Source organism: Rhizobium sp. TH2 (genome assembly GCF_024707525.1).
GTDB lineage: Bacteria > Pseudomonadota > Alphaproteobacteria > Rhizobiales > Rhizobiaceae > Rhizobium_E.
In genome coordinates this window covers 1,750,098-1,807,303 of sequence record NZ_CP062231.1, presented here as the reverse complement: position 1 = coordinate 1,807,303, position 57,206 = coordinate 1,750,098, and the positions used below count along the sequence as shown (strand labels likewise).

General features: G+C 60.5%; 51 protein-coding genes (1 of these 51 only partly in view). 24 read left to right on the top strand and 27 right to left on the bottom strand.

The features are described 5' to 3' along the window. Window positions 1–514, top strand: partial view of a hypothetical protein gene (locus IHQ71_RS09080; RefSeq protein WP_258161648.1) — the end only. Its footprint begins 677 nt before the window's first position; only the last 514 of its 1,191 coding nucleotides appear in the window; its start codon lies beyond the left edge, outside the window; its stop codon occupies window positions 512–514. A gap of 116 nt (window positions 515–630) precedes the next feature. Here the strand turns inward: IHQ71_RS09080 and creD are convergent, their stop codons facing one another. The 3 genes from creD to IHQ71_RS09065 all read right to left on the bottom strand — a co-directional run bounded on the left by creD (window position 631) and on the right by IHQ71_RS09065 (window position 2,729). Continuing rightward, window positions 631–2,079 (bottom strand): cell envelope integrity protein CreD, encoded by a 1,449-nt coding sequence (creD, locus tag IHQ71_RS09075; RefSeq protein WP_258161647.1) that lies wholly within the window; start codon window positions 2,077–2,079, stop codon window positions 631–633. Between the two features lie 174 nt (window positions 2,080–2,253). Beyond that, window positions 2,254–2,400 carry a hypothetical protein gene (locus tag IHQ71_RS09070; RefSeq protein WP_258161646.1) on the bottom strand — a complete coding sequence of 49 codons (147 nt, stop codon included), beginning with the start codon at window positions 2,398–2,400 and terminating at the stop codon, window positions 2,254–2,256. Next, window positions 2,397–2,729, bottom strand: coding sequence for a helix-turn-helix transcriptional regulator (locus IHQ71_RS09065; RefSeq protein ID WP_258161645.1), 333 nt, complete (start codon window positions 2,727–2,729; stop codon window positions 2,397–2,399). The genes IHQ71_RS09070 and IHQ71_RS09065 overlap by 4 nt, the downstream gene beginning before the upstream one ends. A gap of 50 nt (window positions 2,730–2,779) precedes the next feature. Here IHQ71_RS09065 and IHQ71_RS09060 point away from each other — a divergent pair, with 50 nt between their 5' ends. From IHQ71_RS09060 to IHQ71_RS09050, 3 genes are read left to right on the top strand one after another with little or no spacing between them, the layout of a single operon-like run. Further along, window positions 2,780–3,268, top strand: coding sequence for an SRPBCC domain-containing protein (locus IHQ71_RS09060; RefSeq protein WP_258161644.1), 489 nt, complete (start codon window positions 2,780–2,782; stop codon window positions 3,266–3,268). A 10-nt stretch (window positions 3,269–3,278) separates the two neighbouring features. Next, a complete protein-coding gene (locus tag IHQ71_RS09055) occupies window positions 3,279–3,755 on the top strand; it encodes an SRPBCC family protein (RefSeq protein ID WP_258161643.1) in 477 nt (158 codons plus the stop codon). 9 nt (window positions 3,756–3,764) lie between these two features. Beyond that, complete coding sequence (locus IHQ71_RS09050) at window positions 3,765–4,127, top strand: hypothetical protein (RefSeq protein WP_258161642.1); 363 nt, start codon at window positions 3,765–3,767, stop codon at window positions 4,125–4,127. Between the two features lie 39 nt (window positions 4,128–4,166). Here IHQ71_RS09050 and IHQ71_RS09045 read toward each other — a convergent pair whose 3' ends face one another. Together IHQ71_RS09045 and aspS are read right to left on the bottom strand one after the other, a co-directional pair. After that, window positions 4,167–6,254: a calcium-binding protein gene (locus tag IHQ71_RS09045; RefSeq protein WP_258161641.1), complete on the bottom strand. Its 2,088-nt coding sequence runs from the start codon at window positions 6,252–6,254 to the stop codon at window positions 4,167–4,169. A 241-nt stretch (window positions 6,255–6,495) separates the two neighbouring features. Beyond that, window positions 6,496–8,304 (bottom strand): aspartate--tRNA ligase, encoded by a 1,809-nt coding sequence (gene aspS / locus IHQ71_RS09040; protein ID WP_258161640.1) that lies wholly within the window; start codon window positions 8,302–8,304, stop codon window positions 6,496–6,498. A gap of 155 nt (window positions 8,305–8,459) precedes the next feature. Between aspS and IHQ71_RS09035 the strand changes: the two genes are divergently transcribed. The 4 genes from IHQ71_RS09035 to rnd all read left to right on the top strand — a co-directional run bounded on the left by IHQ71_RS09035 (window position 8,460) and on the right by rnd (window position 15,506). Next, entirely contained in the window at window positions 8,460–9,176 is a 717-nt protein-coding gene (locus IHQ71_RS09035) for a hypothetical protein (protein WP_258161639.1), read from the top strand. 267 nt (window positions 9,177–9,443) lie between these two features. After that, complete coding sequence (locus IHQ71_RS09030) at window positions 9,444–12,929, top strand: putative Ig domain-containing protein (RefSeq protein ID WP_258161638.1); 3,486 nt, start codon at window positions 9,444–9,446, stop codon at window positions 12,927–12,929. Window positions 12,930–13,117: 188 nt separating this feature from the next. Then, on the top strand, window positions 13,118–14,257 hold the full coding sequence (locus IHQ71_RS09025) for an MFS transporter (RefSeq protein WP_258161637.1): 1,140 nt from the start codon (window positions 13,118–13,120) through the stop codon (window positions 14,255–14,257). An 82-nt stretch (window positions 14,258–14,339) separates the two neighbouring features. Then, entirely contained in the window at window positions 14,340–15,506 is a 1,167-nt protein-coding gene (gene rnd / locus IHQ71_RS09020) for a ribonuclease D (protein ID WP_374989971.1), read from the top strand. A 66-nt stretch (window positions 15,507–15,572) separates the two neighbouring features. Here rnd and IHQ71_RS09015 read toward each other — a convergent pair whose 3' ends face one another. The 12 genes from IHQ71_RS09015 to IHQ71_RS08960 form a co-directional block, all read right to left on the bottom strand. Next, window positions 15,573–16,364, bottom strand: coding sequence for a calcium-binding protein (locus IHQ71_RS09015; protein WP_258161635.1), 792 nt, complete (start codon window positions 16,362–16,364; stop codon window positions 15,573–15,575). A 270-nt stretch (window positions 16,365–16,634) separates the two neighbouring features. Further along, complete coding sequence (locus tag IHQ71_RS09010; RefSeq protein ID WP_258161633.1) at window positions 16,635–17,387, bottom strand: hypothetical protein; 753 nt, start codon at window positions 17,385–17,387, stop codon at window positions 16,635–16,637. A gap of 150 nt (window positions 17,388–17,537) precedes the next feature. Next, window positions 17,538–19,064: an exopolyphosphatase gene (ppx, locus tag IHQ71_RS09005; protein ID WP_258161631.1), complete on the bottom strand. Its 1,527-nt coding sequence runs from the start codon at window positions 19,062–19,064 to the stop codon at window positions 17,538–17,540. 24 nt (window positions 19,065–19,088) lie between these two features. After that, window positions 19,089–21,269, bottom strand: a complete 2,181-nt coding sequence (locus IHQ71_RS09000; protein ID WP_258162786.1) for an RNA degradosome polyphosphate kinase — start codon at window positions 21,267–21,269, stop codon at window positions 19,089–19,091. Between the two features lie 108 nt (window positions 21,270–21,377). Continuing rightward, window positions 21,378–22,073 (bottom strand): DnaA regulatory inactivator HdaA, encoded by a 696-nt coding sequence (gene hdaA / locus IHQ71_RS08995; RefSeq protein WP_258161630.1) that lies wholly within the window; start codon window positions 22,071–22,073, stop codon window positions 21,378–21,380. A gap of 13 nt (window positions 22,074–22,086) precedes the next feature. Then, window positions 22,087–23,235, bottom strand: a complete 1,149-nt coding sequence (locus tag IHQ71_RS08990) for an AI-2E family transporter (RefSeq protein ID WP_258161628.1) — start codon at window positions 23,233–23,235, stop codon at window positions 22,087–22,089. Window positions 23,236–23,339: 104 nt separating this feature from the next. After that, a complete protein-coding gene (locus tag IHQ71_RS08985) occupies window positions 23,340–24,269 on the bottom strand; it encodes an omptin family outer membrane protease (RefSeq protein ID WP_258161627.1) in 930 nt (309 codons plus the stop codon). Window positions 24,270–24,323: 54 nt separating this feature from the next. Then, window positions 24,324–25,151, bottom strand: coding sequence for a hypothetical protein (locus IHQ71_RS08980; protein WP_258161626.1), 828 nt, complete (start codon window positions 25,149–25,151; stop codon window positions 24,324–24,326). 271 nt (window positions 25,152–25,422) lie between these two features. Next, on the bottom strand, window positions 25,423–26,043 hold the full coding sequence (purN, locus tag IHQ71_RS08975) for a phosphoribosylglycinamide formyltransferase (RefSeq protein ID WP_258161624.1): 621 nt from the start codon (window positions 26,041–26,043) through the stop codon (window positions 25,423–25,425). Then, window positions 26,040–27,113, bottom strand: coding sequence for a phosphoribosylformylglycinamidine cyclo-ligase (gene purM, locus IHQ71_RS08970; RefSeq protein ID WP_258161623.1), 1,074 nt, complete (start codon window positions 27,111–27,113; stop codon window positions 26,040–26,042). The genes purN and purM overlap by 4 nt, the downstream gene beginning before the upstream one ends. 834 nt (window positions 27,114–27,947) lie before the next feature. Further along, on the bottom strand, window positions 27,948–28,346 hold the full coding sequence (locus IHQ71_RS08965; protein WP_258161621.1) for a response regulator: 399 nt from the start codon (window positions 28,344–28,346) through the stop codon (window positions 27,948–27,950). Window positions 28,347–28,419: 73 nt separating this feature from the next. Continuing rightward, window positions 28,420–29,472, bottom strand: a complete 1,053-nt coding sequence (locus IHQ71_RS08960) for a sensor histidine kinase (protein ID WP_258161620.1) — start codon at window positions 29,470–29,472, stop codon at window positions 28,420–28,422. A gap of 448 nt (window positions 29,473–29,920) precedes the next feature. On the opposite strand from IHQ71_RS08960, the gene IHQ71_RS08955 reads away from it, so the two are divergent. The 3 genes from IHQ71_RS08955 to IHQ71_RS08945 all read left to right on the top strand — a co-directional run bounded on the left by IHQ71_RS08955 (window position 29,921) and on the right by IHQ71_RS08945 (window position 31,182). Beyond that, window positions 29,921–30,130 (top strand): cold-shock protein, encoded by a 210-nt coding sequence (locus IHQ71_RS08955; RefSeq protein ID WP_258161618.1) that lies wholly within the window; start codon window positions 29,921–29,923, stop codon window positions 30,128–30,130. Window positions 30,131–30,264: 134 nt separating this feature from the next. After that, window positions 30,265–30,552: a hypothetical protein gene (locus IHQ71_RS08950; RefSeq protein ID WP_258162785.1), complete on the top strand. Its 288-nt coding sequence runs from the start codon at window positions 30,265–30,267 to the stop codon at window positions 30,550–30,552. Between the two features lie 240 nt (window positions 30,553–30,792). Further along, window positions 30,793–31,182, top strand: a complete 390-nt coding sequence (locus IHQ71_RS08945; protein ID WP_374989970.1) for a YchJ family protein — start codon at window positions 30,793–30,795, stop codon at window positions 31,180–31,182. Between the two features lie 70 nt (window positions 31,183–31,252). Here IHQ71_RS08945 and IHQ71_RS08940 read toward each other — a convergent pair whose 3' ends face one another. Both IHQ71_RS08940 and IHQ71_RS08935 read right to left on the bottom strand, forming a co-directional pair. Then, window positions 31,253–31,840, bottom strand: a complete 588-nt coding sequence (locus tag IHQ71_RS08940; protein WP_258161615.1) for an NUDIX domain-containing protein — start codon at window positions 31,838–31,840, stop codon at window positions 31,253–31,255. Window positions 31,841–31,848: 8 nt separating this feature from the next. Further along, entirely contained in the window at window positions 31,849–33,963 is a 2,115-nt protein-coding gene (locus tag IHQ71_RS08935; RefSeq protein WP_258161614.1) for a molybdopterin oxidoreductase family protein, read from the bottom strand. An 84-nt stretch (window positions 33,964–34,047) separates the two neighbouring features. On the opposite strand from IHQ71_RS08935, the gene IHQ71_RS08930 reads away from it, so the two are divergent. From IHQ71_RS08930 to IHQ71_RS08920, 3 genes are all read left to right on the top strand, one after another. Continuing rightward, window positions 34,048–34,893: a 23S rRNA (adenine(2030)-N(6))-methyltransferase RlmJ gene (locus IHQ71_RS08930; RefSeq protein ID WP_258161612.1), complete on the top strand. Its 846-nt coding sequence runs from the start codon at window positions 34,048–34,050 to the stop codon at window positions 34,891–34,893. 122 nt (window positions 34,894–35,015) lie between these two features. Then, complete coding sequence (locus IHQ71_RS08925) at window positions 35,016–35,657, top strand: DUF1326 domain-containing protein (RefSeq protein WP_258161611.1); 642 nt, start codon at window positions 35,016–35,018, stop codon at window positions 35,655–35,657. 9 nt (window positions 35,658–35,666) lie between these two features. Further along, window positions 35,667–36,482 carry a DUF2182 domain-containing protein gene (locus IHQ71_RS08920; RefSeq protein WP_258161610.1) on the top strand — a complete coding sequence of 272 codons (816 nt, stop codon included), beginning with the start codon at window positions 35,667–35,669 and terminating at the stop codon, window positions 36,480–36,482. Window positions 36,483–36,590: 108 nt separating this feature from the next. On the opposite strand, the gene IHQ71_RS08915 is transcribed toward IHQ71_RS08920, so the two are convergent. Both IHQ71_RS08915 and IHQ71_RS08910 read right to left on the bottom strand, forming a co-directional pair. Next, on the bottom strand, window positions 36,591–37,904 hold the full coding sequence (locus tag IHQ71_RS08915; RefSeq protein WP_258161609.1) for a TadE/TadG family type IV pilus assembly protein: 1,314 nt from the start codon (window positions 37,902–37,904) through the stop codon (window positions 36,591–36,593). A gap of 157 nt (window positions 37,905–38,061) precedes the next feature. Beyond that, window positions 38,062–38,868, bottom strand: coding sequence for a phosphodiesterase (locus IHQ71_RS08910; RefSeq protein ID WP_258161607.1), 807 nt, complete (start codon window positions 38,866–38,868; stop codon window positions 38,062–38,064). A 130-nt stretch (window positions 38,869–38,998) separates the two neighbouring features. Between IHQ71_RS08910 and IHQ71_RS08905 the strand changes: the two genes are divergently transcribed. Genes IHQ71_RS08905 through IHQ71_RS08895 form a run of 3 tightly spaced genes read left to right on the top strand, consistent with a single transcriptional unit; the run spans window position 38,999 to window position 40,709 of the window. Then, the gene (locus IHQ71_RS08905) at window positions 38,999–39,463 is read left to right on the top strand and encodes a hypothetical protein (RefSeq protein ID WP_258161606.1); all 465 of its coding nucleotides are present in this window, start codon (window positions 38,999–39,001) and stop codon (window positions 39,461–39,463) included. Then, the gene (locus IHQ71_RS08900) at window positions 39,460–40,098 is read left to right on the top strand and encodes a ribonuclease (protein ID WP_258161605.1); all 639 of its coding nucleotides are present in this window, start codon (window positions 39,460–39,462) and stop codon (window positions 40,096–40,098) included. Before IHQ71_RS08905 ends, IHQ71_RS08900 begins: the two co-directional genes overlap by 4 nt. A gap of 8 nt (window positions 40,099–40,106) precedes the next feature. Then, on the top strand, window positions 40,107–40,709 hold the full coding sequence (locus IHQ71_RS08895) for a glutathione S-transferase (protein ID WP_258161604.1): 603 nt from the start codon (window positions 40,107–40,109) through the stop codon (window positions 40,707–40,709). Window positions 40,710–40,778: 69 nt separating this feature from the next. Here the strand turns inward: IHQ71_RS08895 and IHQ71_RS08890 are convergent, their stop codons facing one another. Then, window positions 40,779–41,417 (bottom strand): outer membrane protein, encoded by a 639-nt coding sequence (locus IHQ71_RS08890; RefSeq protein WP_258161602.1) that lies wholly within the window; start codon window positions 41,415–41,417, stop codon window positions 40,779–40,781. Window positions 41,418–41,780: 363 nt separating this feature from the next. Here IHQ71_RS08890 and IHQ71_RS08885 point away from each other — a divergent pair, with 363 nt between their 5' ends. Next, window positions 41,781–42,548 carry an SDR family oxidoreductase gene (locus IHQ71_RS08885; RefSeq protein ID WP_258161601.1) on the top strand — a complete coding sequence of 256 codons (768 nt, stop codon included), beginning with the start codon at window positions 41,781–41,783 and terminating at the stop codon, window positions 42,546–42,548. Beyond that, a complete protein-coding gene (gene uvrC / locus IHQ71_RS08880; protein ID WP_258161600.1) occupies window positions 42,545–44,596 on the top strand; it encodes an excinuclease ABC subunit UvrC in 2,052 nt (683 codons plus the stop codon). Before IHQ71_RS08885 ends, uvrC begins: the two co-directional genes overlap by 4 nt. Window positions 44,597–45,243: 647 nt before the next feature. Here the strand turns inward: uvrC and IHQ71_RS08875 are convergent. Together IHQ71_RS08875 and IHQ71_RS08870 are read right to left on the bottom strand one after the other, a co-directional pair. Then, complete coding sequence (locus IHQ71_RS08875) at window positions 45,244–46,614, bottom strand: PleD family two-component system response regulator (protein ID WP_258161599.1); 1,371 nt, start codon at window positions 46,612–46,614, stop codon at window positions 45,244–45,246. 23 nt (window positions 46,615–46,637) lie between these two features. After that, window positions 46,638–47,009, bottom strand: coding sequence for a response regulator (locus IHQ71_RS08870; RefSeq protein ID WP_258161598.1), 372 nt, complete (start codon window positions 47,007–47,009; stop codon window positions 46,638–46,640). 120 nt (window positions 47,010–47,129) lie between these two features. Here IHQ71_RS08870 and IHQ71_RS08865 point away from each other — a divergent pair, with 120 nt between their 5' ends. From IHQ71_RS08865 to IHQ71_RS08850, 4 genes are all read left to right on the top strand, one after another. Continuing rightward, on the top strand, window positions 47,130–47,441 hold the full coding sequence (locus IHQ71_RS08865) for a DUF3572 domain-containing protein (RefSeq protein WP_258161596.1): 312 nt from the start codon (window positions 47,130–47,132) through the stop codon (window positions 47,439–47,441). Further along, window positions 47,432–48,088: a hypothetical protein gene (locus tag IHQ71_RS08860; RefSeq protein ID WP_258161595.1), complete on the top strand. Its 657-nt coding sequence runs from the start codon at window positions 47,432–47,434 to the stop codon at window positions 48,086–48,088. Before IHQ71_RS08865 ends, IHQ71_RS08860 begins: the two co-directional genes overlap by 10 nt. A gap of 658 nt (window positions 48,089–48,746) precedes the next feature. Beyond that, entirely contained in the window at window positions 48,747–50,039 is a 1,293-nt protein-coding gene (locus tag IHQ71_RS08855; protein ID WP_258161594.1) for a DNA polymerase IV, read from the top strand. Window positions 50,040–50,231: 192 nt separating this feature from the next. After that, window positions 50,232–51,479, top strand: a complete 1,248-nt coding sequence (locus IHQ71_RS08850) for a L,D-transpeptidase family protein (RefSeq protein ID WP_258161592.1) — start codon at window positions 50,232–50,234, stop codon at window positions 51,477–51,479. A gap of 89 nt (window positions 51,480–51,568) precedes the next feature. Here the strand turns inward: IHQ71_RS08850 and IHQ71_RS08845 are convergent, their stop codons facing one another. Then, window positions 51,569–52,042: a DUF1772 domain-containing protein gene (locus IHQ71_RS08845; RefSeq protein ID WP_258161591.1), complete on the bottom strand. Its 474-nt coding sequence runs from the start codon at window positions 52,040–52,042 to the stop codon at window positions 51,569–51,571. Then, window positions 52,035–52,883, bottom strand: a complete 849-nt coding sequence (locus IHQ71_RS08840; RefSeq protein ID WP_258161590.1) for an NAD(P)H-binding protein — start codon at window positions 52,881–52,883, stop codon at window positions 52,035–52,037. Before IHQ71_RS08840 ends, IHQ71_RS08845 begins: the two co-directional genes overlap by 8 nt. 73 nt (window positions 52,884–52,956) lie before the next feature. On the opposite strand from IHQ71_RS08840, the gene IHQ71_RS08835 reads away from it, so the two are divergent. Continuing rightward, entirely contained in the window at window positions 52,957–53,631 is a 675-nt protein-coding gene (locus IHQ71_RS08835; protein WP_258161589.1) for a TetR/AcrR family transcriptional regulator, read from the top strand. Here the strand turns inward: IHQ71_RS08835 and dnaE are convergent. Next, the gene (gene dnaE, locus IHQ71_RS08830; RefSeq protein WP_258161588.1) at window positions 53,628–57,113 is read right to left on the bottom strand and encodes a DNA polymerase III subunit alpha; all 3,486 of its coding nucleotides are present in this window, start codon (window positions 57,111–57,113) and stop codon (window positions 53,628–53,630) included. The genes IHQ71_RS08835 and dnaE overlap by 4 nt on opposite strands. Between the last annotated feature and the right edge of the window lie 93 nt (window positions 57,114–57,206).

The following is a 57,206-nucleotide window of genomic DNA, read 5'->3' as shown; positions in this document are numbered from 1 at the left end:
GAGCGAATATGCCTTCGACTTCGACAATGTCGGCCGCCTCGACATCAATTTCTCGATGTCGGGCTACACGCTCGATTTCATCAAGGCGATGCAGGATGCGGTCAAGGCTTCCGAGACCAATCCTGACAAGGCCGCCGGCCAGCAGGCGCTCGGCATGGCCATGATGGGCCTGATGCAGCAGTTGATCTACAACGGCGCCTCGGTCCGCTTCGACGACGCCGGCATCACGGCCAAGGCACTCGAATTCGCCGGCAAGCAGCAGGGCGTGGACGGCAAGCAGATGGCGCAGTCGCTCAAGGGCATGCTGCCGATGATGCTCGGCATGATGAACATGCCCGACCTGCAGAAGCAGATCGAAGCTGCCGCAGGTGCCTATCTCGACGATCCGAAGAGCCTGACCGTCTCGGCCAACCCGGCCCAGCCGCTCGCAGCCCCGCAGATCATGGGTGCCGCCATGGGCGATCCGGCCAACCTGGTCAAGACGCTTAATGTTCAGGTGACTGCGAACGATTGATCGGCGGTTCGTAACAAACATCGCAAAATGGAACCCGGAAGGCCAAGCCTTCCGGGTTTTTTGTGCTGTCAGGGTCTCCAGCGATCCGGGCGGCTCGCACCGCCCGGACCCAATCGTCATTTCGCCTCGCGGCTGCCCGACCAGTCGATGTTGCGGGTGAAATACATCGTCGCCGCGATCGTCACGAAGGAGATCAGGGCACCGGCGAGGAGTGCATATTCGTCCTCCCTGAGGATCAGGTACATCACCGCATAGGACAGGCCGAGCACGACCGCGAGCGACACCCCGCTCCGTCGGCTGCCCGTGACGGTGCCGACATAGGAGGCGATGAGCAGCATCGTGGCGGTGGCGGCGATGCCGTAGGCGATGATGAAGCCGAGATGCTCGGAGAGTGCCAGCAGCATTATGTAGAAGATGATCAGCGCCAGGCCGGTCAGCACATATTGCACCCAATGCACCATCCTGCCGCCCTTCAACTCGATGATGAAGACGGCGAAGAACATCAGCGAGATGAAGCCGACCGAGTATTTCAGCGTCCGCGATACGATCTGGTAGAACTTCACCGGCTCGACGAGATTGACCGACATCAGGTTGCCGCCGAGCGGCAGCACGTTGGATGCGATCACCTTGTCGACGCCGCGCGCGAGATAGGGGATGGTCCAGGCCGCCTCGAAGCCCTGCTTGGTGATCGTCTTCGTCTCCGGCAGGAACAGGCCCTCGAAGCCGGGATCCGGCCAGTTGGCTGATGCCGTGAACATGGTGGTCTGGCCCGCCGGCGCGAGCGAGAATTTCGCCGAGCCGTTGAGCGACAGGTCCATCTCGAAGGTGAAGCCCTTCTCGATTATTGCACGATCGATTGGCCGGTTGATGCCGGTATCGCTCTGCGCATAGGCCTGGGTGGAGTCATACTCGGAATAGCCGCTCTTCAATCCCTTTATGCTCTTCATCCCGGGCTGGAATGGCAGTGCCGCGCCGCCATCGATCTTGATATCCGCGTTGGAACGGATGCCCGATATGTCGGCGATGTTCATGACGAGGAAGGCGCGGTCGAGATCTGGTACGCCCTCGACCTGCGCCAGGCTTTGCCGCAGGTCGGTGCCGAACCGGCCGCTGAACTTCATCTTGGCGTTATAGACCGGCAGCGAATAGATCGAGAGTTTTCGCGCTTCGGTGTCAAGCTTGGTATTGACCTTCATCTCCTCGGGCATCAGCAGCGCCCATTCCGTCACCCGCATCGTGGTGATGGTGCCGTTGTTGTTCTGGCTGCGGTTCACACTCATGGGCACGGCGAGATAGGGTCCGTTGACGATCTGGGGACCGCCCCACCCCGCCGAGATGCGAGCGGAAACTTCGTTGGCGCGCTCGGCCCGTTCCTCGACCAGTGCCCAGACGAGCAGTGTCGGAATGAGCAGAAGAACGGTCAGCACGCCGATGATGATGAATTTCACGCCCGGCGAGCGCATGAGGGTGGAAAAGCCGCCTGCCCGCGAGGGCTCGGCAAACGTTTCGGCCGAAGGCGGCAACACGCCAGCCTGCCGATCGATCTCATTGTCTTGATCTGTCATCGTATTCCCCTGTGGTGTCAGCTGATCAACTCAGCCGGGAAGATGCTGCGAGGGGATTACGGCCGCATCACTGCGGAAATTCGCCGGGATGCAGGCGATATTCCGGCATTTCGAGGGAATCGGTCCATTATGGCTAGAAGATCAGAAAGTGGCTCGCATCAAGTTCTTCCAGCGTCACGCGCCTTCGACATCCTGTGGGACCACGCCGTCCGCGCGCTGCAGGTCTGTCGCAAGCTCGCCGGCACCAATCCCGTCGCGGCTCGACGCCCTGATCCGCAAGACGATCTGGCCCACCACCGAAACGCAAACTCGACGCCTCACACGGCCTGCCCCTCCATCCCCGCCTGCATCGCCGTCAGCACGCTCATCGCGTGCCCCGCATACTGGCTGATCCAGCGGTCGTGGATCTCCTGGATCGGCATCGCATTGAGGTGGTTCCAGCGCTCCCTGCCCTCGCGCGTTACCAGCACCAGGCCCGCCCCCTCCAGCACTTTCAGATGCAGCATGACCGTGCAGCGATCCATATCCGGGAACGCGACACACAGCGCCCCGGTCGTCTGCGGTGCATCCCGCATCGCATCGAGCATCCGTCGGCGCGTGCCGTTGGCCAGCGCTTTAAAAATCTCATCGTCTTTGGAATCAATTGACATGTTATGTTTTTATAACATATCCTGAGGCCAGTCAAACGATGGAGGACAGCATGACGCTGGAATTTCGTGTGAACGGCCGCATCGGCAAACCTGTGGCGGAAGTCTTCGACGCCGTCGTTAACCCCACCAAGCTCTCGGGCTATTTCACCACGATCGGCGGCGCCAGCGCGCCGCTCGTCGCCGGCACCACCGTGACCTGGTTCGGCATGGCGCCCGTCATCGTCGATGAGGTCGAGGAGAACCGGAGAATCGTCTTCCGCTGGGATGCGATGGTCGACGAGGGCGAGGACGCCTACAAGACCAAGGTCGAGATGCGCTTCAAGCAGCTCGACGACGGCGGCACCATGGTCACCATCGCCGAAACCGGTTGGCGCGAGAATGCGCGCGGCCAGAAATCGTCCTACATGAATTGCGAGGGCTGGTCGCAGATGCTGGCCTGCATGAAGGCCTATGTCGAATACGGCATCAACCTTCGTGATGGCTATTATCCCTCCGAGATGAAGGGCGTCGTCGCATCAGAGCAGAATATCGAGATGTAAGGAGGCTCCCATGACCGAACTCATTGCCCGAAGCGAACTTCTCATCCGCCGTGCGGTTCCCGAAGTCTTCGAGGCCTTCGCCGACCCTACGATCACCACCCGCTTCTGGTTCAGCCATGGTTCGGCGCGCCTGGTTGCAGGTGCCGAGCTCGACTGGACGTGGGAAATGTACGGCTTCACGACGCATGTCCGGGTGCTCGCAATCGAACCCCACAGTCTTATCCGCATCCTGTGGGATACGGAAAACAATCCCACAGAGGTCGAATGGCGTTTTCGCGAATACCGCTCAGGCCAGACCTGGATCGAAGTCGAAAACAGCGGCTTCAAAGGTGACGATGACGCCAGGCTACAGGCAGTACTCGACTCCACCGAAGGTTTCGCACTGGTCCTGGCCGGCGCGAAAATCTGGCTCGAACACGGTATCGAGCCGAACTTCGTACTCGACCGCCATGCCGATAAACGGGTCGATGGCTGGAAAGACAGATAGGAGAGAGCCATGAAATCAGAGATCGAGGGCGGTATCAACATCGCCATGAAAGTGCCGTCGCACCAATACGAAGCTGTTGTCAGCTTCTACCGCGATGTGGTGAAGCTGCCCACCTTCGATGCCAAGGCCCCAGCCATCGGCTTCGTGCTCGGCCCCAACCGTCTGTGGATTGACGAGGCGCCGAACTATACGCAGGCCGAGATCTGGCTCGAACTCTTTACGAATGACCACAAGGCTGCGCTGACCCATCTCGAAGCGGGCGGCGCTATCCGCTGCGACCAGATCGAGGATCTCGGCGAAGGCTTTCGCGGCGGCTGGATCATGAACCCCGCCAATGTCGTGCACATGGTGCGTACGCCGGATGCGTGGTGAGGCACAAGGGAAATCCCCGCGGGCGCCGGCTTCCGGATGTCAGAACAGGAAATCGCCCGCGTCGAGGTCCTTGATCCTGACGCCCTCCAGCGTAATCATATCACCCTGGGTGCCATTGATGACCACGTTCGTGCTCTGCTGCCTCATGTGACTGGCCTTGAGATCGGCAAAATCGATGATGGCAGCGAGGCCGGAAAGATCGATCACGTCATGATCGCCGCCCTTGGCATTGAAATCCTTGATCCTGTCGGCATCGTCATCGGTGTTGAAGACGAATGTGTCGATACCGGCTCCGCCAAACAGCGTATCCTTGCCCTTGCCGCCGGCGAGTATATCGTCGCCCTCCAGTGCCTTGAGAACATTCTTTCCCGCATTGCCCGTGAGACTGTTGGCCGTGGCGTTGCCGGTCGCCTTGATGTTCATCAGCCCGGTCAATGTCAGGTTCTCGATATCGGCCAACAAGAGCAGGCTGAATCCGACCGATGCACGCACTTCGTCGGTTCCTTGCGCCGCCAGTTCCTGAATCTGATCGCTGATGGATTCGACCACGTAAATATCGTTGCCGTCGCCGCCGATCAGCGTGTCGGCGCCGCCGCCGCCGGTAAGCGTGTCGGCGCCGTCGCCGCCCTCGAGTGTGTTGTCGCCGGAATTGCCGGTGAGGACATTGCCGAGCGCATTGCCGGTGGCATTGATATCGCCTGAACCGGTCAATGTCAGGTGCTCGATGCCGAACATGCCAGCGAGACTGAAACTGATCGATGACAGCACGGTATCGGTTCCCTGCACCGCCATTTCCTGTATCTGGTCGCCGGTGGAATCGACCACATAGATGTCATCGCCGAAGCCGCCGATCAAAATGTCGTCGCCGGCCTTGCCGTCCAGCGTGTCATTGCCGCCAAAGCCCATCAACGTTTCGTCCCAGTTGGTGCCGGCAAGGAGGTCTGCCAGTGCTCCGCCTCGGACATCGGCAGCGAAATGCCGCTGGTAGATGCCATCAGCATGGCCATCCTCGCCAAAGGACGTCCATGTCACCAACCAGCCGCCATCGGCCAGCGCCGTCACCGAGGGACTGCCCTGATCGCTCGTGGTATAGGTATTGACCCGCGTTTCCGTGCCGGATGCCACACCTTCGGCATCGTAGCGTTGCTGATAGATGCCAGTACCACTGCCATCCTGGCCATCGGACTTCCATGTCACCAGCCAGCCGCCATCGGCCAGCGTCGTCACCGAGGGAGTGGACTGATTGCCCGTGGTATAGCTATTGACGAGCGTTTCCGTGCCGGATGCCACACCACCAGCATCGTAGCGCTGCTGGTGGATGCCATACTCATCGCCATCCGGTCCGCAGGACTGCCATGTCACCAGCCAGCCGCCATCGGCCAGCACCGTCACCGAGGAAAAGGCCTGAGCGAGCGTGGTGTAGCTATTGACCTGCGTTTCCGTGCCGGATGCCGAGCCATCGGCATCATAGCGCTGCTGGTAGACGCCACTTTCCCCGCCATCCTGGCCATAAGACCACCATGTCACGACCCAGCCGCCATCGGCCAGCGCCGTCACCGAGGGAGTGGACTGATCGCTCGTAGTATAGCTATTGACCAGCGTTTCCGTGCCGGATGCCACACCACCAGCATCGTAGCGCTGCTGGTAGATGCTATAGGCACCGCCCTCCTGGCCATTGGACTGCCATGTCACCAGCCAGCCGCCATCGGCCAGCGCCGTCACAAAGGATTCGGATTGCATACCCGTGGTATAGCTGTTGACCCTCGTTTCCGTGCCGGATGCCACGCCTTCGGCATCGTAGCGCTGCTGGTAGATGCCAGCACCACTGCCATCCTGGCCTTGGGACGACCAAGTCACCAACCAGCCGCCATCAGCCAGCGCCGTCACCGAGGAAAAGGCCTGATTGCTCGTAGTATAGCTATTGACCAGCGTTTCCGTGCCGGACGTCACCCCATCGGCATCGTAGCGCCGCTGGTAGATGCCATAGAAATCGCCATCCTGGCCGAAGGACGTCCATGTCACCAGCCAGCCGCCATCGGCCAGCGCCGTCGCCGAGGAATTTTGCTGAGTGCTGGTTGTGTAGCTGTTGACCCGGTTTTCGTCGCTGGCTGTTGCCTGTGAGGACATCAATATCTCCCATTATAGATGGATCAAAGAATTGAACGGCCGACGGTAGTCGCCCCTGAAAAGGCATTAAGAATTGATTAAGCACGATTACTCGACCAATGCAACCATAGCGGTTACCGGCGGGATGCGAGATCGCCTGTTTTCTTGAATGATGCTTACGGCGAGTACCGGTGCTGCCGGAAACACAAAATCCCGGAAGTTCATACCTTCCGGGATTTCATTTTGCGCTCAAGCTATCAGCTTAGTCCTTCTTCACCGGTGGGATGACCCGAAGCGACAGCTCCATGAGCTGTTTTGGCATGGCCGGGGCCGGTGCGTTCATCAAGAGGTCCTGCGCCTGCTGGTTCATCGGGAACAGCGTGATCTCGCGCAGGTTCTTGGCGCCGACCAGCAGCATCACGACGCGGTCGATGCCGAAGGCGCAGCCGCCATGCGGAGGGGCGCCGTACTGGAAGGCGCGGTACATGCCGCCGAAACGTTCTTCCACGTCGGTCTGGCTGAGACCCACCAGCTCGAATGCCTTGACCATCAGTTCCGGCGACTGGTTGCGGATCGAGCCCGAGGCGATTTCGAAGCCGTTGCAGACCGCGTCGTACTGATAGGCCTTGATGGTAAGCGGATCCTGGCTCATCAGCGCATCCAGCCCACCCTGCGGCATCGAGAACGGGTTGTGGGCAAAGTCGACCTTCTTGTCCTCGTCATTGTATTCGAAGAATGGGAAATCGACGATCCAGCACAGCTCGAACCGGTCGCGATCGACGAGGTTCAGTTCCTCGCCGGCCTTGGTGCGCGCCTCGCCTGCAAACTTGTAGAATTTAGAGGGTTCGCCGGCCACGAAGAAGCAGGCGTCGCCCACGTCGAGACCGAGCTGGGTTCGGATGGCTTCGGTGCGCTCTTCGCCGATGTTCTTGGCGAGTGGCCCGGAACCGGCCGTCGTGCCGTCCTCTTCCTTGCGCCAGAAGATATAGCCGAGGCCCGGCTGGCCGGTCGATTGCGCCCAGGCATTCATGCGGTCGCAGAAGGCGCGCGAACCACCCGTTTTGGCCGGGATTGCCCAGACCTCGACCTTCGGGTTCTTCTCGATCATGCCGGCGAACACCTTGAAACCCGAACCGGCGAAATGCTCGGTGACGCTCTGCATCTCGATCGGGTTGCGGAGATCAGGCTTGTCGGAACCGTATTTGCGGATCGCGACATCGTAAGGAATGCGCGGCCAGTCCTTGGTCACCGGCTTGCCGTCGGCGAATTTCTCGAACACTTCGGTCATCACGGGACCCATCGTGTCCCACACGTCTTCCTGCGTCACGAAGCTCATTTCGACGTCGAGCTGGTAGAATTCGCCCGGCAGGCGGTCGGCGCGCGGGTCTTCGTCGCGGAAGCAGGGCGCGATCTGGAAATAGCGGTCGAAGCCGGCCACCATCAGAAGCTGCTTGTACTGCTGCGGCGCCTGCGGCAGCGCGAAGAACGTGCCGGGATGGATGCGCGACGGCACCAGGAAGTCGCGCGCGCCTTCTGGCGACGACGCGGTCAGGATCGGCGTCGAATATTCGCCGAAGCCGATATCGGTCATCCGGTTGCGCATGTCGGAGATGATCTGGCTGCGCTTGACGATGTTCTTGTGCAGCGTCTCGCGACGGAGATCGAGGAAGCGGTATTTCAGGCGGATGTCCTCGGGATAATCGGGCTCGCCGAACACCGGCAAGGGCAGCTCCTTGGCGGCGGAGAGCACTTCGATCTCCTGTGCGTAGAGTTCGATCTCGCCGGTCGCCATCTGCTTGTTGACGGTCTCCTCGGAGCGAGCCTTGACCAGGCCGTCGATACGGATCACCCATTCGCCGCGCACGGTCTCGGCCGCCTTGAAGGCAGGCGAATCCGGATCGACGACGATCTGGGTCATGCCGTAATGGTCGCGCAGGTCGATGAACAGCAGGCCGCCGTGGTCGCGCACGCGATGCACCCAGCCGGAAATACGCACGGTCTGGCCGACGTCGGATTTGCGGAGTGCCGCGCATGTATGGCTGCGGTAGCGGTGAAACTGTTGGTCCTGCATGTCGAATATCCTGCCGGGAATCCCGGGAAATGGGTCGTTAAAATTCGGCGGGACAAGCGCATGATGTGCCCGATTTGTCAAGGCGGGAGGGCGCGACAAGCCCAGCGCAACCCTCATCGTGTCTTGTCCGGCCAAGGCATCATGAGGATTCCACAATGGCTACGATCGTCTACGGCAAGAGACTGCCCGATTTCGACAACTTCTCCCAGTTCGACGGCAAGACGCTCGTTATCTCGAAACTCATCGACGACACATTCACCCTGAAGGACAAGGACGGCACGTCCATGGTCTTCGAAGGCGAGAACTTCGAAAAGACCCAGAACGTCATCACCGATGGCACGATAGAGAGCGCCGAGTTCTTCAACAACAAGGGCCAGCGGATTTACACATTCGACAATCTGGAGGTTGATTCCGCCGACATCTTCAAGGCATTCAGCCTGAAAAGCGACCCCTTTCGCATCCTGCATGGGCTGATGGACGGCGACGACATGGTCAGCGGTTCGGCGAAGAAGGACAGCATGTGGGGCTTTGCCGGTGACGACACGCTCAACGGCAAGGGCGGCGACGACTGGTTCTACGGCCATCGCGGCAATGACACGCTGACCGGCGGCGCCGGCGCCGATCACTTCGCCTTTCTGACCGGTTATGACAGCGACACCGTCACCGATTTCGACCTGACCGGCAAGGACCACGACTTCATCTATATGGACTATTACCTCTACGACGACATCGTCTTCACCCAGGTCGTCACGGAAGACGGAGTAAACCTCATCCTCGAACTGCCGACCGGCGACACGCTGACGTTTGAATTTGACAACGAGACGCAGGCCGCCCAGATCGAGGGCAAGGACAAGTATTTCGACTTCTTCTAAGCTGTCGCCAAGTCCAACCGGAATGCCCCCCAGAAAAAGTCAAACACACACATGCGTTTGACGCTATGAGTTTCGGCGCGGGCCTGTGCCATGGAAGCGGCGTGGGCATGCGGTGCATTTGCGGCCCTGCCGCCTTTTGCGTCATCAAGCCTTGCCGGTCACCGATGCCGGGGCAAGCGGCGCATTTGGGGGAAGACGCATGAGCAAGGTTTTGTCACGGGCGCGCGCGCCCTTCCGTCATTTCATGCGATGACGGAGGTCTGAGCCATGAGCGTGATTTCCGGCACCGAGACGCAGATCAATACCTATACGACGAGCGAACAAAGCGCGCCTCAGATCACCACGCTGACCGACGGCGGGTGGGTGGTGACGTGGATGTCTTACGGACAAGATGGTGATCTCCATGGCGTCTACCAGCAGCGATACGATGCCGATGGCACGCCGCACGACAGTGAAACGCCGGTCAATACGATAACGTCAGGAGTCCAGGTTGATCCTCAGATCGCGGCATTGGGCGATGGCGGATGGGTGGTTGTGTGGCAGAGCTCGCATGCCGACGGCAGCTATGACCTCTTCTCGCAAGCATACAAAGCCGATGGAACCCCGCTGGGTGGCGAGGCAGCGGTAAACGCGCCCACGCCGGCTAACGCGTTGAGCCAGCAGGTGGTCGCGCTCGCCGATGGCGGCTGGGTCGTGACCTGGTTGTCGCAGACGCCAGACGTTGACGAATTCAGCTTCCACCAGCAATCCTATAATGCCGACGGCACGATCCGCAGTGCGGATGCGCAGGTCAACAGTCACCCGCTGTCTTATTCTGACGGAAGTTCTGACGTCCATCGGACAACGGCACTTGCCGACGGCGGCTGGGTTGTAAGCTGGAGTCACTATGACCCGGCCACTTCGACAGCCAGCCTTGTTCAACAAGCCTATAACGAAGACGGCTCCGCGCACGCAACCGAGACGCTGGTCACGACCCATTTCGACAGAGACCTGCAGATCACTTCCCTTACCGATGGCGGCTGGATTACGACATGGCGCGGAACAGGAGACGCCGACGGCCTCGGCATATACCAGCAACGCTATGACAGCGATGGTATCGCGGCCAGCGATGCCATGCTGGTCAACACCGATGTGCCACCCGTACAGTCCGACCCTTCCATCAACGCCCTGCCCGGCGGCGGGTGGGTCGTGGCGTGGCTAACGCTTGGCCAAGACGGTGCCATTTACCAGCAGGCCTACAGCGCCGACGGGACACCGCTCGGCACCGAGATGATGGTCAATGTCACGAATGCATCGAATGAGTATGATCCGATCGTCACGGCGCTTGTCGATGGCAGTTGGGTGGTGACATGGGCTTACGGCGAAGACGGCGCCGGCGCCGGCGTCTTCCAGCAAGCCTTCAATCCCGATGGCAGCCGCCACGGAACGGAACTTCGCGTCAACGACTATACGACGGGAAATCAATACGATGCCCAGGTGACCGCACTGCCCGATGGCGGCTGGGTGGTGACATGGCACTCCGGTAGCCAGGACGGCGACGGCTTCGGCGTCTACCAGCGCGTTTTTCATATCGACGATCATCCGCCGGCCACGATGGAAGGGATCGCCAACCAGACAGCGCCCGAGGATGCGCCCTTCACGTTTCAGATCCCGGCGGACCTGTTTTCCGATTTCGAGGGCGACGCCTTCACCTATAGCGCACTGGTCAACGGCACCGACCTGCCGGACTGGCTGCATTTCGATGACGCGACACGCACCTTCACCGGCACGCCTGCCAACGGCGACGTCGGGCCGCTCACCGTCACGGTCATCGTATCATCGAATAACGGCGCACAGACATCCAATACCTTCGTCATCAATGTGACCAACACCAATGATGCGCCGCAGCTTGGCGGCGCGATCGCGTCGGGCTCTGCCATCGAAGACAGTCCTTTCACCTTCACCTTCGCCGCAAACCACTTCTTCGACGTGGATGTCGGCGACACGCTGACCTATAGCGCGACCAGCGCCGATGGCTCCGCCCTGCCGGACTGGTTGGATTTCGACCCCGCAACGCGCACCTTCTCCGGCACGCCTCTCAATGGCGATGTCGGCACGCTCACGGTCAAGGTCATTGCGTCGGACGGGTCGCTCAGCGCCTCCACGACATTCGACATCGTGGTCGAAAACACCAATGATGCGCCTGTGGCCATTCCGTTCACGCCGCCGACGGTCATGGAAGACATCCCGTTCAGTTTCAGCATCGCCGGTGCCTTCACCGACGCCGATCTCGGCGATACGCTGAGCTATGAAGTACTCGATTACCCTGCATGGATGACGTTCGACGCAAGCACCGGTACCATCTCCGGCGCGCTTGGCAATGAGTATGTCGGCATAGTCTCCATCACGGTCAGGGCTTCGGATGGCGACGTTACCGTCGATAACACGTTCGAGCTCGTGGTCGAAAACACCAATGACGCGCCGACATCCTCCGGCTCGCTCGGCGAGCAAGATGTGTTTGAGGACAGCGAACTTAACTTCACTTTCGACGCCGACATGTTCGTGGATCAGGATATCGGCGACACGTTGACTTATTCGGCGACGCTGGAAGATGGTTCCGATTTGCCAGATTGGCTGGACTTCGACCCCGCTACGAGAACCTTCTCGGGCACGCCTAATAACGGTGATGTCGGAACGCTTTCGATCAAGCTCACGGCCTCGGACGGCGCGCTCAGTGCGTCGAGGACGTTCGACCTCTGGGTTCGCAACACCAACGATGCGCCGGTTGTCAGCCAGACGATCGACAATCAGGTCGTCTACGAGGACAGCCCGTTCACGCTGGCATTGCAGCCGGGCACGTTCGTCGATGTCGATCTGGGCGACACGCTGACCTATTCCGCGACGATGGAAGACGGGAACAGCTTGCCGGAATGGCTTATCTTCGACGCTGTCACCGGCACGTTCACGGGTACGCCGCTCGATGCCGATGTCGGATCTTTCGCCATATTCGTCACCGCCTGGGATGGATCACTGGGTGTAACAACGTCCTTCACCCTCACCGTCAACAATGTCAACGATGCGCCCACCGGCCTCGACAAGACCGTCACAACGCTGGAAGACACCGCCTACACCTTCTCGGCTGCCGATTTCGGCTATGCCGACACCGAGAACAACGGCTTCAAGGAGATCATCGTCTCCGCCCTGCCCGGCTCCGGCGAACTCAAGCTCGGCGGCGTCGTGGTGGAAGCCGGCGATCATATCGCCGTGGCCGATCTCGCCACGCTGACGTGGCTGGCCGACAAGGACGCCTATGGCGACGGCCTCGACGCCTTCAGCTTCCAGGTGGTGGACGATGGACAGACCGCCCATGGCGGTTCCGACACTGACGCGACGCCTGATGTCATCAGCTTCGATGTCGATGAAGTCACCGACATCTATACCGGCGGCAACGGCGAGGACAACTTTACCGGCACCACAGCGCACGACGTGTTCAACGGCAAGGGCGGCCGGGACAAGCTGACCGGCGATCTCGGCTCGGATACGTTCTTCTTCGGCAGGAAATACGGCCGCGACACGATCACCGATTTCGAGGCATCCGGAGTCGATCACGACATCGTCGATCTGTCCAAGCTCAAGGGCTTCGACAATCTCAAGGACGTCAAGGCGGCGCTCGAAAAGCACGGCTCCGACGTCTGGCTCGAAGCCGGCAAGGACGTGCTGGTCCTCGAGGATGTCAACATCAAGCATCTCGGCAAGGGCGATTTCATGTTCTGATCGACGACGGAAGGTTGACCGCACGATGAACACCGAGGCATAGGCGCGCCCCATCCGCAAATATTCCGCACCCTAGCCTGCACATAATTTGACCTGATATGCCGGATTCGGACGGACTTTGGCGGCATTTGCCGCTAGGAATAGATCGAGGCCGATTCAGGCCGTCTTCTCCCGCGCGTAATCCTTGCATGAACAAGCTCACATCCCTCATCCCGCTTCTCGCCTCGGCCGCGCTTCTGATGTTCGGCAACGGGCTGCAGGGCACGCTGATCGCCTGGCGGGCGTCGTCGGAGGGCTTTCCGCCGTGGCTGATCGGGCTGATCACCGCAGCCTACTATCTCGGCTTCGCGCTCGGCTGCTTCCACATCACGCATCTGCTCCGTCAGGTCGGCCATATCCGTGCCTTCTCGGCGATGGCGGCGATCTCGACGGCGACGATCATCCTGGCGGGCCTGGTCGTCGATCCGTGGCTGTGGACCATCCTCCGGCTGATCAGCGGCTATTGCCTGGCCGTTCTCTTCGCTGTCATCGAGAGCTGGCTCAATTCCAAGGTCGACAATGCCATCCGTGCGCGCACGCTGTCGGTCTATCGCTATGTCGATCTCGCGGCGAACACGTCGGCGCAGTATTTCCTGCCGTGGTTCGGCGGTACGTCCTTCATACTGTTCGGCATATCGGCGATCGCGCTGTCGCTGTCGCTGACGCCGATCTCGCTCGCCGACAAGTCGAGCCCTTCGCCACCCGACCATGTCAATTTCGACATGAAATATCTGTGGCTGACCTCGCCGCTCGCCGCTGTCGGCTGCTTCGCCGTCGGCATGACCAACACCGTCTATCGCTCACTCGGGCCGGTCTACTGCCTGGAGCTCGGCTTCGACACCACGGTCACCGCATGGTTCCTCGCCGCCAGCATCATATCGGGCGTCGTGCTGCAATATCCGTTCGGCCACTATTCCGACCGAAAGGACCGGCGCACGGTGATCATGGTGGCGACCGCCGGCGGCATGCTGGCGAGCCTGCTGCTGTTCTTCTTCGCCGGCAACAGCATCTTCCTCAATATCGCGGGCGTCTTCCTGCTCGGTGCATTTTCGATGCCGCTCTATTCGATGTGTTCGGCGCATGCCAACGATCGGGCCGGCCCCGGCGAGTTCGCCACCATCACTGCGGCGCTACTTTTCTACTGGGCGGCCGGCGCCGTGATCGGCCCCTGGCTTGCCGCATCGATAATGGGCTGGTTCGGTCCGAAGTCGATGTTTGCCTTCACGGCCGCGACGCAGGCGATATTTCTCGCCTATACGTTGACACGCAAGCTGCAACGCCCTGCATAAAATGCGGGCAAAGCTTCCGCCGAGCCTTGATTTTTGCCCGCCATAAGCGGAAGAACATGAAAACAATACGGACTCTGTATTTATGAAGATCATTCTCAAGACCGAGGAACTCGCCGAGGCCTGCGAAATATTTGCCCGGCACGACTATGTCGCGGTCGATACCGAATTCCTGCGCGAGACGACGTTCTGGCCGCAGCTCTGCCTGATCCAGCTTTCGGGGCCTGATCTCGACGCCATCGTCGATCCGCTCGCACCCGGCATCGATCTCGCCCCGTTCTTCAAGCTGATGGCCGACGCGTCCGTCACCAAGGTGTTTCACGCGGCGCGGCAGGATATTGAAATCATCTTCAACCGCGGCGGGCTGATCCCGCATCCGATCTTCGATACGCAGGTGGCCGCCATGGTCTGCGGTTTCGGCGACTCGGCGTCGTACGACACGCTGGTCCAGCGCATCGTCAACGTCCAGCTCGACAAGTCGTCGCGCTTCACCGACTGGAGCCATCGTCCGCTGTCGGAAAAGCAGCTCGATTATGCCATCGCCGATGTCACGCACCTGAAGGACGTCTATCTCCATCTCAAGGGCGAGCTCGAGCGCGAGGGGCGCACCGAGTGGCTGGCCGAGGAAATGTCGGTTCTCGAATCCCGCGAGACCTACGACCTGCACCCCGATGACGCCTGGCAGCGGCTGAGGATGCGGGTACGCAAGCCGATCGAGCTGGCGATCCTCAAGAATATCGCCGCCTGGCGCGAGCGCGAAGCCCGTTCCCGCGATGTGCCGCGCGGCCGCGTGCTGAAGGACGATGCGGTCTTCGAGATCGCCCAGCAGCAGCCCAAGGACACCGAAGCGTTGGCTCGTCTCCGCACCATTCCCAAGGGCTATGAACGCTCGCAGAATGGCGCGGCGATCCTCGGCGCGGTCAATGCGGCGCTCGCCATCCCGAAGGCGGACCTTCCGCGCATTCCGCGCTCGGGCAGTGCGCCCGAAGGCAGCGGCGCGGCCGTGGAAATGCTGAAAGTCCTGCTCAAGCTGATCGCCGAAAAGAACGGCGTGGCCTCCAAGATCATCGCGTCCGGCGACGATCTCGACGCCATTGCGTCCAAGGGCGAGGAAGCCGAAGTCGCGGCCCTGCACGGCTGGCGGCGCGAACTCTTCGGCGAGCCTGCCCTGAAGCTCATCCAGGGCGAGATGGCGCTACGCTTCGTCAACCGCAAGGTCGATGTCGTCGAGTTTTCGCTCGCCGCCGAATAAGCCAAAATTCACGGAAAAAAGGGCCTGGCGGACGACCGCCAAGCCCTTGTTTCATTCTATCTCGTCTTAGAACTGGAAGTCCGAGGCGTCGAGCTGCTTGGTGGTTACGCCGTGCAGGATGATCTGATCGGCACCGTCGAGATCGATCACGACATCGGACTTTCCCTGCCTGGAAATGTCGAGGTCCTTGAACCGCAGCTCCTTGTCGCCGCCGAAATACTCGGAAAGGTCGATCGTGTCGTGGCCCTTGCCGACAAAGTTGAAGCCCGTGACATCGTCGATGCCATCGCCCCTGTGGAAGATCAGGGTGTCGGCACCGATCTTGTCGTTAATGCTGTCGTCGCCCTGGCCGGCGTCGAACGTGTCGTTGCCCTTGCCGCCCAGCAATTCGTCCGCACCCGCGCCGCTGAACAGGAAGTCGTTGCCGTCGAGGCCGTTCAGCTTGTCGTCGCCATTGGCCGTATAAAGATCATTTGCGGCATTGTTGCCGGTAATCTGATAGTCGCTGTTTGCGAGATACTTCGCAAGCGCCTTGAAACTGTGCAGTTGATCCGCACCGATCTCCAGTCCAGAAATCTGGAAGGCAACCTTGCCGTTATCGACCACCTTGTAGCTGGCGACCGATTCGACGTTGTCGAGCAAGGTCTCGGTTTCCTGGTCCACGGGGTCTTCCGCGTTGAATTGACCCTTCAATTCTACATAGTCATTCTTGCCGGAATAGAAGCGTACGCTGTCGAGCGCTTCCCCGGTGCCTTCCTGAAACGCAACCTCGAAGTTTGCGCCAGTAAACGCCTGGAACACGAAGTTCGAGACATTGAAGTCCGAGGCGCCAGCAGCGCCGAAAGTAACGTTGATCATTTTTTTCACCCCTGATTACCCACCGCTTTGGTGTTGAGATGAACTTACCGCTCAAAGCTGAAATTTCCGTGAGACAGTACAGTTAAGAAGCGGTAATTTGGCGGCGCACTATTCGGAATGGCAAATATTTTACGAACAAAACTATCTAGATCTTGCAGTCCTGGATATTGTCAATTCGTAAGGGATATACTGGAAAACAAGCAAAACGCGAAATAGAAATAGCGCCGGCCTTTGAGTGAGACCGGCGCCGATGCTAAACAGGATGTTGTGTCAGAACAGGAAATCCGACGCGTCGAGATTTGCCAGCGCCACATTCTTGAGCGTCATCGTGTCGCCGTCGCCAAGGTCGAGGACGACATTCTTGCCGACCTGCTCGAGCGACAGATCCTCGAAAGAGGCAACACTATCGACAGCGGTGAGATCGATGATCTCGTGAGCCCTGCCCTTTGCGATGAAGTCCATGACCGTGTCGGCGCCATCGCCGGTCGCGAAGACGAATGTGTCGATGCCCCGCCCGCCGGTCAGCAAATCGTTGCCGATCCCCCCCGTAAGGACATCGTTGCCGTCGTCGCCGAAAAGCCTGTCGTTTCCAGCCAGGCCGATGAGGCCGTCATTGCCTGCCATGCCGTGGATGAGATCGTTGCGCGCGGCGCCGAGGATCTCGTTGCCGAATGCATTGCCCTTGACCGTATAGTTCTGCTCGACGAGCCACTGCTTGGGGCTGAAGTCGTCGTTGCCGATTTCCCTGCCCGTCAGGTCGAGATTGCCCGCATGATAGATCTGCCGGCCGTTCTCGACCACGGTGATCCCGTCGAGCGCCCGGATCATCTCGTCGATACCCTTGCCGAAGCCGAACTTGAATTCGCCTTCGAGGACGACGTAATTGTTCTTGTCCTGGGAGATCTTCAATTCGTCCCGGCCAACCGAAATGTCGGGGCCGTCTTCCATCAAGCCTTTCAGCTTGATATCCGCAACGTCGAAATCGTAAATCTTTGCTCTGCCGCCAAGCGTGACGCTAACCATTGATGCCCCCGGTCGTCTGTTGAGCGGGATCATGGGGGCAATTGGTTACCAAATATCGTCCGCTTCGGCGACGAATAATCGCAGATAAAATTTAGGCTTTACAGAATCTTATGGCGATCGGTTAATGTCTAATTATGAGACGGCGGCAAGCTATTCGAACCGGAATGCCAGCTTCTTGCCGGTGAGCTTGGAAAGCTGCTGCAGCCGTCCCTCGATGCGCTCGCCGCTGAAGGCCGAATATTCGTGCGGCACGACGAATTCGAGGTCGAGACCGCTTTGCGGGATCTTCGGCGCCTCGAAGCGGAGGTGCCGGACGATCCCAGGCATCGAGGCCGAGAAGACATAGGCAACGCGCAACAGCCCGCCGAGCAGCTTTGCCAGTTCCAGCAGCCGCGGCGTGGCAATCGTCGAGAGTTCATCCGTCTCGTGGTCGTCGCTCAGCCCCTCGAAGCGATAGTAGTTGGCCAGCGCGATGAACGCCCTACCCGGATGAGTGATCCCGATAAAGGCGCCATGCGCGATCAGGTTGAGCGCCTGCAGGCCGCGATAATCCGGATGGGCACGCCAGCTGATATCGGCGAGCAGGCAGGCCGCCTGTCGGTAGCGCCCCTCCTCCACCGTCTCGCGGATACCGAAGGCCGGAACCATTTGACCGGTCCAGGTCGCAAGCTCGCGGGCATGTTCGGGCGAGCGGGCACGCAGGACGGCCAGTTCGCGCGCCGCCGACAGCAGCGGATCCTGCGCCTTTTCAGCTTCTGGCAGCAGCGAATAGAGATAGCCCTCGCGCACGCCCTGCTGCGAGAAGGAGACGCGCGACGGCTTCATTTCCGCCAGCACCTCGCGCATGGCGACGGCGCCATAGGGCAGCAGCGCGCGGCGCGAACGGGAAACCGATTGATAGGCCGGCTCCTTCTGTTCCTTGTTGCGGATCACCTCGTCAAGGAAGACCATCGCTTCGTCGAGGCCAAGGCGGTAGTCCTGGACCATATGTAGCGGATAGTTCCTGAGTTCCATGTGGAGCTTGGCGAGAGCGCGCCAGGTGCCACCGACAGCATAGAAGGTACGCCCCTCACCCTCTTTCAGGAAATCAACGCCGCGCAGGAGCTTGCGCGTATGATTGGCCGCCTTGGTGAGCGAGCCGCCCGAGAACTCCGACAGCCGCAATCCGCCGAGCGGCGTCGTCAAGCCTGTGCCGTGCCCCTTGCCGCGCACATCGACCAGTTCGAGCGAGCCGCCACCGAGGTCGCCGACGATGCCGTCGGCGTCGAAATAGCCGCTGACGATGCCGAGCGCGGAGAAATGCGCCTCTTCCTCGCCGGAGAGGACCCGTATCTTCTGCCCAAGGATCAGTTCGGCCTGCCGGATGAATTCGGGGCCGTTCTTCGCCTCACGGGCTGCGGCCGTGGCGATGGCGAACATGGTGCGCGACCGTGCCTGCGTAGCCAGCGCCCTGAACCGCTTGAGCGCGGTCAGCGCGCGTTCCACGCTCTGCGCATCCATGTTGCCGGTCTGCGCCAGCCCCTTGCCGAGGCCGCACATGACCTTCTCGTTGAACAGCATGGTGGGGGCGCGGTTGAGCCCCTCATAGATCACGAGCCTGACCGAATTGGATCCGATATCGACGATCGACACCGGCTCTATGCCGGGCAACCGTCCCTGGGCTTCAGATTCTACCATGAGATACCGAATTCAGCGCTTCTGTCATTTCCGGCCGGAGGATGGGAACCTGCCGGCGATCAGTTTCGGCGCGCTCGATTTCAATGCTTCGCCGCGTCCGGAGAGCGACGGATTGGTCATGAAATAGAGCTGCGCGTTAAAGGGTTCCTCTCCTTCGCGTACGGTTACGCGTCTGGAAGTGCCGTCGGGAAGTATCTCGTAGGACTGCTGGTTGTCAATCAGGTTGGCCAGCATGATCTGGGACAGCACCTGCTCATGCACAGTCTTGTTGACCAGCGGCACAAGCGTCTCGACGCGCCGGTCGAGGTTGCGCGGCATCATGTCGGCCGAGCCGATATAGACCAGCGCCTTCTCGTGCGGCAGGCCGAAACCATTGCCGAAGCAGAAGATCCGGCTGTGCTCCAAGAAGCGGCCGACGACGGAACGCACCCAGATGTTTTCCGACAGCCCTTCGACCTGGGGCCTCAGGCAGCAGATGCCGCGCACCACGAGTTCCACCTTCACCCCGGCGGCGCTGGCATCGTAAAGCGCGTCGATGATCTCAGGATCGACCAGCGAATTCATCTTCATCCAGATCGCCGCGGGCTTGCCCGCCCTGGCATGCACGATCTCCTCGCGGATGTGCTGGAGAATGCGCGGGCGCAGCGTATTGGGCGACATCGCTATTTTCATGCCCGCTTCCGGCTCGCCATAGCCGGTGATGAAGTTGAAGATGTTGGCCATGTCGTGGGCAATGACCGGATTGCAGGTGAAGTAGCTGAGGTCGGTGTAGATCTTGGCGGTCACCGGGTGATAATTGCCGGTGCCGAGGTGGCAATAAGTCCTGAGCCGCCCGTCCTCGCGGCGCACGACCATGCTCATCTTGGCATGGGTCTTGAGTTCGATGAAACCGAACACGACCTGTACGCCGGCGCGTTCGAGGTCGCGCGCCCAACGTATATTGGCCTCCTCGTCGAACCGCGCCTTGAGCTCGACAAGTGCTGTCACCGACTTGCCGGCCTCTGCGGCATCGGCGAGCGCCCGCACGATCGGGCTGTCGTTGGAGGTGCGGTAGAGCGTCTGTTTGATCGCCACGACATCTGGGTCACGCGCGGCCTGGATCAGGAACTGCACCACCACGTCGAAGCTCTCGTAGGGATGGTGGACGATCATGTCCTTCTCGCGGATCGCAGCGAAACAGTCGCCGGCATGCTCGCGTACCCGTTCCGGATGGCGGGCATTGTAGGAGGCGAAGCGCAGGTCGTCGCGCGGCGCCTTGGCGATTTCCGAGAGCGCATCGAGCGCTAGGAAGCCGGGCAGAACCGCAGTGCGGTTTTCCGGCACGCCGAGTTCATGGGTGACGAAGTTCCGCAACGATTGCGGCATCTCGCTATCGGTCTCGATGCGGATCACCGAACCGCGACGGCGGCGCTTGAGCGCACTTTCGAAGAAGCGGACCAGGTCTTCGGCCTCTTCCTCGACTTCGATATCGCTGTCGCGGATGATGCGGAACGTGCCCGAACCCTCGACCTTGTAGCCCGGGAACAGTTTGGTGATGAAGGCCTCCACCGCGTCTTCCAGGGTGATGTAGCGCAGCGTGCCCTTCTGGTCGGGCAGCTTGATGAACCGGTCGAGCGCTTGCGGCAGGCGGATCAGCGCCGTCATCGGCTCCTTGCCCAAAAGGCTCGACAGCTGCAGCGCGATCGAGAAGCCGAGATTGGGAATGAACGGAAAGGGATGGGCGGGATCGATGCTGAGCGGCGTCAGTACCGGAAAGATCGCCTCGTCAAATTCCTTTTCGAGCCACTTGCGGTCTTCCTTCGAGAGCGCGCCGGGCCGGACGATCAATATATCCTCGCGGGCGAGATATTGCTGCAGCACGGCGAGTGCCGCCTGCTGCTCCATCTGAAGGTTGTTGATTTCCCTCAGGATCTGTTCGAGCTGCTCGGCCGGTGTCAGCCCGTCGGGGCTCTTGACGGCGATATTGGCGCGCACCTGGCCTTCGAGCCCGGCGACGCGCACCATGAAGAATTCGTCGAGATTGTTGGCGGAGATCGACAGGAACCGCACCCGCTCGAGCAGCGGGTGGTTGACGTTGAGCGTCTCTTCAAGGACCCGCCGGTTGAACTGAAGCCAGGAGAATTCGCGGTTGATGAAGCGGTCCGGGCTCTCGCGGATGTCAGGCGCGGAGGCCGCCTGCGGCTGTGGCTCCACCGGCATTTCCATCGCTATCAGCCCGCCTGCACCAGCTTCCATCCCGCCATCTCCATACAAGTATTCAATAAAAGCAATCCGGCCCTGAATTATTACAGAATGACGACAGTTCCGTGACAGTCAATCGTCTTCGCGCTCGGAAAGCGCGCCCATCACCTCGGCTGCCAGCGCGCGCGAAATCCGCGTGCCCCGCGACAGCGCCAGCGTATCGAGCCGCTCGACGATCGTCTGCGCGGCGGCCAGCGAACGCTCCATGCGCGAGACGATATAGGCGATCAGTTTGTCATCGACCTGCAATTGCCGGTCGGCGAACAGCTTGACCAGTATCTGCGACAGCAACATGTCATCGGGCGCACCGATCTCGACCGTGGTCGCCGCCTTCAGCCGCGAGACGAGGTCCGGAAGTTTTACTCCCCAGGCGAGCGGCCAGATCCGCGCCGTGATCAGCAGGCTGGTGCCGGCCGAACGCACCGCGTTGATCAGGTGGAACAGTTCGGTCTCGTCGAAGCCGTCGCGATCGGCATCCTCTATCAGCACCGGCCCCTCTCCCGCAGCCTCGACGGCGCCGGAGCCAGCCACCGGCCGCACGGCCTTCGCGCCGCTCTTCCTGCGCCAGACCTGGGCGAGATGCGACTTGCCCGAGCCCTCGGGCCCGGTGATGATGACCACCGGCGACGCCCAGTCCGGCCAGCGGTCGATGATCGAGGCGGCCGCACTCACCGGATCGGAGATCACGAGATCGTCGCGCCCGGTCGCCGCGTCATGGCGCAGGTCGAGCGGCAGTTGCTCCGGCTTTGCGGCTCTGGTGGCTTTCATGCGAGCAAGCCTATCACTTTTCCTTGACGATCAGGATAGTCGCGTCCTCGGCAATGATCTGCGGCTTGTCGGCATCCGGCATGGCGTCGCCATGATAGAGGTCACTGTCGAGATAGCGCGATAGCGCGTAGCGCACCAGCACCGCGATGCAGGCCGAGACGGGCACCGCCACCAGCAGGCCGACGAAGCCGAACAGCGAGCCAAAGGCCAGCAGCGCGAACATCAGCCATACCGGATGAAGCCCGATACGCTCGCCGATCAGCTTCGGCTGCAGTACATAGCCGTCGATGATCTGGCCGACGAAGAAAATCGCGGCGATCAGCCCGATCCAGGGATAATCCGGCCAGAACTGGACGAGCGCCACGCCCACCGACAGCACCAGTCCGAGCAGCGAACCGACATAGGGAATGAAGGATACCAGCCCCGACACGATGCCGATCAGCAGACCGAAATTCAAGCCCGCCAGCGACAGGCTGCCACCGTACAACACCGCCAGGACGATGCAGATCGTGCCCTGGCCGCGCACGAAGCCGGCGATCGCATGATCCATCTCGCCGGCAAGCCGCCGCACCACATCAGTCCAGTCGCGCGGCACCCAGCGATCGACCTTGGCAATCATCTTGTCCCAGTCGAGGAGCAGGTAGAAGGCAACCACCGGCGTAATCACCAGCAGCGACAGGATATCGACCAGCGCCTTGCCCGAGGCCCAGATCTGCACGAAGACGCCGGCGATGAACGTAGCGCCCTCGCCGATATACTTGCCGACATTTTCCTTGAGCGTACCCATCTGACCCTTCAGCCAGTCGGGCACGAGTGTCGAATTGGTCTCCGCGAGAATGCCCTGCAGCGAGGTCACGTAACCCGGCACGTTCTTGGCAAAATCGGCGGCCTGGCTCGCGAGAAGGGGCACGATGATCATCAGCGCGATCGTCAGCAGGATGACGAAGGACATGAGGATCACCGAGGTCGCCGCCATGCGCGAAAAACCCCAGCGCTGCAGCCGGTCGGCGACCGGATCGAGGAAATAAGCGAGCGCCATGCCCGCCACGAAGGGCAGCAGGATCGAGGAGAACAGCATCAGGAAGCCGATGAAGGCAGCCAGCACGAGAAGCCAGAAGTATATCTGGCGGCGCAGGCTCCTGCCCGAGATATGAGTGGTCATCGGTCGTCGCATCCCCGTGAATTGCGTCATGGCAATATGACGGGGATGGAGGGGTGGTCAAGGGTGCGACATCTTGTGATCGGTCAAACGCCGTGTACACAAGTTCAGAACCTCCCCCTCAGCCCGAGCGACACGGTCACGGATTGATAATCCGCGCCGGCGCCATCGGGAAATTTGTGTTTGTCGCCGGTGAGTTTGTCGATCTCGTCGGTATCCGCCCGGGTCCTGAACATATGGTCGAACGATCCCGAGAGATAGAAGGCGGTGTCCGGCCGGAATTCGTATTCGGCCGATGCCGAGATCATGACGGCCGGCGTCGTGTCGAAATGGTCGATGAAGCGCAGGTCGCGCATCCAGTGGTCGTCGGTGCCGTCGGCATTGACCGCGATGCCGCCCTGCAGCGCGCTGCCGAATGTCCAGGCGCCTTCGGTATGGCTGAGATTGACGCCGAGATACGGCACCGGCCATTGCTGCTGGTAGGAAATGCCCTTCTCGCCATCCGGGAATTTGCCCCGGTCGGCGCGGAAGCCGGTGTCGGAATAGACGTAGGAGCCGCCATAGGCCGACCATTTGACGTCGGTATATTTGAAGCCGCCGCCGAGCGAGACCGCCGTGCCGTCGTAGGAGAGGACCTCGCGGCCAGCCTCGAGGCCGAGCGCGAAATAGTGGTCGAGACGCGTGTCGGGATGCTGCGAGCGGTGGGTCCAGGGGCCGCCCGGATTGAACCAGTCGTAATCGGCCATGTAGCCATCGCCGCCGAAGCCAATCGTGCCGATTGCCTTCAAATAGAAAGATTTGTCGAGCGCGAATGTCGCGTCACCCGTGAAAGTGCTGATGCCCTGGCTTTTCCAGATCAGCTGCGAGACCTTCGCCTTGCCCTCCCAGACCAGCTCATTGGCCTTGACGGCGGTGATGCCGTAGCTGCCGCGGAAGATCACCGTGCCATCGGCCGATGAGAGCAGCATGTCGCCCGCCTGCGATGCGACCGGTGCTGAAACTAGCGTCATGCAGGCGGCCAATGCGCGAAAATTCATGGCGAATCTCTCCAAATCACCGGGAGTTCGAGGATATCACCGATTGGAGAGGCTTCAACGGGTGCTGGCAGTCACTTCGGATGCCCGCACAAGGCTGGCGTAAGCCGCGGACGCCGAAACCCGGACCATCGGCGTGCCACGGTCCAGCTTGGAGGCGACCGACAGCGCGGTGATGCTGCAATTGCCCGATTTCTTGCGCATGGCGGCACAGGTATCGGCGACATCCTGGTAGATGCGCTGGCGCAGGCCCCCGGCCTTCTCGAAATAGACGCGTGAGGAAGTCGCGGCCTTGCCGGGGCTCGATTTGGTCACCAGGAATTCATAGGACATCGTGGGATCGACGGTGCCGAGCTTGCTCTTTTCGGCGAAGGCGAGCTGCAACTGGTATTCGTAGGCATTGGTGCCGAGCGCGCGGCCCGTCGCGGACATCACGGTGCAACTGCCGGCGAGCGTCTCGAGCATGGCGGCGCATTCGGCCTCGCCCATGTCGTTGATCTTCTCGGAGGCGGCATTGAGGAGCTGATCGTCGGTGAATGTCTTGCCGGATTTCAGCTTCTTCTCGCCGAGCGGCTGCTGGATGGTGACGATCACCCGGCGTTCGGCAACCATGTCGTCATGGACTTCCATGAGCTTGTAGGCGAACTGGTTGGCGGGGCTCTTCAGGCTTTCCGGATCGACATTGGCGTTGAGCCTGGCGGCCGCGATCTTCCACTCGTTCTCCTTGATCGCGATATCGTTGCCGAGCTGGGTCAGGTGATAGGCGTTGTAGATCTGCAGGAAGAGCAGCACGACGAAGGGAATGACGATGAACGTGGCCAGCGCCACGAGGAAAAGCTGCTGTCCCTTGGGCAATACAGTCCATATGGACACGAGTTTCCGCATGACGATCCCTTTGAATATAATCCCATTGGCGGGCAACGCCGTTAAATTGATCTTAACGCGGGATTCTGGGGCGGGGATGAATGCGGGGGCGGTTTATTTGCGGTCAGCGGATTGGATCGATTTTTATCGATCTGTTTCAACCGAGACTGCCCCTCATCTGCCTGCCGGCATCTTCTCCCCGCAGGCGGGGAGAAGGGACTCGTGGCAGCGGCAGTGCCTCCAGCGTCCCCTCTCCCCGTTCTTACGGGGAGAGGGTTAGGGTGAGGGGCAATCAGCCCAACGAGATAAGCTGCGCTGCTCCGTCGGTCGTGGTCGTGCCGCCGGCGACCTTGCGGAGCGCCAGCGCATAGAGCTTGTGCTCGGCTTTCAGGATACGGGCGGCAAGCGTCTCGGCGGTGTCCCCGGCAAGGACCGGCACCGCAGCCTGCGCGACGATCGGGCCCTCATCGACGCCTTCGGTGACGAAGTGGACGCTGCAGCCGGCGAGCTTCGCGCCGGCATCGATTGCCCGCTGATGGGTGTGAAGGCCGGGATAGAGCGGCAGGAGCGATGGGTGGATGTTGATGATGCGACCGCGCCAGGCATGGATGAAATCCGGCGAGAGCAGCCGCATGTAGCCGGCGAGGCAGATCAGGTCGAGGTTGAGGCTTGCGAGATGGGCAAGGATCGCAGCCTCATGGGCGGCCTTGGAGGCAAAGTGCTTGCGCTCGAAGGCGATGGCCGGCACATCGGCGGCTTCGGCCTTTGCCAGTCCGCCAGCATTCGCGTGGTCCGAGATCACGCCCACGAATTCCACGGGATAATCCGGCTCCCGCGATGCCGCGATCAGGGCGGCCATGTTGGAGCCGCCGCCCGAGATCATGATCGCAGCGCGCTTGCGGGGAGACGTCATAGGGCGAGCGTGCCCTTGTAGCTGACGCCGGCGGCGCCTTCGGCCCGGGCGATCATCCGGCCGAGTGTCACGACGGTCTCGCCTTCGGCAGTCAGTACGGCGGCGACTTCGGCCGCCTTGTCGGCGGGAACGACGGCGATCATGCCGATGCCGCAGTTGAAGGTGCGCAGCATTTCCTTTTCCGCGACGCCGCCCGTCGATGCCAGCCAGCGGAAGACCGGCTTGACGGGGATGGCCGCGAGATCGACTTCGGCCGCGAGCGCCTTCGGCAGCACGCGCGGAATGTTTTCCGGAAAGCCGCCACCGGTGATATGCGCGAGCGCCTTGATCGCGCCGGTCTCGCGGATCGTCTTGAGCAGCGGCTTCACGTAGATTTTCGTCGGTTCCAGCAGCGCTTCGCCGAGCGTCTTTTCGGCGTCGAAAGGTGCGGTGGCATCCCAGCCGAGGCCGGAGAGCTCGACGATCTTGCGCACCAGCGAATAGCCATTGGAATGGACGCCGGAGGAAGCGAGGCCGAGGATCACGTCGCCCTCGGCGATGTCGCCTGATGGCAGCAGCTGGCCGCGCTCGGCGGCACCCACGGCAAAGCCCGCCAGATCATAGTCGCCATCGCGGTACATGCCCGGCATTTCGGCGGTCTCGCCGCCGATCAGCGCGCAGCCGGCCTGGCGGCAGCCTTCGGCAATGCCCGCAACGATCGCGGCACCCTGGTCGGGATCGAGCTTGCCGGTGGCGAAATAGTCGAGAAACAGCAGGGGCTCGGCCGCCTGCACGACGAGGTCGTTGACGCACATGGCGACGAGGTCGATGCCGACCGTGTCATGCTTGCCCGCATCGATCGCCACCTTGAGCTTGGTGCCGACGCCGTCATTGGCGGCCACCAGGATCGGATCGATGAAGCCCGCGGCCTTCAGGTCAAACAGGCCTCCGAAGCCACCGATCTCGGTATCCGCACCCGGCCTCTTCGTCGAGCGCACCAGCGGCTTGATCTTCTCGACCATCAGGTTGCCGGCATCGATATCGACGCCCGCATCGCTGTAGGTCAGGCCGTTTTTTGGGGCGTCGGTCATATCGGGGCTCCGGAAGGGTCAATTGCGGGTAGCGAATAGCGAATAGAATGCGGGATTGCCAGTGGGCAGATGCGGGAAGTGCGGGATTTCCTCAGGAGAAGGGGTGTGCGTCCGGCCAGCACCCCTCACCAAGCGCGTCCAGTGATCGGCTTCGCCTCTCACGGACTTGCTATCCTCTCCCGCAGGGGGAGAGGTAAAACCCGTGGCACCCCCTTGCCTCAAGTGAAGGTGGCGAGCGTGGCACCCTACCTCTCCCCTGCGGGAGAGGATACGAAGGCCGCGTGAGCCGCAGGCGAATGCCTGGCCGAAGTTGGTGAGGGGTGTCCCTTTTGCATCATTGGATTCCCTTAAAATACACCTCCGCGTTCACGCGAGCTTTTCCACCCCGTGGTATGACCATGCACATCCCCGATCCCTTGCCTTCGCATGAAGGATCGGCCGGGGCACGTCTCCGTGCCGAGTTATATGGCCGCTTTCGCGACCGTTAAGACACGTATCCGTGCCCCGCTCTCGGTGTCTCCATCCCCGAACTCGCCAGCACTGCCCCCGTATCTCCATCCCTGTCGAGGACTGGAGGCGGATATGTGTGCGCTACAGCGCACGTCCGGGGCGAAACTCAGCGTTTCCGCTGCCGTCCCCAGAGGACTGGCCCTTCTCGCGGACGCCCGGCATGGAGATTTACGTCGCTTCTCCAAGCCGGTCACCGGTCCCGCCTCGCCCTGACGCCTCAAGGTGTAGCCGATGCGGAACGGGAGGGATTATGGCATGGAGTTGGAGATTTGGGAAGATAGGTGAGGAATATTTTCCTACAATTGTTCCTGGATCTGTCAGGAATTACGTCGCGATGGTGGAGGCGTGTGGAATATCGCTCGCCAACAGGCGGGCCATTGCATCTGTAATCGCGTGGTCGTCATAGGGTTTCGAGAAGAATCTGCTCCCCACGGGCAGGCTGCTCTCTTCGAGAATGGCCGCGCCAGATGCAACCATCAGCTTTACAGGCGGCCATCGATTCCGGATGTAATGGGATAGCTTGATGCCGTCCATCGTCCCCGGCATCTGAACATCCGTGAAAACCAGATCGACGTCGTCTCGCGATTCAAGGACGCGAATTGCCTCGTCCGCATCGCATGCCTCAAGCGCTTCGTATCCTGCCGACAACACCAGATTGACGGCACCCATTCGTATCAAGGGACTGTCTTCGACGACTAGGACGACCGGTTTGCCGTTATTCATCGTTCACTCGGTATACGAGGGTGGGCCGCCTCGAGGGCTGCGATTGTATAGCGCGTCGGGGGCAATTTGGTTCCTACGCCGCTGTAGAAAGATCGGCATGGAGACCGGCGCTTTCCCGATGGCTGATTGTAACGACGGTGCCGGGGCCGGCATCGCTCAACTTAATTTCGCCGTCCAGGTTCTTGACGAGCGCCTCAATGATGCCAGTCCCCAGTCCCGCCTTGGGTGCATCGCTTCCCACCGGCATACCGATGCCGTTGTCGGCAATCGAAAGAGTCCAGTCGTTGCCCGACGATCGATAGTCGATGACGATCGTGCCTGTTCGCTCGTCGGGAAAGGCGTGCTTGAGGGCGTTGATGACAAGCTCGGTCACGATCAGCCCCAAGCTCACGGAAACGTCCGGATCCACCGCGCTGTCATCGACCGTCACCTGAATCGAGAGCCGGTCGGGGTCGGCTATCATTGACGCGCCAAGGCTTTGGCCAAGCTGCGTAAAATAGGCACGGAGCTCAACACTGCCGCCGTGGGAGGTCGAGAGTTGCTGTTGCAGGGCTGCGATCGACATGACCCGGCTATGGGCGTTATGAAGATGTCCGCGCGCTTCCTCCGACTGAACCCGGCGTGCGCTCTGCATCAGAACGCTTGCAATGATCTGGAGACTGTTCGCGACCCGGTGCTGGACCTCCTGTAGCAGGATGGCTTTATCACGAACGAGGTCATCTTTCAGTCGGGCTTCGGCGCGCACATCGGTCACGTCCGTTACGGCTAGAAGGAGGCGAATGTGATCGAGGTCGCCGTCATCGAGCGTCCGTGCATTGACGACCAACTGCCGTATTTTCTGGTTTGGCCGCTTGAGGTCTATTTCGTAGGCTTCGATGTTCGCACTTCCTGAAGCGGTGGCTTTCAGCAATGACTCAAGCTTTGGCATGGCCCATTCGCCGTTTCCAAGTTCGCCAAGGCGGCTACCGGGAACTGAAGCAGGATCGATCCCGAAGGCCCTGCAGAACGAAGCGCTCGCTGCAATGACCTTCAGATCGTCGGACAGGAAAAGCAGCGGTTCATTTGATGACACCACCACGGCAAGCGTGCTCGCCGCTTCGAAATGCACTGTCGGTGTCTGTAGCATGAAATGGCCCTCAGGGGCCGAAGACTCACGGAGCAAGTCATGACTCGGCAGAAACTTCGACAAGCCCGAAAGGGCAAGCTCGACAACACCACTATAACATGGCTGGTGCGTAACCGTTCCACTAATATCGCACCTGCGTCATATCTTGGTAAGGCGGAACTAATCGACCGTTAGTCGCCGCTGATCAGATCTTCGCTGTTGGCATTCCTCGGCAAATAGCGCACTCCCAATCCGGATGGAACTCTTTGCATAGCAGCCATTCTAAACTAAAAGTTGACATTGCCTATATATGTGACTATTTACAGTTTATCGATATTTTGCTTGCTGAGCTTTGGTTACCGCGCGTTTAGCACCGCGCCCTGAACGAACCTTCCTTTCAAAAATCGCTATCACCATCCGCAATGCTTGTGCGTTGCGGTCGTTCAATATGCTATGAAAGGGTTCAAACATGACCACTGGCACAGTTAAATGGTTCAATGCCACCAAGGGCTTCGGCTTCATTCAGCCTGACGACGGCGGCGCCGACGCGTTCGTCCACATCTCCGCCGTCGAACGCGCCGGAATGCGCGAAATCGTCGAAGGCCAGAAGATCGGCTACGACATGGAGCGCGACAACAAGTCGGGCAAGATGTCGGCCTGCAATCTCCAGGCCGCCTAAACGGTTTCTGCGTTCCGCTGACCACGGATGTACTGGCATTGCGAACGCAGGCTACCGACCGGGTCAGGCATCTTGCCTGGCCTTTTTTGTTCTGACATGATGATGAAACACAAGGGTAACACGTGGCTACGACGATGCTGATGCTGACACCGACACAGATAAGAGGGCTCAAGCTGGCGAAAGATGGCAATCTCCATCCGCAGCAGCCCAAGAAATGGACCCACCTCAACGCCGAGGTGACCTACCTGAAGAGCGACCGGTTCAAGGAACGGCCGCAGAAGATCAAGTTCGTCACGACGACGATCCTGGAGGAACTCCGGGAAAATGGCCTCGTCGCCAGATGCAATATCGCCGACAACGCCAATGAAGATCCCCATGCGATCACCATGGCGGGCAAGATCTGGCTGATGCAGAACAAGTGATTGCAATGGCCGCTTCAAGAGAGGCGGCTGTCTGCCACTGACGTGCATTTGTCCCCTGATATTGGCGCTGCGGGCTGTCCGCGCGATCACCAGACCGCCGCCGTATCCACGGCCGGATCGGCATGATCAGCGGGAGAGGTTTGCAATATGGGTCCATGTCCCTGCGGGTCGAACAAGGCCTTCGACTTCTGCTGCGGTCCCCTGATCGCCGGCCGGCCCGCGCCGACGGCTGAGGCCTTGATGCGCTCGCGCTATTCGGCCTTCACGATCGGCGACCTCGACTATCTCCAGAAGACTTCCGCGGGCGAGGCGGCGCTGAAATTCAATCACGCCGAGCTGGCACTGTCGCTGCCCAACACGGAATGGCTGGGGCTGGAGATCACCGCGACCGAGGCCGGTCAGGAAGCTGACGACCGTGGTTCGGTGACGTTCACGGCGCGCTTCCGCGAGAACGGCCGCCTGCATCTGCAGGGCGAGCGCTCGGAGTTCCGCCGGATCGGTGGAGAATGGCGCTATGTGAGCGGCGAGGTTGATGCCGAACCGATTGCGGCCGCGATGGCACGCGTCGGCCGCAATGATCCGTGTCCCTGCGGTTCGGGCAAGAAATTCAAGAAGTGCCACGGGGCCTAAAGCCCGTCGAAAACCGCGATCTACGATCCGAACGGCCGACCGCTCAGGAATCAGACGTCCTGGCAGCAGGTTACGCCAGATACTTCATCTTCGCCCATTGCAGCAGCATGATCGTCTTGCCGTCGCAGATTTCGCCGGTGGCGATCATGGCGATGGCCTTGTCGAGGGGGATTTCGAGGACTTCGATGTCCTCGCCCTCGCCGGCCAGTCCGCCGCCCTCGGCAACCTTCTTCGACATGTCGATCTCGGCTGCGAAGAAGCTGACGCGTTCGGTGAGCGTGCCGGGCGACATATAGGCGTCGAACAGGAATTCGGCACTCTCGACCAGATAGCCGGTCTCCTCCATCGCCTCGCGGGCGATCGCATCCGCGGGATGGTCGCCGTCGTTGAGGCCGGCGGGCGCCTCGATCATGAAGCCTTCGCCGCCGTTGAGGAAAACAGGCACGCGCAACTGGCGCACCAGCACGACGGTTTTCTTCGTGGGATCGTAGAGCAGGATCGTCGCGGCATTGCCGTGGTCATGGATCTCGCGCTCGACCGTCTGGCGTCCACCGGCGAGCGTGGCGTGCTCGACTGTCACCTTTTCCAGGTTGACGAAGCGCTTCGACAGCGTCTCGCGCGCCAGAATCCTGATCTTCGGCTCTATCTTCATGTCCATGGGTCGATCTACTTCCTGAGCCATACGTGATTGTCATGCAGGCCGACACCGCCATAGGGGGCGGCAGCTTCGGCGCTGGTCAGCACGTTGATGCCCTCGCCGTCGAGATGTGCCTTGTTGGGCCACAGCCCTTCGGCCAGCACCACGCCCGGCTTGGTAAGATCAGTGACCCTCGCGTGGATGCGGATCGAGGCCCTCGCATTGCCGATGGTGACGATGTCGCCGGTGGCTATGCCCGCGCGTGCCGCATCGGCCGGCGAGATCATCAATTCGGGACGGCCTTCCTTCTCGCGCGACGTCTTGGTCTCGGCGAAGGTGGAATTGAGATAGTTGCGCGCCGGCGGCGTGGCGAGGCGATAGGGATGCGCGGCATCGGTCTCCTCGATCGAGGCCCAGTAATCCGGGAAGGTTGGCAGCGTATCGACGGGGCCCATTAACCCCATGCTTTCGGGCGGGCGGGTCGGGCCGCGCTGGCCCTTCCAGTCCGGCTTGAAGCGGAACTTGCCATCGGGCTGGGCGAAGCCATTGAGGTAATGCGCGGTCTCGAAATCCGGCTGGCGGTCGAACCATTTGTCGGCGGCTAGTTCTTCATAGCTCGGCAGATCGGCCGGCGAGAGGATCGCATCGATGTGCTGGCGCTCCGTCAGGCCGAAGCCGGGCATGTCGGACACGTCGAGGCGCTTTGCGAGTTCCTCGATGACGAAGAGATTGGTGCGCACGTTTTCGGGCGCTTCGACGAGCTTGGGGCCGAGCAGGATGTGGCTTTGGCCGCCGGCGCGATAGATATCGTCATGCTCGACGAACATGGTGGCGGGCAGCACGATGTCGGCGATGTCAGCCGTCTCGGTCATGAACTGCTCGTGCACCGCGACGAAGAGATCGTCGCGGGCAAAGCCCTGCCGCACCAGCCGCTGTTCGGGCATGACGTTCATTGGATTGGTGTTCTGGATCAGCATGGCGGTCACCGGCGGGCCGCCCTGCAGCGAGGCCTTGTCGCCGGTGAGGATGCGGCCGAGTTCGGTCTGCGCCAGGTGCCGGATGGCTGGATCGGCGAATGACGCGCCCGTGAGCAGCCGGTTGTCCAGGCCGAAGATGCCGGAATTGGAATGGAAACCACCGCCGCCTTCATACTTGAATCCACCGAGCACGACGGGCACCGAGAGCGCCGCATGCATCGATACCGCGCCGTTGCGCGACCGGGTGAAGCCATAACCGAGGCGGAAGAAAGTCTTCTTGGTCGTGCCGACGAGGCGGGCGAATGTCTCGATCTCCCCGACCGAGAGGCCGGTTATGCTAGAGGCCCATTCCGGTGTCCGGGTCTTAAGATGTGCCTCAAGGCCCGAGGGATCGTCGGAATATTTCGCGAGGTATTCGCGGTCGGCATGGCCATCGCGGAATACGATGTGCATGACGGCACAGGCGAGCGCGGCATCCGATCCCGGCCTGAGGATCAGCTTCATGTCGGCCTGTTTCATCGTCGGATTATCGTAGATGTCGATGACGACGATCTTCGCCCCACGTTCCTTGCGGGCGCGGATCGCGTGCGTCATCACATTGACCTGGGTCGAGACGGCATTGGTGCCCCAGATCACCACGCAGTCGGATTTCGCCATTTCGCGCGGATCGGGACCGCGCAGCGCGCCGGTGCCCATGACGACGCCGGTCCAGGCCTGGTTGGTGCAGATCGAATCGAAGAAGCCGGAATAGCGCTTGGCATGGCGCAGGCGGTCGATGGAATCACGCTGCACCCAGCCCATCGTGCCGGCGTAGTAATAGGGCCAGACTGTCTGCGAGCCATGTATGGCCTCGGCCTTGACGAAGGCGTTGGCGATCTCGTCGAGCGCGTCATCCCAACGGACCTGCTGCCAACCGCCGGCGCCCTTGGCACCGGTGCGGCGCATCGGGTGCATCAGCCGGTCTGGATGATAGAGCCGCTCGGCATAACGCGCGACCTTGGCGCAGATCACGCCTGCGGTGTAGCTGTTGGAGTCGGAGCCCCTCACCCGTCCGATCCGGCCATCGGCGCCGATCTCGACGTCGAGCGCGCAGGTGGAGGGACAGTCATGCGGACAGGCGGTGTGGCCGATGGTGACTTTTTCTATGTCGCGGGTCGCAATATTCATGGCATTTCTATATGCGATGCGATGGGCGCGGAAAAGCGCATCATCTCGCAATTGCGAAAAATCATGTGACGATCACGGGAAATCATGAATTACCGCCACATCTATCATGCCGGGAATTTCGCCGATGTGCTGAAGCATGCGGTCCTAGCGCGGCTGATCGAGTATCTCAAGCTGAAGGACAAGCCGTTCCGGGTGATCGATACCCATGCCGGCATCGGCCTCTATGATCTCTCCGCAGAGGAGGCGCAGAAGACGGGCGAATGGCTTGGCGGCATCGGCAGGCTGATGGGCGCGGACTTGCCCAGGAATGTCGCGCCGCTGCTCGCGCCCTATCTCGACGCGGTCAAGGCGCTCAACGCGACCACCAATGTCATGCTCTATCCCGGCTCGCCGAAGCTTTCCCGGATGCTGCTGAGGAAGGAAGACCGGCTCTCGTTGATGGAGCTGCATCCCGAGGACTACGAGACGCTGCATGCCAATTTCGAAGGCGATTTCCAGACCCGCGTCACCCATCTCGACGGCTGGCTGGCGCTCAACGCGCATCTGCCGCCGAAGGAAAAGCGGGGGTTGATCCTGGTCGATCCGCCCTTCGAGGAGCCGAACGAATACAAACGCCTGGTCGATAATTTCGCCAAAGCATGGCGGAAGTTTCCCGGCGGCGTCTATTGCCTGTGGTATCCGCTGAAGAACACTGCCCCGATCCGCGAGTTCCACGAGGCGCTTTTCGAGCTCGAGATCCCGAAAATGCTGGGCGCCGAGCTGACGGTGAAAGGCCATCGCGAGGAAGGCCTGACCGGCTCCGGCCTTATCGTCGTCAATCCGCCCTATACCCTGAAGGGTGAACTGGACATTCTCCTGCCGTTTCTCAAGGAGCGGCTGGCGCAGGATCGTTTCGGCCTCTCGCGCTGCTGGTGGGTCCGGGGCGAGTGACCTGCGCGCCGCACCACAATCGGAAGTATCGCGCGGTGGCCGGCCAAATAAAAGTATCCCGCATTCCGGTTTAGTGGTATCTATATTAGGTATCACCAAGATCGGTTTTGGGGGAGGTTTCCATGATACCTTGGGAGATCGATGCACTGGAAATCGCGAACTGCAATTGCGATCCCGGATGTCCTTGCCAGTTCAATTCGCTTCCGACCCATGACAATTGCGAAGCGGCCGTGGGCTTCATCGTCAAGTCGGGCCATTTCGGCGATGTCCGGCTGGACGGCGTGAAGATCGCGCTGACGGCGCATTGGCCGGGTCCGATCCATCTCGGCAACGGCACGATACAATTGGTGGTGGATTCGGCCACTACACCGGAACAACGCGAGGCCATCGAAACGATCGTCACCGGAGGCGAGACCGAGGACATGGCAACCATGTTCTGGGTCTTCAGCAAGATGGCACCGAACAAGCTGGAAACACTGACCAAGCCGATAGACTTGCGCATCGATATGGAATCACGAACGGGATATGTTCGTGTGCCCGATGTGTTCGATCTGGACGTCGAACCGATCCGCAATCCCGTGACCGGCCAGGAGCATCGCGCTCGCATCAACCTGCCGCACGGATTCGAATATCGAGTTGCCGAAGTGGCCAGCGGCACGACACGGACCTTTGGCGCTATCTCCCTTGAAAAGAGCAAGAATACGCACGCGCATATCTGCCGGGTGTACATGAACGGCCAGGGTGTGATCGAACACGCTGCCTGAGGACGGACCGTGAACCAATCGATCGTCGAACGCATCCTAACCCGCGATCGCGTGATCGTCATCGGGGCGCTTCTGATCGGCGTCACGGCCTCGGCCTGCTTCGTCCTGTCGGGGGCGGGAACCGGCATGTCATCGCTCGGCATGTCGCTGGACACGGGGCCTGCCGGGGCGCTGATCGGCGGCATGCCTGACATGATCATGCCCATGGTTTGGACGCCTGGCTACGCGGTCGTCATTTTCTTCATGTGGTGGCTGATGATGGTCGCCATGATGGTTCCTAGCGCCGCTCCGACCATCCTGCTTTACGGCGCGCTCAATCGCGATCGCGGCGCCTGGGGGCCTCTCGAATTTCTCTCCGGTTACCTCGTCATATGGGCGGGGTTCAGCCTGGTGGCGACCGCGGCGCAGGGCCTTTTGTCGGCCAGCGGATTGGTATCGGCGATGTACATGAACCTTGCCACGCCCTATCTCGCAGCAGTGGTCCTGATTGGTGCCGGTCTCTATCAATTGTCTCCCGTGAAAGCCGCCTGCCTCGATCACTGCCGCGGCCCCGTGGAAGCGCTCACACGGCATCGGCGAACGGGGCGCGCCGCAGCGTTCCGCATGGGGCTCATTCATGGCCGCTACTGCCTGGGGTGCTGCTGGGCCCTGATGTCGCTCCTTTTCGTCGGCGGCGTCATGAACATCTGGTGGATCGTCGGCATCGCGCTCTATGTCGCGCTCGAGAAGCTGGCGCCCGGCGGAAAGCGCATGGCGCAGGTCATGGCTGCCGTGCTGTTGGTTGCCGGACTTGCGATGCTTGCTGGCCCCCTCGGCATCGTTTGACTTCGCATTACTCCCGGCGCCATCCTGCTGCCGCTCCTCAAGGAGCGGCTGGCGCAGGATCGCTTCGGCCTGTCTCCTTGCGGGTGGGGCAGAGGTGAGTGAGACCCTTTATTGCGTCAGCCGTGGCATGTTGACGACTTTCATGAACAGGGCGTTCATCGCCTCGTCGATGCCCTGAGACGGGGAAACTTCGAAGAAGAGACCTTCGGAAGCGCAGGCTTTCATATGCGTACCGATGTCTGGTCTAAAGGGCTTGATATGCTTGTTGTACCAACCATCTCGTTCGATGGGATGATAAGTTGTATAGAGCACAGCAATTGAAACGCCATTTTCCTTGATTTTCTGGCAGATCGAACTATCCAACGGCGCTTGGCATCTTCCCTTGTTGTCACCACTGGAGATTGGCGCGCGTATGCATCCGATCGGCCTGTAAACGTCTTCGACACCATCGCTGACAAGAAACAGAACCTTCTTGCGATCCCCGGAATTCATGCCGCTTCCCGACTTGCCCATGCTATCTTTAAGTGCGGTCAGATTGGTCAAAAGATCTGTCATCTGGTCCTGCTTGTAGTTCTGCTTGGGAATGGACATCAGATCGATCTTCTTGGTGTTCGTTTTTACCGTGTCCAGATTTGACGACAGTTCGGCGACATTGGTGAGTGCGGGTTCCTCCGCCTTCGCACCCATGGAATACACCGCCATACGATATTGGTCCTTGTGGCGACGAGTATCTTCGGCTGTCTCCATCATTTTCTGCGCAGCTTCGCTGACGAGCTCGATGCGCGTCATCACGCCGAGTGATTTTGCAAGTTTATAGTAGTTATCGGCTTTCGTCGTTTCGTGACATGCAAACGCGCACTTGTCGGGCGTGTTCGCTTCCAGCTTGGCGATATCCGCAGTCGTGGCTCCCAAGCCCATAGAGGGCGAATTGTCGAGCATTAGATGGAAATCGATGTAGCTCGCGGGCACATAGACGCCCTTCGCGATTCCGGCGACCTCAATCTTGCGCACGCCGAACATGCCGAGAAAGCTGGTGGGGACGGTCGCCTTGAAGCTCACAGTGGAAACGAATGTGTCGCCAGTCCGGACGATGTTGATCTCTTTCGAATTGAGATAATCCTTGGACATTTTCTGCAGGTTGGCTTCAAAGAGATATCCGGCGTCGGTTTCCGCGAGTTGGAGTTCGCCGCTCAGGCTCTGTGTCAAGGCTGCGATGACACCGGCTGATTGCTCAGAAAGTGCCTGAACGGCCGCGATATCGGCTGCGCTCTGCATTTCGGTTCTGACGCTCAGCGCATAGCCATAGTCGATGGCAGTTCCCATCGCGAGCGCGATGGGCGCCATCAGTAGCGCAAGGATTATCCCGAAATTTCCGGATTTGTCGCGCCCGATTGCGCTGAAGTGATCTCTTTTGGAATGCATGTTGAAGCCCCCGCTCAGCAGTAGGCTACCGTTCTAATAAAGTCACACTATTCCAGAGTTAACAATTCCCTCGCATGGATCCATTTTCTGTCCCATATTTAACCAATGCTTAAATTGTCGTACTTTTTTTGACGTATGGCAATTTTTTCCCATGTGCTCATTCCACCAGCCACTTCACCTTGTGCTGATCGAGAAAATCGACCGAATGAATCACCGTCGAACGCTCGTTGAGCATGCAGACATTGTAGTTGGGTACGAGGTCGCCATAGCCCATGCGGTCGGCGATGCCGGAGAAATCCGGCCAGCATGTGTGGCAGGTCGAACGCGGCGCCGAGAAAGGCACGCCGTCGATCATGCCGCTCAGCGTATAGTGACAATGGCCGAAGAAGATGTGGCGCACGACGTCGCGATAATCCGAAATCAGCGCCTGGAATGCGGCTTCGTCGACAAGGCCGATCTGGTCGGCATTGGCGACATGCACGGCGGCCGGATTGTGGTGCATGAAGAGCCAGGCCGGCACGCCATCCTCCCGCGCGAGGTCGAGCACATGGGTCAGCCATGCGCGGCGTTCCTCGCCGTAATGGCCGGCATGGGTGCCTTTCTCGGCGGTATCGAGATAGATAAAGCGGCCGGCGGCGACGTCCTCGTACCATTGGACGTGGCCGTTGTGATCGGCCGCGGCTTCCGGGAAAACGGCGCGGAATGTGTCGCGGTCATCGTGATTGCCGATCAGCAGGCGCGGCGCGAGGTCGTTCTTCAATGCGCTTTGGTCGAGCATCCCGCGCAGCAGCTCGTAGCTTTCGCGCCGGCCGTGGTGAGTCAGGTCGCCGGTGATGACGACGCGGTCGGCATCGGACTGGAATTCGGCGACGTGATCGATGCAGGCCTTGAAATTGGCCACCGGATCGATGCCGAGGATCGGCTCGGGGTTGATATGGATGTCGGAGATATGGACGAGCTTCATGGACTTCTGGCCTCAATAGACGTAATCGCAGCGGGGCCGATTTATAGACCGGCAAGTGTGACAGGTTTGCACTTGACCCGGCATTCGCATCCGGATCAAGGTGCGGCACCTAGCTATCGGAGTCATGACGATGTTTCTCGCTCGCACCGCGCTTTCCCTCGCGCTGACGCTGACCGCGCTGGTGCCGGCTGGCAACGCGGCGGCCGGTGAACTCCGCCTGCCGGATCCGACCGACTATTGCACGACGCCCTGGGTCATCGAGACGCTGAAGCAGAAGGTGGATTCCAAGTTCCGCGGCTATACCAAGACGAAGATTTTCCTCGTCGAGGTCATCCATCCGCGCGAGCGGCTCGACAGCAAGCGCGACGAGACGCATACCGTCGCCCGCAAATGGTGCCATGCCAAGGCGCGGATGAACGACGGCACGATACGCGACATGTGGTATCTCCTGGAAAAACCATGGGGCTTTGCCGGCACGCCGCTTCTTTCGGGGCTTGAATTCTGCATCGCGGGGCTCGATCCGTGGCATATCTACGGCAAGGACTGCTCGACGATCCGCAACACGATCGGCTGGGAAACCGGAAACGACGGATGAAGCGCATCGCTACCCGAGTTCTCATGGCCGTGTTCCTGCTCGCCAGTGGGAGCCGGGCGTTTGCCGACGATTTTGATTTTTATGTTCTGTCGCTCTCGTGGTCGCCGAGCTGGTGTGCGGCGAACGACCGGGACGGTTCGACCGCACAATGCAGCGGCCGTCGTCCCTATACGTTCATCGTGCATGGATTGTGGCCGCAGAACGAGCGGGGCTGGCCGGAATACTGCTCCAGCCGCGAGCCGGAACGGGTGCCGCAGGCGCTTGCGCGGACCATGTTCGACATCATCCCCTCGGCGGGGCTTGCGGGTCACGAATGGCGCAAGCACGGCAGCTGTTCGGGGCTGAACCAGCGGACTTATTTCCAGACGTTGAGGGCTGCCTATCAGAGAGTGCGTGTGCCGCCAGTCGTGTTCGACGGACGACTTCCACGCAGGCTTGCTGTCGACGAGATCGAGACCCTGATGACGAAGGCCAATCCGGGCCTGACGCACAAGGGTGTCGCCGTTTCCTGCCAAGGCGGGCAACTCATTGAAATCCGCGTTTGCATGACCAAATCGCTTGCCTTCCGAGATTGCGACGAGACCGACAGGAATGCCTGCCGCGCCCGCATCGTCAACCTTCCCGCCCTGCCTTGAGGATACAAATGAAACTGCTTTACTCGCCCACCTCGCCCTATTCCGCCAAAGCGCGGATGGCAGCGAAATATCTCGGCCTCGATGTCGAGAGCGTCACGACCAATACCGAAGAATCACCGGAACTCCTGACCGGCAACAACCCGCTCGGCAAGATTCCGGTGCTGATCCGCGAGGATATGCCGTCGGTCTATGACTCCAGGGCGATCATGCAATATTTCAACCGCATGACGAAGAACGGGCTTTACCCGCGCAATCCGGAAAAGAGGACCGAGGCGGAGGTGTTCGAGGCGCTGTGCGACGGAATCACCGACTGCCTGCTGGCGATCGTCTATGAAAGGCGCATGCGGCCGGCCGAACTCGTTCACCAGCCGTGGATAGACCGGCAGTGGGTGAAGGTGACGCGCGGGCTCGATCATATTGAAGCCAACCTGCCGAAGACCAACAAGAACCTGCACGGCGGCCACTTCGCGCTCGCGGCGCTGATCGGCTATCTGGGCTTGCGTTTTCCCGGCCAATGGGAAAAGGGCCGCCCGAAGCTCAGGAACTGGACGAAGAAATTCGAGAAGTTCTTTCCCGCCCATGCCGACATGGTGCCGCAAGCGCCGAAATAAAATCGGGGCCGGGTTTTCACCCGGCCCCTCGTCCCCCGACGATTGGGAATGGAACGCGTTGCAGCGAGATCAGAACTTTACGCCCAGGCCGATATTGACCTGGTGATCTTTCAGGCCGCGTTCGGTGGCGCCGGAATCGAGATCGAAGGTCTGGCTCTGGTAGTTGGTAAAGCGATACTCGGTACGTGCCGTGATCGATTCGGTGATCTTGGTTTCCACGCCGGCGCCGATGGTCACGCCGATCAAGTTCTTGCTGTCGCTCGACGTTGCGTCCTTGCTCTCCAGATTGGTGGCAGCCAGACCGCCGGTCGCATAGACTAGGGCCGGCGAGAGATCGTAGCCGACGCGGGCGCGCAGCGAGCCGTTGACGCCCTGCTCGGATTCGACGCCGTTGTAGCCCTTGTCGATGCCCGAATAGTTCACGTCGGCTTCGACACCGTAGACGATCTGGCCGTTCTGCTTGTTGTAGCCGGTATAGACGCCGCCGCCGAAACCATTGGCGTCATAATCCTTGGTGTCCTTGACCTTACCCCACTGGTGGGTGAGCTTGCCGCCGACATAGGCACCTTCCCAGTTGCCTGATGTGACGGTTTCGACGGCTTCAGGCGCCAACGGAATCTCGTCGATGGCATCAGCCGCGCGGGCAAAGCCGGCAGCGGCGGAAACGAGGATGACCGAAGCCGTGAGGGTCTTGATGAGGTTACGCATGTTACTACTCCTTAATTTCCCGTGCCGGACCGGCGGACCCCGCGATTTCCAGCACCAGTTCTGAACATCAATCCGCTCCCGGACTGAAAGAATTGATGCCTCCTAAATGGGGAAATGAAGTTACCAAAGCATGAATAAATCATGGCAATGTTGTGTTATTTTATCAATGAAACAATCCAATAATCAACTATTCATTCACTATACATATAGATGCACCATCACCCGCGCAACATAAACTGAAAATTAGATGAAATATTACATCGAATATTACGGTTAAAAAATCCTCTACGTTTGGGTTTGTACCAGCCTAAGCCGCACTATATCTATTAACGGATATCCAAACGTGATTCTGAAGGTCCTGAATTGACATCCCGGCAACTGAAGACAGTGCTTGTCACCGGCGGCGCCCAGCGTATCGGCGCGGCGATTGTCAGGGAACTCGCGAGCCATGATTATGCCGTTGCTATCCACGCGTCACGGTCTATCGACCTGGCAAGCTCGTTGCGCGACGAGATCGTGGCGGCGGGCGGCCGCGCGGCGGTGGTTTCCGGCGACCTGACCGACCGAAAAGAGCGCCAAACCATCATCGCGGAGGCGGTCGCACATCTCGGGCCGCTCGGCGTGCTGGTCAACAATGCCTCGATTTTCCGCCAGGACAGCGTCGAGCATTTCGACGAAGCGCTGTTCGACGAGCATTTCGAGATCCATGTGAAGGCGCCATCGATCCTGGTGCGCGATTTCGCGCGGCAACTGCCGGAATCCGTCAGCGGGCTTGTGGTCAATATCATCGACCAGCGGGTCTGGTCCCCCACCCCGCGATTCTATTCCTATACGCTTTCGAAGGCGGCACTCTATATGGCGACCAAGACAGCGGCACAGGCGCTGGCCCCACGCATCCGCGTCAACGCGATCGGTCCCGGTCCCACGCTGCCGGCCGCACGCCAGACACAGGCCGATTTTGAAAAGCAGACGGCGGGCCTGATCATGAAAAAGGGTGCCGATCTCGACGAGTTCGGCCGGACGATCCGATACCTGCATGATACACCGTCGCTCACCGGCCAGATGATCGCGCTCGATGGCGGCCAGCATCTGGCCTGGCAGACGCCCGATGTGGCGGAGGTCGTGGAATGAACGGACGCACGCCTGACGACGGCGGCATTCTCTATGACGAGAACGCGATTGAGGAAGACGACGACGATGTCATGGAGGCACCGGCGGTCGCTGCGGATGTGCTGCTGACAGATGCGACCGGCGCGACAATCGCCTGGAACGAGACGCCGCGGCTCGAGACCAGCCTGACCGGCATGGAACTGATCGGCGAATTCGTCAAGCAATTGCCCAATAGCCCCGGCGTCTACCGCATGCTGAATGCGGACAATGAAGTGCTCTATGTCGGCAAGGCGCGCTCGCTGAAGAAGCGTGTCGGCAATTATGCAGCCGGCCGTGTTCATTCCAATCGCATCGGCCAGATGGTGCGGCTGACCGCCAATATGGAATTCGTCATCACCAGGACGGAAACCGAGGCGCTGCTGCTCGAGGCGAACCTGATCAAGCGGCTCAGGCCGCGCTTCAACGTGCTGCTGCGCGACGACAAGAGTTTTCCTTATATCCTGATCTCGGGCGGGCATCGCGCGCCGGCGATCATGAAGCATCGCGGTGCGCGCGTCCGCAAGGGCGATTATTTCGGGCCGTTCGCCTCGGCAATCGCGGTCGGGCGGACAATCAATTCGCTGCAGCGTGCCTTCCTGCTCAGGACATGCACGGATTCCGTGTTCGAAAGTCGCACCCGGCCCTGTCTGCTCTACCAGATCAAGCGCTGTGCCGGGCCCTGTACGCATGAGGTCAGCGACGAGGACTATGCCGAACTGGTGACCGAGGCACGCGACTTCCTTTCGGGCCGCAGCCAACTGGTCAAGGCTACGATTGCCAAGGGCATGAACGAGGCGGCCGAGGATCTCGATTTCGAGCGCGCGGCAGTCTATCGCGACCGGCTGGCGGCACTGTCGCATGTGCAGAGCCACCAGGGCATCAACCTCGCCTCGATCGAGGAAGCGGATGTCTTCGCCATTTATCACGATGGCGGGCTCAGCTGCATCCAGGTGTTCTTCTACCGGACAGGCCAAAACTGGGGCAACCGTGCGTACTTCCCTAAAGCCGATCCCGCGCTCAGCGGCGCTGAAGTGTTGAACGCGTTCTTGGCACAATTCTATGATGACAAGCCATGTCCACGGCATATTCTGCTGTCAGAGGCCATCGAAGAGCAACAATTGCTCTCGGATGCTCTGACGGAGCGCTCGGGCTTTCGCGTGCATATCAACACGCCGCAGCGAGGCGAGAAGCGCGAAGTGGTCGAGCATGCACTCAACAACGCGCGTGAGGCCCATGGCCGGCAACTGGCCGAGACGAGTTCACAGGCACGGCTGCTCAACGGCATGGTCGAGACATTCAGCCTGCCCTACCCGCCCCGCCGGATCGAGATTTACGACAACTCGCATATCATGGGCACCAATGCCGTGGGCGGCATGGTGGTTGCGGGGCCGGAAGGTTTCGTCAAGAGCCAGTACCGGAAGTTCAACATCAAATCCGAGGAACTGACGCCCGGTGACGATTTCGGCATGATGCGCGAAGTCATGACCCGGCGCTTCTCGCGGCTCATCAAGGAAGAAGGCATTCCGGATCGCTCGCAGTCAGCACCGGAGGACGCACCCTTCCCGGCATGGCCGGACATTATTCTGATCGACGGCGGCCAGGGCCAGATGACGGCGGTTCGGGCGATCCTCGAAGAGCTCGGCATTACCGATAGCGTGATCGCGATCGGCGTCGCCAAGGGGCAGGATCGCGAGGCCGGCCGTGAACGCTTCTTCCAACTCGGCAAGCAGAGCTTCTCACTGCCGCCGCGCGACCCCGTGCTCTATTTCATCCAGCGCATGCGCGATGAGGCGCACCGCTTCGCCATCGGCACGCACAGGGCGCGGCGCAAGAAGGAACTGGTGAAAAATCCGCTCGATGAAGTCTCGGGCATCGGCCCCGGCCGCAAGCGCGCCTTGCTTCAACATTTCGGCACGGCAAAAGCGGTGTCACGCGCGGGGATCACGGATCTTTTGTCGGTGCCGGGGATTTCGGAAGCGGTTGCAAAGCAGGTCTATGCCCATTTCCACGACAAGCTTCCGGACAAATAGCGGCACGGAGACTCGCCTAAATTGAAAACGCCACCGCCCGTTCAGGCGGTGGCGTTCAATGGGGGTCGGTCAACAGTAAAAGCAGAACGAGGACTCCGCATATATTACTAGCTGACCGACCGGCCCCACGACCCAGGAGATGCGGCGGACCTGAGCATCATGGGGTATCCGAATCTGTGAGCAGTTAGCTACCGCTCCCATGCAGGTGGAACATGCTCCGAAATCGCGAGGAAATCAACGGGTTATTAACCAACCCGTTGCAAAAGTGTACAAATGGTTAACGCTCGGGCAGGTTCCTGCCCCATAAAGCGGCATACGGACACTTCGGTCGCATTGCCAAATACTCGCGCTATACGACAGTATTAAATACTCGTAGTGATTCCACAATACGCAACTGAAAGCAGAAAGCTATGCTGTGGAAGAGCCGACTAAAAGACAGGTATTCAGCTCCAGAATTGACTTTTATCAACTTGGGGATATTGCTCGAATTTAATGGGTACTACTTCTAATAGATATTCATCGACGAAGCGTAATTTTAGCTAAGCTCATGCGAGAGCGAAAGCCCCTGCGGCGCCTATGTACCAACAAAATCCGCCAGAATTGTCTGTGGACAACCGTGCGAACCACGAAAATGCAATCCGCGGATTCTAAGCAGCCGCCGCCACAACCCGATTGCGGCCGCCATGCTTGGCTTCGTAGAGCGCACGATCGGCCTGCTTGAGCAATTGTTCCGCTGATTCGGCGCCACCGATAGTCGAGGAAAAACCCAGCGATGCTGTAATGGTGAGCGCCGTGCCGTTCTGCCGGAGCTGGAAGGGTTGTGATTCCACGACATGCCGCAGGCGTTCGGCGATTGCCGCAGCCGTTTCCGGCAATGTGTCGGGCATGATGACCACGAATTCCTCGCCGCCGAAGCGGCAGGCGAGATCGGCGCCGCGCACGGTGGAACGGATGCGGGCGGCGAATTCCTTCAACACCTCGTCGCCGGCATCGTGACCGTAGGTGTCGTTGACTGATTTGAAGCGATCGATATCGGTGATGCAGATCGAGAGCGGACGGCCGCGCGCGATCGCGCGATCGAAAAGCAGCTTCAGGTGCTTGTCGAGATAGCGGCGGTTGTTCAGGCCGGTCAGCCCGTCTGTCACTGCAAGTTCGATCGTCTGCTGCACGCTGTCGCGCAGGCGATCGTTATAGCGCTTGCGCTTGAGCTGGGTCAGGCAGCGCACCAGCAGTTCGTTGGGGTCGACAGGACGGAGGATGTAATCGTTGACGCCGAGTTCCAGCGCCCGCACCACCATGCTCTCGCCGCCCTGATCGACCACCAGCAGGACCGGGATGAAACGGGAGCGCTCGAGCGATCGTAGCTGCGAGCAGAGCCGCAGCGCATCGTAGTCGTCGAAGTTGGAATTGACGATGATGAGGTCGAAATGACCCTCGGCAGCCTCGAAGATCGCGGCCTGCGGATCGTTCATCGCGGTGATGTCGGCAATCGGCCTCAGAGCGCGTGCGATGCGCTCTTGCGAATTGGCACGGCCATCGACGAGCAGGATGCTGGCGACTTCCTCTGCCTGTACGGCGCGGGCAAGGTGATCTTCCAGCCCGATCGAACGGGCGGTCTCGGCACGCAGCTTGAGTTCATCCGACAGCATCTTGAGCCGCACGAGGCTTTTCACGCGCGCCATGAGCTGCATGTCGTTGACCGGCTTGGTGAGGAAATCGTCGGCCCCTGCCCTGAGCCCACGCACGCGGTCGGCGGGCTGGTCGAGCGCGGTGACCATCACGACCGGGATATGCGCGGTCTTCGGATTGGACTTCAGCTTCTCGCAGACCTCGAAACCATCCATGCCGGGCATCATGATATCGAGCAGGATCACATCGACGGAGACCTTGCTGCAGATATCGAGGCATTCATAGCCGTTCTCGGCGGTGAGAACGTCGAAATACTCGGCCAAAAGCCTTGCTTCCAGAAGCTTCACATTGGCTGGAATATCGTCAACGACTAGAATACGCGCGGTCATACAAACATCCGTGATTTCTAGGATCAGGCGTCGCCAAGATACGTCTTGATGGTCTGCAGGAACTTCGGAACCGAGATGGGTTTGGAAACATAGGCCTCGCAGCCGCCCTGGCGGATGCGCTCCTCGTCGCCCTTCATGGCAAAGGCCGTCACCGCGATGACCGGGATGACATGCAGGTCGTCATCCTCCTTCAGCCATTTGGTGACTTCCAGGCCCGAAACTTCGGGCAGCTGAATATCCATGAGGATGAGATCGGGACGATGCTTGCGTGCCAGATCGAGCGCTTCCATCCCGTTCCGGGTCTGGATCGTCCTGTAACCGGACGCCTCGATCAGGTCACGGAAGAGCTTCATGTTGAGCTCATTGTCTTCGACAATCATAACCTGTTTTGGCATGGCGCCGTTCTCTAATCCTGATTTTACAAGCTGTTTCCGAACTCTATATAGGTATTGTCATTCGGATTCTTAAATGTTCCAAGCACCACCTTACGGTCATTAGGTTTATAAAGAAGAAATATGCGCGACAAAATCCCGATGAGGGGCCTGACGCCGAGCGGCGAAGAGGCCGAGGAACTGGCCATCAAGGTTCTTGGCTGGCTGACCCAGGACCCTGACATGATGAGCCGCTTCCTGGCGCTTTCCGGCATCGAGGCCGGATCGATCCGGCAGGCGGCGCAGGAGCCGGGCTTCTTCGCCGGCCTGACCGACTTCCTGATGAACCACGAGCCGACCCTGATGACTTTCTGCGAGCAGAACGCTGTGAAGGCGGAATTCGTTGCCGCCTGCCACCACAAGCTCAACGGTCCGGGAGACGACGCGTGGATGTGAGCGGCGATATCATCAAGGCGATCGCCGGGTCTTCACGGCCACTTGTGGTCTGCGACGTGGACGAGGTGGTGCTGGAATTCCTCGATCCGTTCGACCGATATCTGAATTCCGTCGAGCACCGGCTGCATCCGGACAGTTTTAGGCTACATGGCAATATCAGGAGCATATCGGGCGGCATCGCGGCCAGTGACGACCGGGTCGCGGAGATGCAGGAGGCGTTCTTTGCCAGCCAGGACAAGTGGCAGAGCCCTGCCCCCGGCGTCGTCGATGTGCTGAATCGTCTCGCCAGGGACGCCGACATCGTCTTCCTGACCGCCATGCCGCCACGGCATCAGGATGTCAGGCGCACTGTGCTGGATATGCATGGGCTGACCTATCCTATGATCGCGACCGAGGAGCCGAAGGGGCCGGTCGTGGCGAGCCTGATCGGCGGGCGTGATGTCCCTGCCGTGTTCATCGATGATATCCTGCGCAACCATGGTTCGGTGCGTGACAGTGCGCCCGATTGCCTGCTGATCCATTTGATGGTCAACGCGGTGTTCCGCAAAATGCTACCGAAGGCGGAAGAGCATATCGTCGTGGCCGAGGACTGGGCGGATGCGGAGCGGGTGATAAGGCGGCATTTGGGAATTGCCGCTGACTACTGACAATTCCTGGGCAGTGGGTCAGTTTGAAATTTGCGCTTACTCAGCTTTCGAGGTCGCGAGCGAAATAACAAACCCCAAATAAGTACCGAACAAGGTGGCCAACGTTTCACCAGCGAAAACGCGGTCGATGCCCAGCAGCAAGAGTATCGGACCAAGTACGACAAGGCTTACCATTTGAATCGTTCGCGGGCCAATTCCTTTCCGGAAAACAAGAACGAAAGAACCTATTATACTGCCAGCAATTATCGCTAGGATCGCGAGTGTTCCCCAGGACGTACTTTGCATTTCTCCCCCCAAGTTTCATGATCTCGCCCGGTGGATGGCAGACAGAGCGCTCACACTATGGAACACCTCAAGGTAGAAGGCAAATGATAACGCGCGCAGTGCTACTTAGCAGTCTGCACCGATTCAGACGGCGCGTAAACAGCATGGAGGAGTGATGGTACAAGCTGGACGCTAGGCGCTGAGAGCCGTCGTGCAAAATCATACCTTTGCAGGCGGTACCGGGAAGCCGTCGATGAAAAGCGTGCAGATTGCGGCCGGGCAATCAGCTGTGGACAATCCTGCCATCGCCAGTCATGAGCGCTTCCTGAATCGAGCTTGAGCCCCATCCCGCGGCATCGTATTATCGACCATTCAACCTCTGTTCCGGCGTCGCATGAGCATTCCAGACCATAATCCCGGCTTCTGCCGCGACTGCCTGGCGCCGGTTTCCGGCGCTGGACGGCGGTGCCGTGCGTGCGGATCGCCACGGCTGATGGTGCATCCGGAACTCGACCGGCTGACGATCGCGCACGTGGATTGCGATGCCTTCTACGCCTCGGTCGAGAAGCGCGACAATCCCGAGCTTGCCGACAAGCCGGTGATCATCGGCGGGGGAAAGCGCGGCGTGGTGTCGACCGCCTGCTATGTCGCGCGCATTCATGGCGTTCGGAGCGCCATGCCGATGTTCAAGGCGCTGGAAGCCTGTCCGCAGGCGGTCGTCATCAAGCCCGACATGGAGAAATATGCCCGCGTCGGCCGCGAAGTCCGCAGGATGATGCAGGATCTCACGCCGCTGGTGCAGCCGCTGTCGATCGACGAGGCCTTTCTCGATCTCGCGGGCACCGAGCGCCTGCACCACGATCCGCCAGCGCGGACGCTGGCGAAATTCGCCCGGCGCGTCGAACAGGAGATCGGCATCACGGTTTCGGTCGGGCTTTCCTACTGCAAGTTCCTCGCCAAGGTGGCGTCTGATATGAACAAGCCGCGCGGCTTCTCGGTGATCGGCGAGGAAGAAGCCTACGCTTTCCTGAAAGAGTGGCCGGTGACGCTGATCTGGGGCGTCGGCAAGGCCTTTGCCGCGACGCTCGCCAGTGACGGGATCACCATGATCGGGCAATTGCAGGAGATGGACGAGGCGACGCTGATGCGCCGCTACGGGGTGATGGGCAAGCGGCTGTTCAATCTCTCGCGCGGGCAGGACGACCGCAAGGTGCATCTCAACGACGAGGCCAAGACGGTTTCCGCCGAGACGACCTTCTTCGAAGATTATTCGCGGCCCGAGGACCTGGTACCGGTGCTGAGGGCGCTCGCCGAACAGGTGTCGCGGCGGCTCAAGAAGGCGGCGATCGCCGGCCAGACGGTGGTGCTGAAACTCAAGACCCAGGATTTCAAGACCCGCACCCGCAATCGCAAGCTCGAAGCCCATACGCAGCTCGCCGACCGGATTTTCCGCGAGGGACAATCGCTGCTGGAGCGCGAGCTCGACGGCACCAAATACCGCCTGCTCGGCATCGGCGTCAGCGATCTCGCCGATTCCGCCACCGCCGACCCGCCCGACCTCATCGACCGCGACGCCGGCCGCCGCGCCAAGGCGGAAGCCGCGATGGATACCTTGCGCGACAAGTTCGGCAACAAGAGCATCGAGACGGGCTATACATTCGGCAAGGGCAAGCGCGGGCATGCATGAGGACCGATCGCCGTTTGCAGGCCGGCCTGCAAATGGTGATTGGTTCCAAGCGAACTCTCACGGCAGTTAGCAATCAATTAACCGTGATACCAGCCATAGCCCTGTTCCCACGGTAACTTACGGCGTTGCAAAGATTCCTTAAATGAAGGCTTCTAACCTTCTGGACAACCAGTATTGCGTGGGGACACACACATGCTTACCCGTCTTGCCTTTTCGCTCGCCTTGACCGCTTCGACCGTTTTCGGGACAGCGGTGCTTGCCGCCGACGATACCGCGCCGCTGCAGATTTTCGTGTCGAAGGACACGCAGACATTGGTCGTCTACGATGGCGACCAGGTCGTCACCTCGACGAACGTTTCGACCGGCAAGCGCGGCCACACCACGCCATCCGGCATCTTCTCGATCATCGAGAAGAAGAAGATGCACCATTCCAACCTTTACGACGACGCGCCGATGCCGTGGATGCAGCGCATCACCTGGTCGGGCGTGGCGCTGCATGAAGGCAAGCATGTGCCGGACTATCCGGCCTCGCATGGCTGCGTGCGCATGCCGCGCGAATTTGCCAAGATGCTGTTTCCGATGACCAAGCGCGGTTTCCACGTGATCATTTCCGATCGCGAACTGATGCCGCAACGGATCACGACCGCCGACCTCTTCATGCCGCGTTTCGCGCAGCCGGAAGCCGAGCTTTTGAGCGACGCCGAACTTCGCCCCACGGTGACCGGCGACACTGAGGTCGAGGTGGCATCGAACGACAACCTGCCGAAGAACGGCGCGCTCGCCGTGGCCGCGATGCCGAAGGCCGAGCCGCCGCTCAAGATCCTGATCACCCGGGTCAGCGAACGCCAGAAATTCGCCGACGCGCAGGCCCTGCTCACGCGGCTCGGCTACTACGACGGCCCGCATGACGGCAGCATCGGCAAGAAGACCCGCGATGCCGTGAAGGCCTATCAGGAACTGCACGGCCAGAAGCCGACCGGCGTCATGGACCAGGCCTTCTTGCTGTCGATCCACAAGGTGATGAACAGGAAGCCACTCACGGGCTGGCTGTCGGTCCGCCGCAACTTCAAGCCGATCTTCGACGCAGCCGTCGATCTCGACCAGCCGGAAGTCGCACTCGGCACGCATTTCTACACCTCGATCCGCGTCAACCCGGCGCAGAATTCGGCCGAATGGTATGCAACGACGCTCGACAACTATATCGGCGACAAGGCTGCCAAGCGACTTGGCATCACCGTTCCGGCCGACGCGCTGGCGCCGGATGCCGCCGAGACGGCCTTCAAGCGGGTCACGGTTCCCAACGAGCTACGCGCCAAGATCGAGACCATGCTCGGCAACGGCTCTTCGCTGACGATCACCGATATCGGCACCGAAAGCGAAACCGGTCAGGGCACAGATTTCATCACGATCACGAAAGCTGCACCGAAGACGGAAGGCTGAGCCTCCGATATTCATTATCGCATTCAATGCAACGGCCGCATTTCGCGGCCGTTGCCAATTGCGCCACGCCTTCTGACCACGACCCCACATCACAGCGCCAGCAGGAACAGGAGCATCGATAGCGCGGAGGCTATCGTCCTGACATGGTTCCATGTCGTCCAGTCCGCGAGATAGCCGGCCCACCATGAGGCCTCCGCACTCTGAGGATTGGCGGCGGCGAGCGCGGCGTTGAGCGGCACATTGCCGGCCATGGTCACCCCAAGCACGCCGACGATGTAGACGACGGCGCCCGCGACAAGCAGTAGCCCACGCGGCTGGGGCCAGGCGAGATAGACGCCGACGGCGAGCGCAGCACCCAGCAGGCCCGTGCCGAACAGGATCAGCATGAACAACGGATTGATCACCGTGATGTTGATCGATTGCATGGCCGCGATCCCCTGATTGGCTGGAAGCCGGGCGAGTGCGGCCATCACGAAGGACGAGAAGGCGAAGAAGACGCCGGCGACGATGCCACTGCCGAGTACACTTGTGATCGTGAGTGCGTGGATCATTCGATCAGACATTGTTGCCTCCCCAGATGCCGGTTGCCGCCGTCCGCGCAACATATTCGTCGAAGCTGCCGGCCGGGCGGCCGAGGGCCCGTTGCACAGCGTCGGTGACTGGCGTGTTGCGGCCATCCAGAACGTTGGCAAACAGATACATGATCAGCTCGACATATTCGCGCGGCACTTCCATCCGCACCAGTTCGTCGCGATAGGCCTCCGGCCGAACTGTCGTGAAGGATATTTCCCGGCCGGTCGCCCGGGCGATCCTGCCAACCGCATCCTCGAAGGTCAGCGCCTCCGGACCCGTGATGTCGTAAAGCACGCGGGAATGATCCGACGTCATGATGGCGGCGACGGCCATGTCGGCGAGATCGTCGGCATCGACGAACGGCTCGGCCGCAAGCCCCGTGGGCAGAAAGACCTCGCCCTGCCGAATGGGCTCGAGGAAGAAGCTCTCGCTGAAGTTCTGGGCAAACCAGCTGGCGCGCAGAATGGTCCAATCCGCGTTCGTGGCCTGCAGCACGCGCTCGGCGTCCTCGGCCTCCACCTCTCCCCGACCCGAAAGCAGAATGAATTTAGCAGTGCCGCTCGCAATCGCCGTGTCGTAAAACTTGCTGACTGTCTCAAGCGCGCCGGGCACTGCGATATCCGGCTGGAAGGTGACGTAGACCGTCGAGACACCATCGAGTGCGGGCTTCCACGTGGTGTGATTTTCCCAATCGAAAGGGATTGGCGCCTTGCGCGAGCCGATGCGGATGGGCGCATCCAGGTTCCGGAGCCGCTCCACAATGCGGCGGCCAGTCTTGCCATTGGCGCCCAAAACCAGAATGTTCCCAACAGAATTGCCAACCATTGTCATTTCAATCTCCATCTGTTAATGTGAGTAATCCTCACATATATAAAAGCGATAAATCCTCACTTTTGGAAAGTCAATGGCACAGATCGAGAAAAATGAAGTGGTCGACGCGAATCTTAAGGTCACTGCCCGCCAGGCATCCGTTGCCCGCAAGCAGCCGACCCAGCAACGCGCTCGCGAGCGCCTGGATAAGATCATGTCCGCAGCGTCGGAACTGATTGCCAGAACCGGGAGCGACCGGCTGAAGATGGGAGAACTCGCCGAACATGTAGGAATATCAATCGGTTCGCTCTATCAATATTTTCCTGACAAGGCCGCGATCATCCGCAGCCTGGCTGAGCACTATGGCCTCGAAAGCCGGGCATGTATCAGCAGCGCGCTCGACACGGTGCATGATGTAGAGAGCCTCAAATCGGCCTATCTTGGCCTCGTCGACCAGTACTACGAGTTGTTCCTGTCCGAACCTGTGATGCGCGACGTCTGGTCCGGCATGCAGGCGGATAAACAGTTGATGGCCATCGAACTCGCCGAAAGTCGCCTTTGTGCCGCGATGCTGGCGGACGCGATGAAGCGGGCATTCGGCGATATCGACAGGGCCGAAGTCGAGGCCTCGGCATTGCTGATCTGGCAGCTCGGAGAAAGCACGATGCGGCTGGCGATCTCGCTCGATCGGGCCGAGGGCGATGCCATGGTCGAAGCGTTCAAGCGGATGACGATGCGGGAGTTACTGGCGATGCAGGCCGGAAGCTAGACAAGCTCCACGTCCACGACCCCGGGGCTAGCCCTCAGCGCCGCGGCAATCTCCGGCGAGATACGGTATTTCTCGGGCAGTTCGACCTCGATCTCCTTGCGACCGTCCTCCTTGATCAGGATGAAGGAGACGAGTCCCTCGCCGCGCGTGCCGAGATGGGTGGTGACGCTGCGGAGCGGTCCGGCATCGCGCAGGAACACGCGCATCGCCTTCTGCATCTGCACCGATTTTTCCTCGAGCGATTGCAGGGAGTTGATCCTGAGGCTGATGCCCTCCGGCCGCTCTTCGGCCTCGACGCCGATCACGAAGCTTTTGCCCGTCTCCAGCACGTCGCGGTACTGTGCCAAGGCTTCCGAGAACATCACGGCCTCGAACTGCCCGGAGGAATCCGAGAAGGTAACGATGCCCATCTTGTTGCCGGTGCGCGTCTTGCGCTCCTGTTTCGAGGTGACGGTGCCTGCGAGCCGGCCGGGCGCCTTGCCCTGTTTGACGGCGTTGGAGAAGTTGGCGAAGGTCTGGACCCGCATCTTCTCCAGGAGACTGCCATAGGTATCGAGCGGATGGGCGGTGAGGTAGAAGCCCAGGACCTGGAATTCCTTGAGCAGCTTTTCCGACGGCAGCCATGGCGCGACAGGCTGGAAGATGATCTTTTCCGGGCCGGAACTCATAGAGCCGAAAATATCGCCCTGCCCGCTGACCTTGTCGGACACTGCCCGCTGGGCAAAGGCCATCAGGCGATCGATGCCACCGGACAGAAGCGCGCGATCGACGCCAAAGCAATCGAAGGCGCCGGCGAAAATCAGGCTTTCCCAGACGCGGCGATTGACGAATTTCGGATCGGTGCGCAGGCAGAAATCCTCGAGGCTGGCGAAAGGCGTGGTCCCGCGCGCTTCGACGATGTGCTCGACCACCGCCTCGCCGACGCCCTTGATTGCCGCGAGCGAGAAATAGATGCAGTTCTCGCCGACCTCGAAGGGTCGGAATGAGGTCTGCACCGAGGGCGCCACGACCTTGATGCCGAGGCGCAGCGCATCCTGGCGGAAGTCGTTGACCTTCTCGGCATTGCCCATGTCGAGCGTCATCGAGGCGGCGAGGAATTCGACCGGATGATGCGCCTTCATATAGGCGGTCTGGAACGACACCACGGCATAGGCGGCGGCGTGGGATTTATTGAAACCGTAATTGGCGAATTTTGCCAGGAGATCAAAGATATTGTCGGCCTGCGGCTTCGACACCTTGTTGGCCATCGCGCCCTGGACGAAGCGCGAGCGCTGTTGGTCCATCTCCGCTTTGATCTTCTTGCCCATGGCGCGGCGCAGCATGTCGGCTTCGCCGAGCGAATAGCCAGAGAGCACCTGGGCGATCTGCATCACCTGTTCCTGATAGACGATGACGCCCTGGGTTTCCTTGAGCAGGTGGTCGATCATCGGGTGGATGGATTCGATCTCTTCATCGCCGTGCTTGCGGGCGTTGTAGACCGGGATGTTTTCCATCGGGCCGGGGCGGTAGAGCGCCACAAGCGCGATGATGTCCTCGATGCAGTCGGGCTTCATGCCGAGCAGCGCCTTGCGCATACCCGCACTTTCAACCTGGAAGATGCCGACCGTCTCGCCGCGCGACATCATTTCGTAGCTCTTGGGATCGTCGAGCGGCAGCGCCGCGAGGTCTATGTGGATGCCCTTTCGGGCGATCAGGTCGACGGCGGTCTTCAGCACGGTCAGCGTCTTGAGGCCGAGGAAGTCGAACTTCACCAGGCCGGCCTGCTCGACCCATTTCATGTTGAACTGGGTGACCGGCATGTCCGAGCGCGGATCGCGATAGAGCGGCACGAGCTCGGCGAGCGGCCTGTCTCCGATGACGATGCCGGCGGCATGCGTCGAGGCGTGGCGGTAGAGGCCCTCGATCTTCTGGGCGATATCGAGCAGGCGGGCGATGACCGGCTCGCGCTCGGCCTCTTCCTTCAGGCGCGGCTCTTCCTCGATGGCCTTGGAGAGCGGCGTCGGGTTGGCCGGGTTGTTCGGCACCAGTTTGCAGATGCGGTCAACCTGGCCGTAAGGCATTTCGAGCACGCGGCCGACGTCGCGCAGCGCGGCGCGGGCCTGCAGCGAACCGAAGGTGATGATCTGGGCCACCTGCTCGCGGCCGTATTTGGCCTGGACATAGCGGATCACTTCTTCGCGCCGGTCCTGGCAGAAGTCGATGTCGAAGTCGGGCATCGAGACGCGTTCGGGATTGAGGAAGCGTTCGAAGAGCAGCGAGAAGCGGAGCGGGTCGATGTCGGTGACGGTGAGAGCATAGGCGACCAGCGAGCCCGCGCCCGAACCACGGCCCGGCCCGACCGGAATGTCATGCGCCTTGGCCCATTTTATGAAATCCGCGACGATCAGGAAGTAGCCGGGGAACTTCATGCCCTCGATGACACCGAGTTCGAATTCCAGCCGGTCGCGATAATCCGTCTCGGTATAGCCAGGTGCCAGGCCGATGGTCTTGAGCCGCATTTCCAGCCCTTCCCAGGACTGGCGCTTCAGTTCTTCCGACTCTGGATCCGTACCCTCAACGGCGGCCTCGCTGGTGAAGCGCGGCAGGATCGGCGCCACGGTCTTGAGGATGAAGGAGCAGCGGCGGGCGATCTCCACCGTGTTGTCGATCGCTTCCGGCAGGTCGGCGAAGAGCTTCGCCATCTCGGCGCGCGACTTGAAATAGTGGTCGGGCGTCAGGCGGAAACGGTTGTCGTCGGAGACCATCGCATTGTGGGCCACCGCCATCAGCGCGTCATGGGCCTCGAAATAATCCAGCGTCGGGAAGAACGGCTCGTTGGTCGCGACGATTGGCAGTTCGAAACGGTAGGCGAGATTTATCATCGCCGCTTCATGCGCGTGGTCGTAATTTCCATGCCGTTGCAGTTCGACATAGAGCCTATCACCGAAGAGCGACGCGAGCGCCCTAAGCCGCGCCTCGGCGACATCGTGCTGACCCTCGACGAGGGCCGAATCCACCGGTCCGCCGCGTGCTCCGGTCAGCGCAATCACGCCGGGAACGGAATCCCCGAGCCAGGACCGCTTGATGTGGATGGTGCCCGGCCCCTCGCCCTGCATGTAGGCGCGACTGACGAGGCCGGACAGTGTGTGATAGCCCTCTGATGTGGCGGCGATCATCACGATTGCCGGCAGCTTGCGCAGTTGCTGCTGGCGGCCGTTCCTGTCGTCGCCGGACTCGTCTTCCATGTCGATCGAGAGCTGGCAGCCGATCAGCGGCTGGAGCCCATCGCCCGAGGCGGTCTTGGAAAATTCGAGCGCGGCAAAGAGATTGTTGGTGTCGGTCAGCCCGATGGCGGGCTGATTGTCGTCGAGCGCCTTGGCGATGATCTTCTTGACGGGCAGTGCGCCCTCGAGCAGCGAATAGGCCGAATGGACCCTCAGATGGACGAATTGCGGGCTCTCGCTAAGCGCCTGTTCCGTCCCCGAATGAGAATCACCTGCCATGCCATGCCACCGTTTCGCGATGGCGGATTCTAGCGACGGGCGGTCGCCTGCGCGAGTCCTGTTTAAGAGACCCTGTCCTTACCCACTAGAAAG

What these genes read in the sequence shown, in the direction of transcription:
- IHQ71_RS08915 (WP_258161609.1), bottom strand. Translation starts at nt 37,904, where the DNA reads ATGCATTCCAAAAGAGATCACTTCAGCGCAATCGGGCGCGACAAATCC.
- IHQ71_RS08895 (WP_258161604.1), top strand. Translation starts at nt 40,107, where the DNA reads ATGAAACTGCTTTACTCGCCCACCTCGCCCTATTCCGCCAAAGCGCGG.
- IHQ71_RS08910 (WP_258161607.1), bottom strand. Translation starts at nt 38,868, where the DNA reads ATGAAGCTCGTCCATATCTCCGACATCCATATCAACCCCGAGCCGATC.
- IHQ71_RS09045 (WP_258161641.1), bottom strand. Translation starts at nt 6,254, where the DNA reads ATGTCCTCACAGGCAACAGCCAGCGACGAAAACCGGGTCAACAGCTAC.
- IHQ71_RS08980 (WP_258161626.1), bottom strand. Translation starts at nt 25,151, where the DNA reads ATGCGGAAACTCGTGTCCATATGGACTGTATTGCCCAAGGGACAGCAG.
- IHQ71_RS08835 (WP_258161589.1), top strand. Translation starts at nt 52,957, where the DNA reads ATGGCACAGATCGAGAAAAATGAAGTGGTCGACGCGAATCTTAAGGTC.
- IHQ71_RS09015 (WP_258161635.1), bottom strand. Translation starts at nt 16,364, where the DNA reads ATGATCAACGTTACTTTCGGCGCTGCTGGCGCCTCGGACTTCAATGTC.
- ppx (WP_258161631.1), bottom strand. Translation starts at nt 19,064, where the DNA reads ATGGTAGAATCTGAAGCCCAGGGACGGTTGCCCGGCATAGAGCCGGTG.
- IHQ71_RS09055 (WP_258161643.1), top strand. Translation starts at nt 3,279, where the DNA reads ATGACCGAACTCATTGCCCGAAGCGAACTTCTCATCCGCCGTGCGGTT.
- IHQ71_RS09035 (WP_258161639.1), top strand. Translation starts at nt 8,460, where the DNA reads ATGGCTACGATCGTCTACGGCAAGAGACTGCCCGATTTCGACAACTTC.
- IHQ71_RS08875 (WP_258161599.1), bottom strand. Translation starts at nt 46,614, where the DNA reads ATGACCGCGCGTATTCTAGTCGTTGACGATATTCCAGCCAATGTGAAG.
- uvrC (WP_258161600.1), top strand. Translation starts at nt 42,545, where the DNA reads ATGAACGGACGCACGCCTGACGACGGCGGCATTCTCTATGACGAGAAC.
- IHQ71_RS08890 (WP_258161602.1), bottom strand. Translation starts at nt 41,417, where the DNA reads ATGCGTAACCTCATCAAGACCCTCACGGCTTCGGTCATCCTCGTTTCC.
- IHQ71_RS08850 (WP_258161592.1), top strand. Translation starts at nt 50,232, where the DNA reads ATGCTTACCCGTCTTGCCTTTTCGCTCGCCTTGACCGCTTCGACCGTT.
- IHQ71_RS08940 (WP_258161615.1), bottom strand. Translation starts at nt 31,840, where the DNA reads ATGGACATGAAGATAGAGCCGAAGATCAGGATTCTGGCGCGCGAGACG.
- dnaE (WP_258161588.1), bottom strand. Translation starts at nt 57,113, where the DNA reads ATGGCAGGTGATTCTCATTCGGGGACGGAACAGGCGCTTAGCGAGAGC.
- IHQ71_RS08955 (WP_258161618.1), top strand. Translation starts at nt 29,921, where the DNA reads ATGACCACTGGCACAGTTAAATGGTTCAATGCCACCAAGGGCTTCGGC.
- creD (WP_258161647.1), bottom strand. Translation starts at nt 2,079, where the DNA reads ATGACAGATCAAGACAATGAGATCGATCGGCAGGCTGGCGTGTTGCCG.
- IHQ71_RS09010 (WP_258161633.1), bottom strand. Translation starts at nt 17,387, where the DNA reads ATGGTTAGCGTCACGCTTGGCGGCAGAGCAAAGATTTACGATTTCGAC.
- IHQ71_RS08990 (WP_258161628.1), bottom strand. Translation starts at nt 23,235, where the DNA reads ATGACCACTCATATCTCGGGCAGGAGCCTGCGCCGCCAGATATACTTC.
- IHQ71_RS09000 (WP_258162786.1), bottom strand. Translation starts at nt 21,269, where the DNA reads ATGGAAATGCCGGTGGAGCCACAGCCGCAGGCGGCCTCCGCGCCTGAC.
- IHQ71_RS08935 (WP_258161614.1), bottom strand. Translation starts at nt 33,963, where the DNA reads ATGAATATTGCGACCCGCGACATAGAAAAAGTCACCATCGGCCACACC.
- hdaA (WP_258161630.1), bottom strand. Translation starts at nt 22,073, where the DNA reads ATGAAAGCCACCAGAGCCGCAAAGCCGGAGCAACTGCCGCTCGACCTG.
- IHQ71_RS08865 (WP_258161596.1), top strand. Translation starts at nt 47,130, where the DNA reads ATGCGCGACAAAATCCCGATGAGGGGCCTGACGCCGAGCGGCGAAGAG.
- IHQ71_RS08965 (WP_258161621.1), bottom strand. Translation starts at nt 28,346, where the DNA reads ATGAATAACGGCAAACCGGTCGTCCTAGTCGTCGAAGACAGTCCCTTG.
- IHQ71_RS08845 (WP_258161591.1), bottom strand. Translation starts at nt 52,042, where the DNA reads ATGTCTGATCGAATGATCCACGCACTCACGATCACAAGTGTACTCGGC.
- IHQ71_RS09050 (WP_258161642.1), top strand. Translation starts at nt 3,765, where the DNA reads ATGAAATCAGAGATCGAGGGCGGTATCAACATCGCCATGAAAGTGCCG.
- IHQ71_RS08900 (WP_258161605.1), top strand. Translation starts at nt 39,460, where the DNA reads ATGAAGCGCATCGCTACCCGAGTTCTCATGGCCGTGTTCCTGCTCGCC.
- rnd (WP_374989971.1), top strand. Translation starts at nt 14,340, where the DNA reads ATGAAGATCATTCTCAAGACCGAGGAACTCGCCGAGGCCTGCGAAATA.
- IHQ71_RS08945 (WP_374989970.1), top strand. Translation starts at nt 30,793, where the DNA reads ATGCGCTCGCGCTATTCGGCCTTCACGATCGGCGACCTCGACTATCTC.
- IHQ71_RS09030 (WP_258161638.1), top strand. Translation starts at nt 9,444, where the DNA reads ATGAGCGTGATTTCCGGCACCGAGACGCAGATCAATACCTATACGACG.
- purM (WP_258161623.1), bottom strand. Translation starts at nt 27,113, where the DNA reads ATGACCGACGCCCCAAAAAACGGCCTGACCTACAGCGATGCGGGCGTC.
- IHQ71_RS08840 (WP_258161590.1), bottom strand. Translation starts at nt 52,883, where the DNA reads ATGACAATGGTTGGCAATTCTGTTGGGAACATTCTGGTTTTGGGCGCC.
- IHQ71_RS09025 (WP_258161637.1), top strand. Translation starts at nt 13,118, where the DNA reads ATGAACAAGCTCACATCCCTCATCCCGCTTCTCGCCTCGGCCGCGCTT.
- IHQ71_RS08930 (WP_258161612.1), top strand. Translation starts at nt 34,048, where the DNA reads ATGAATTACCGCCACATCTATCATGCCGGGAATTTCGCCGATGTGCTG.
- IHQ71_RS08855 (WP_258161594.1), top strand. Translation starts at nt 48,747, where the DNA reads ATGAGCATTCCAGACCATAATCCCGGCTTCTGCCGCGACTGCCTGGCG.
- IHQ71_RS09065 (WP_258161645.1), bottom strand. Translation starts at nt 2,729, where the DNA reads ATGTCAATTGATTCCAAAGACGATGAGATTTTTAAAGCGCTGGCCAAC.
- aspS (WP_258161640.1), bottom strand. Translation starts at nt 8,304, where the DNA reads ATGCAGGACCAACAGTTTCACCGCTACCGCAGCCATACATGCGCGGCA.
- IHQ71_RS08960 (WP_258161620.1), bottom strand. Translation starts at nt 29,472, where the DNA reads ATGCTACAGACACCGACAGTGCATTTCGAAGCGGCGAGCACGCTTGCC.
- IHQ71_RS08985 (WP_258161627.1), bottom strand. Translation starts at nt 24,269, where the DNA reads ATGAATTTTCGCGCATTGGCCGCCTGCATGACGCTAGTTTCAGCACCG.
- purN (WP_258161624.1), bottom strand. Translation starts at nt 26,043, where the DNA reads ATGACGTCTCCCCGCAAGCGCGCTGCGATCATGATCTCGGGCGGCGGC.
- IHQ71_RS09060 (WP_258161644.1), top strand. Translation starts at nt 2,780, where the DNA reads ATGACGCTGGAATTTCGTGTGAACGGCCGCATCGGCAAACCTGTGGCG.
- IHQ71_RS08870 (WP_258161598.1), bottom strand. Translation starts at nt 47,009, where the DNA reads ATGCCAAAACAGGTTATGATTGTCGAAGACAATGAGCTCAACATGAAG.
- IHQ71_RS08905 (WP_258161606.1), top strand. Translation starts at nt 38,999, where the DNA reads ATGTTTCTCGCTCGCACCGCGCTTTCCCTCGCGCTGACGCTGACCGCG.
- IHQ71_RS08925 (WP_258161611.1), top strand. Translation starts at nt 35,016, where the DNA reads ATGATACCTTGGGAGATCGATGCACTGGAAATCGCGAACTGCAATTGC.
- IHQ71_RS08950 (WP_258162785.1), top strand. Translation starts at nt 30,265, where the DNA reads ATGCTGATGCTGACACCGACACAGATAAGAGGGCTCAAGCTGGCGAAA.